This window comes from Endozoicomonas sp. SESOKO1 (assembly GCF_024606265.1).
Taxonomy (GTDB): domain Bacteria; phylum Pseudomonadota; class Gammaproteobacteria; order Pseudomonadales; family Endozoicomonadaceae; genus Endozoicomonas.
Map to the genome: position 1 here is coordinate 1 of NZ_JAHHPP010000346.1, position 57,671 is coordinate 57,671.

A 57,671-nucleotide genomic window follows, 5' to 3' on the forward strand; every position below is an offset into this window, starting at 1 on the left:
GCATCAGAGACCTGGACATTGAACGACAGTTGATTAAAAGAACCATCTACGGTGCGCCACAGCAAAGCCTGGATGCCTCCGCCCGGCAAAAAAACATTCGCAATGCGTTCACTTTAAACCGCAAACCGCCGTGGAAACACGTTGCCCTGGTCGACGATGTGGTTACCACCGGTGCCACCGTCAGTGAGATTACCAGACTGTTGAAAAAAAGTGGTGTCGAACGTGTTGATATATGGAGTATTGCCCGAACACCAGAGACCTGATCATTGCTGATGATTATTCACTATGACCATCCCTGACAACTCCCGACTCAATTCAGTGATCAGTCTATCCGTCGCCTTTGACAGCGCATTAACCAGCGCCGTGTAACCCCTGGAGTCCAGGGGTTCGTTGATACTGAAAGGCTGAGACTTAAGCAGCGCTCCCTGACCATCCAGTAACGACCACTCTCCGGTGACCACGGCATACCCCTGGTAATTGCCATTAAATTGTTGAAAATTGACCAGCAACGTTGCCACGGCAGGCGTATTCATCAGAGGAGTGCCTGGTACTAACCAGTAGCGGGTTTGTCCCTGTCGAAGCCCAACCAGAAGACGGTTGGATAACTGCGCCGAAATACTCTCTGCCCAAAGATGCTGCTGAGCAACCACCGCCTCAGTCGGCGACGTTTGATAGACAATGCCTTTACTGCCCAGAAGGTTATCCATGCCAACAGGCGCGAGCATAATGATGGGTTCTGCAGTCTTATAGCTGGCACTCGCTTTGATTGGCACAGGCGTAAGAAGGTAGCTTGTTGTCTGAGGAGCTTTCGCACCACACCCTGCCAGCAAAGACACGATAATTGCGACAACGAGCAATACTTTCATGGGTTGCTTCCTTTGACAGGGACAGGGTCCACGACTTCTTTTGCACCAAAAATCAAGGCATCCGGCTGCTCGTTTAAGGTTCTGAGCAACGGATCAAGTTGCCCAAGCGCCTGATTGATGCGTAACAACACTTGTGCAATTTCTGCGTAGTTGGTCGAGCCGGGACTGAACCCTTTCAAAATAGACCTCAGATCGGCCAGCGTTTTATGGGCACTCTGTGGCAGTTGCTGCGTCTCTTTCTGTGCCAGCAGGCTGTCGACATCCTTCAGTGTTTTCTGAAGTTGCTGACCCGCACCATCAAGATGAGACAGAGTCTGATTCAAATAATCAGCAGTCTTATCAATGGGCAGTTTTTCGAACTTGGCAAGAATATGTTCAATTTGATGCTGCAACAGAACAAACTCGCCCTCTATGGTCGGGAATACGTTGTAATCGTAGTACTTTCTGGTCTCGTCAGACTTGGATGAGTGCACTTCATCGGGGTAAAAATTGATATCGATATACAAAGAGCCTGAGAGAAAGTTTGCCGTTTTGAGGGATGCACGAAGGCCATTTTCAAAGGCATTCGCAAAGCTTCGCTCAAACTGGTCAATGGTTTCCCGGGAAGACGTCAGGTGATCAATACGTTCAAGCTCGATATTGACCAGAACAGGAATTTTCATCGTAGCCACTGAAGCCTTGCCGTTCAGCACAAAAGGAACCTGCTTTACCGTACCGATGCGAATACCACGGTACTCTACCGGAGCACCCGGCGAGAGGCCTCGAACGGAGTCAGTAAACAACATGGCATAGGGGATAAACTTCTCATACATGTTAGCCCTGACATCCGGCAGGTTATCGTAGAGTTCAAACTCGGGTATTTCTGCAGTCAACACCTCCCCCTCCGGGGAACCATCAGGCACCGCAAAGGTAACACCTCCGGCAATCAGCGTTTCCAGAGAAGCAAAGTCGATACTGACCCCCCGGGCGCTGAGATTAATATCAATACCTGAGTTGAGCCAGAAACGACTTCGGGTACGGAGCAGGCCGCTATAGGGCTGGAAGATAAACAGCTGGTAGGTGGCCTGGTGCTTATCCACATCAAACCCGGTTTTCTCAACCCGCCCCACCACATAACCTTCAAACATGACAGGATCGCCGATAGCCAGTTTCCCCGCTTCACTGGCCACCAGTATGACCCGGATTCCCCGGATATTGGGCCCGGCAATGGGAGGGGCGCTGAGCATGACAAAATCAGATCGCTTCTCTTTGGAATCGCCGGGTTCCAGCTCTATGTAAGGACCTGAGAGCAGGGTTTCCAAACCGGTCACACCTTCAGTACCAATGCGGGGCTTCACCAACCAGAAGGCACTGTCTTTGCGCAGCATGCGTTCGGTGCCGCTGTCCATGCGAACCGTCAGGTCAATCTGGCTGTAGTCTTGATTCAGTTTGATGGCCGTCACCATCCCCACTTTGACACTACGCACTTTAACCAGTGTTTTGTCAGGCACCACTCCTTCGGCAGTCTGTACGATTAAATGGATCTCAGGCCCCTGCTGACTCATGTACTGATAGACCATCCAGCTGGCAACAATCAAAGACACGATCGGAATGATCCAGACGGGAGAAAAGCGTCGGTCTGGAGATGTCGTTGCCGTTGCTTTTACTTCACCCATTAAAGCGCTTCCTGTCTGTCAAATCGCCGACAGTTTCTGGCAGTCATATGGCCATCACTGTGGGTACAGGGAATATTTTTCCAGAGAATACGCGGATCGAAAAATCGCGTGGACAGCAGAGTAAATATCACCACCAGGGCAAAATAAAACACTGCCCTGCCCGGCGTAACCCGCATTAGCTCGCCAAACTGAACCAGTGCCGTAAGGATGGCGACGACAAAGACATCAATCATCGACCAGCGCCCGATGACTTCAATAAACCGATAGAGCTTCAATCGCTCAAGCACAACCTGTAAGGCTTCTTCTTCCTGCCTGCGCTGGTACCAGAGCAGGTGGACCAGAATCAGCATCTTTGTCAATGGCAGAATAATGCTGGCGGTCAGAATCACCAGCGCAACCGGATACGAGCCCAGCTTCCAGAGTAATATCACGCCATCCATGATGGTGGAGCCGTCAGTGTCACCGAAACTGGTGGTGTACATCATGGGATACAGGTTAGCCGGAAAGTAAAAGATCATTGACGTCATCAGTACCGCTGTCGTAAGTCGGATACTTTTTCCGGGGTTGTAGGGATACAGACCAAAATGACAGCGCTGACAGTGCGTGAGTCTATCGACTTTTTTATCAGTAACAGGATTGATCTGGTTGCATAAATAGCAGACCAGATGATTACCGGTCAGGTGACTATCACCAGGCTGAACATCTCCGGTGCTGACCGGTGCAAAAAGATAAGCGCAAAGCAAATGCCTGTCGGCCTTGCGCGAACATTTAACCACCAGTAATGCAAAGACAAAGTAAGTCCAGAAGGCCATACCAATACTGATATCAGACAGAGATGCCATTTTAATGATACTGATCAACGCTCCAATGAAGAAAATATCCACCAGCAGCCAGGGCTCAACGCAAAAAACAAAACGAAAAAGTCGCTTAACCCATGAGGAATCACCGAGGCAAGTTTGCGAGGTTGCTGAGTACCAGGCCATGGCAAACAGGGTCATCAACCCCATCAAGTAGAATGCGGGCAAAAAAATAATAGTCAGCAGCAATAAAGAGGCCAGTGCCGCCTTATTGAAATAGAAAAATACGACCAGTACATCAATCAGGGCGACCTGCTGCGATATTCCCTCAACATCTATTGCCATAAATGGAAAGAAACAGCTAACCCCCTGCAATATCAATGCCGCCAGACCATAGGCAAATACTTTGCTGTGGCAGCCTTTAATTCGTGTAACGAGCGAGTTGCCACAGCGTGGACAGGATGCGACCTGATCTTCAAGTAAATTGGGAACTCGAGAAACCATGCCGCATTCCTGACAGGCTGCAAGAAATGGGGAGTTGGAAAACATACCTGATGACTGCGGGATATACTGCTAGGAAATTATAGAATCAAACTCGGTTTCTGCATCCTTTGGTGACATTAGGTGATATTAATGGTTATCCCAGGAGCCTGAGCCACCGTGCATCCTCTTAAATATGGACACGTTGATTGATTATCTGGGGGAGGTGGGGGGCGCACCCTCCTCCCTGTAAACCCTAAAGAAAGAACTTCTGCGTTTCCTCAAATTCACCATCAAACAGTCCATACTGAATGACTTAAGCGAGTTTGATACGACCAGGGATGAACAATACTCCCTATTCTCTGTTGCCCCGAAAAATAATCTCAAATGGGTTTTACCGCCAAAGCTGGCTGAAAATTACCCTTACTCGGCATGAATCAATAAAGTCACCGGCTGATTTGATCCCTGAAAGCCGGTTAATGGCTGGGCAATCAATTTTCGGTTGTTGTTAAGACAGTCTTTTTCAACACCGAACGTGGCAGAGGGCTGATCTGTAATCCAGGTTTCTCCCGCTGGCTCAGAGACTCTTAAATCAACCCCGTCTGCGCCGCTGGAAGCCAGGCTGAATTGGGTTAAGCCTCGCCCTGAAACACAGAGGGAGACCGGGCGATCAAAGCTCAGCGTGCTGGTCGGGATAATGACCGGATTACCGTCTTCATCCGTTGCACCCTCATCCACAATGGCAACCTGAGACTGCAATGACGGGTAAACAATAAGCGTGATAGAAAATGAGCCGGTGGAGGTATTACCCAGCTTTCCCTGGGTGGCTGCTTCAACGTCTGTCAACGATGTGACAGCAAATATACCGAATAGAAAAAATACGCCAATTCCCTGGCGTAAAGATAGAGTCCGTTCCATGATGCTACTGCCTTACTGCTACATTCTGTTTTCAGTATAGGCAGTGTGAAACAGGAACCTGTTACCTTACGTCCTGACAGATTTCCTTATATCGGGAGTGAGTGTTGTATCCATGGATACTGAATTCAGGCAGTGGGAAAAGTACAAACGCTCAGGTGGAAGGCTCTATCAGAGGCGCTGAAGGCTTTATCAAAGGAGCTGAAGGCTCTATCAAAGGCGCTGAAGGTTCCAGGCCCAGTTCCTTGATCTTACGGGTAAGCGTATTCCTGCCCCAACCCAGTAATTCTGCCGCATCTTTTTTACGGCCACCGGTATGGGCCAGTGCTGATTCAATAACAACGGTTTCAAAAGCTGGTACTGCCTGATCAAGGATGCCGACCCGGCCCGCCACCAGCTCACGATCACACCATTGGCGGAACCGTTGCTGCCAGCTGCCATAGCCGGTTACCGCCCCCAGGTCACTGCTCCCCTTATTCATCAACTCGGGTGGCAAATCAGAAACCAGCACTTCCCGACCAGAGGCCATCACCGTTAACCAGCGGCAGGTGTTTTCCAACTGTCGGACATTACCGGGCCAGTCCAGGGTGCTGATATAACTGGCCGTTTCCGGGTGAAGAACTTTCGGCTCAACGTCCAGCTCTTTACCGGCCTTATCGAGAAAGAAACGTGCCAACCTGGGAATGTCTTCACGTCGGTCCTGAAGTTTTGGCAGATGCAACCGGATGACATTCAACCGGTGAAAAAGGTCTTCCCGGAACTTGCCTGCTTCCACCAGTTTTTCAAGGTTCTGGTGAGTCGCGGCAATAATACGCACATCCACTTTAACCGGCATGTGCCCACCCACGCGATAAAACTCGCCATCAGCCAACACGCGCAGTAAGCGGGTCTGGGTATCGGCGGGCATATCGCCAATTTCATCCAGAAACAGGGTGCCACCACCGGCCTGTTCAAAACGCCCACGGCGCATGCCACCGGCACCGGTAAATGCACCTTTTTCGTGACCAAAGAGTTCAGACTCAATCAGGTCCCTGGGAATTGCTGCCATATTCAACGCAATAAAAGATCGCTCTGCCCGGGGGCTGTGGCGGTGCAGTGCCCTGGCCACCAGTTCCTTACCAGTGCCTGATTCACCATTAATCAATACGGTAATGTTGGAGTGTGACAGACGACCAATGGCACGGAACACTTCCTGCATGGCAGGCGCTTCACCGATAATCTCCGTTGACTCCTCTTCTTTCAGGGATGCCTGGGGAACCTGTGCCTCAGCCAGTTGTTGCTGGCGATGTTCCTGACCACGCTTGACCAGGGCTACCGCTTCATCAATATCAAAAGGCTTCGGCAGGTATTCGAATGCACCGCTCTGGTAGGATGATACTGCACTGTCCAGGTCAGAGTGAGCCGTCATGATAATAACGGGCACATCCGGTGCCAGCTCATGAACCGCCTTCAAAAGCGCCAGACCGTTCATGCCCGGCATGCGGACATCACTGATCAACACTGCCGGTTCATCCTGTTTCAGAGCAGCCAATACTTTTTCCGGCGCATCAAAGGATTGTGTTTCGATACCTGCTGAATTCAGGGCACGCTCCAGAACCCAGCGTATCGCCTGATCATCATCCACGATCCAGACTTTCCCGTCCTTCAAGCCATTCAAACTCATACTTCACTCCTGTGATATATCCAACGATAGCGGTTCTCTGATTATGGGTAAGAACACGTTAAAAATGGTTTCGCCGGGTTTACTCTCACACTCAACCAGCCCCTGATGCAGGCTGATGATTGACTGTGCCATGGGTAACCCCAGGCCCGTTCCATCGGCACGCCCACTGATCATGGGGTAGAAAATATTGTCGATCAGATCAGGAGGAATGCCAGGCCCGTTATCAATAATGGATAAGTGACAAACCAGCCGCTGCCCCTGGCTACCGATAGTAAACTGCCGGGCAATTCGGGTTCTCAGCGTGATCAGGCCTTCACAACGGAGCATCGCCTGGTCAATAGCCTGCATGGCATTGCGCACCAGGTTCAGAATGGCCTGTATCAGCCGTTCAAAATCACCCGGTATGTCGGGAATACTTGGATCATAGTCTCGCTGGAGCCTGAGTTCTCCGCCGGTTTCGGCATTGATTAACTGCATCACCCGCTCAAGCACTTCGTGAATATTCAGATCTTCCATCTTCGGTGGCTGGAGAGGCCCCAGCATCTGGTCGACCAGGTCACACAGCCGATCCGCTTCCCGGATAATAATATCGGTAAATTCTTTAAGCCCCTGGCCATCCAGTTCCCTGGCCAGTAGCTGAGCCGCACCTCGAATACCGCCAAGGGGGTTTTTCACTTCATGGGCCAGCCCCCGGACCAGAATTCTGGAGGTTTCCTGCGTGGCTATCAGCGACTCTTCCCGGGTAATTTTCTGGAGCCGGTCACGGGGATTGATTTCCAGAAGCAGCCTTGCTTCCCCACAGTTGATCGGTGAAATGCTGTAATCCACGTTAATCATCTCACCATTGATGGGAAAGTCGGTTTCCCGGCGGGTGAATTGCTGATTCTGTCCAAGACTGCGATCCAGGTCAGCCTTGAAGTTTTCTTCAGGAATCACCGTCGTTACCGGCTGGTTCAGAACCCTTTTCAAACTGGTGTCGAGCAGGGTTTCTGCCGCCGGATTCAGGGTAATCACCCTGAACTCCCGGTCGAGCACTATCACCACGGTATTCAGGTTATCCAGAACGATGTTTTGCATTGTTCCTGTTTCAGGGGTTGTCTCTACTAAAGAACCCGATAAAAGCTGCTTCATGGTCAGGTCTTGTTATTACGTTTATACCCGTACCTTTTGGGTATATCGTTCATTTTTGAAGAAAATGGCATCGAGTATTGTGAACGCAAAAATCAAACCACCTTGATAGAAAACCAGACTTTTTTGCAACAAAACCTCTATGCACATACCCCAGAAGATGTTTAAACGTCAATTCCGGCTTACTTAACTTTTACGCGCACCATAATAGTGCATTCCGATGATCAGAGCATCAGGTTTATGGCGTTAAAGTTAGAGGCAATGATGTGATTGAAAATGATGTGATTGAAGGGGAAAGCCTGTGTTCACTCTCCCCCTTTTTGGTGTCATCAGGAGGCAGGAGGGTTTATAGAGACTTCGGGAGTGTATATGGTCCGATGTACATGGATCGTATTGCTGGAAGACTTAATGACGTTGGCCTGGTTATCAATGATCTCCACGGTAAGGTTGTGGGTTCCACGATCCACATTCTTGAGTTCAAAGGTTAACTTTCGCCCGAACTCCCCCATAATCTGGCCGTCAAGCAGCAGGCGTACTTTGTGACCCGCAAGGATTTTTGGTGCTGTAGCAATTTTTACCGTGAAATTTTCCTGGGTACGCACCGTGGCATCATCGGCTGGCTCTATAATCTCCAGGCTGGAGTAGAACTCTCTACTTACTGTTTGAGCAGATTTTAATGATTCAGACTCTCTCCCCGGCACTGGGGATATTGGCGTAATCGGGCGTAACTTGACTTCTTCGCTGGGCTGATCCGCAGGACGCGAGTCAGTAAATATCACATTGCCGTCCTGATCCACCGTTTTGTAGATGGCACCAAACACAAAGTCCACGGACACTATAGGCAGAATAACCGCCAGAAAAGACCGAACCATTGCCTTGTTTATATTCATGAGCCTCTTGCCCTGGGTGAAGTCTTACACGACTTATATCGTGTTGGGCACCGGTTAGCTTAATAGTTGCCAATATTTTTTAACAGGCAATAACAGGGAAAACGTATACTGACAATTGCTTCCCGGCTACTCTGCCTATTACATAAATCTGCCTATTATATGAATACAGTCGTGTATTTGCGAAATACCAGCCATCCCTGGATATAGAAAAGCCAGAACTTTCGTTCTGGCTTGAAGTGAAACAACAGATTATTCCGCCGCTAAAGACGCTTTAGACAGACGCTTAGACCGAATAGTACAGATCAAACTCTACCGGGTGAGTTGTCTGGCTAACAGCAAGACACTCTTCCTTCTTGAGTTCAATGTAACCATCGATCATGTCGTCTGTGAATACGCCACCGGCAGTCAGGAACTCACGGTCAGCGTCCAGGGCAGCCAGGGCTTCTTCAAAGCTGGAACAAACCGTTGGGATCTCAGCCGCTTCTTCCGGTGGCAGATCGTACAGATCCTTATCAGCCGCATCGCCAGGGTGGATCTTGTTCTTGATACCGTCCAGGCCGGCCATCATCAGGGCAGCAAAAGCCAGGTATGGGTTGGCAGTCGGGTCAGGGAAACGTACTTCAATCCGACGGGCCTTAGGGCTGTTCACGTAGGGAATACGGATAGAAGCGGAGCGGTTACGGGCAGAGTAAGCCAGCATAACCGGCGCTTCAAAGCCCGGGATCAGACGCTTGTAGGAGTTGGTAGACGCATTGGCAAACGCATTGATCGCCTTGGCATGCTTGATAACACCGCCGATGTAGTACAGAGCTTCTTCAGACAGACCTGCATAGCCGTCGCCGGCAAACAGGTTCTCACCGTTCTTGGACAGAGACATGTGTACGTGCATGCCAGAACCATTGTCGCCCACCAGTGGCTTCGGCATGAAGGTAGCTGTCTTGCCATAGGCATGAGCAACGTTATGCACGGCGTACTTCAGGATCTGAACTTCGTCTGCCTTCTTTACCAGGGTGTTGAATTTAACACCGATTTCACACTGACCGGCAGTTCCTACTTCGTGGTGATGAACTTCAACGTCCAGGCCCTGTGCTTCCATGGCATCGCACATGGCAGCACGCAGGTCATGCAGGGAGTCAACCGGTGGCACCGGGAAGTATCCGCCCTTCACTTTTGGCCGGTGACCGATGTTACCGCCTTCAAATTTGGCGTTGGAAGACCAGGCCGCTTCTTCAGAGTTAACCTCGTAAGAAGCACCAGAGATGTCAACACTCCACTTGACGTCGTCAAAAACAAAGAACTCTGGCTCAGGACCAAAGAAAGCGGTGTCAGCGATACCGGTGGACTTCAGGTACTCTTCCGCACGCTTGGCAACAGAGCGCGGGTCACGTTCATAACCCTGCATGGTGGACGGCTCAACGATATCACAGCGCAGGTTCAGGGTGGCCGCCTCAGTGAATGGATCGATGGTCGCTGTGCTGTCATCTGGCATCAGAATCATGTCGGATTCGTTAATGCCCTTCCAGCCGGCAATAGAGGAACCGTCAAACATCTTGCCGACTTCGAAGAATTCGTCGTCAATTTCACTAATGGGAATCGATACGTGCTGCTCTTTACCCTTGGTATCGGTGAAGCGCATATCAACCCACTTAACGTCATGTTCCTTAATCAGGCTAAGAGTCTTTGACATCTATTATTTCCCCTCTAGAGGACAAAAAAACCGGACAAAAAAAACCGGACAAACACCGCACTGGCAACGACTGTATTCGGATCAGGCGGTTTACTGATCAATCTCTTTGCTTACAGGTCTCATCAACGAGCAACAGCTAAAGAAATACACATGCTGGGGCGTTAGCAATAGCCATGCCACATTTTACAACCTTAATCAGATGGGATGGACAAAAAAGTGTTCTTCAGTGAAAAGTCTGAAAAAAGGCCAGAAAATAGCCAGACACCAGATCGGTTCACAACGTTATTGTTCGCCCTATCATTTTCAGACTACTCAAAATACACCCGTTCTCATCTCTCAAGCACCTGAACAATGCACGACACCGCGAGATCTTGAAGAAGTCCACCCGATAAGGTGCAAGAAAAACCAGAAATGCACCAAATAAGTGCAAACGTTTTTTGCAACACCCATCTGACAAAACAGCGACAGAGAGTGTACCCCCTTTGAAAAGGGATTTGCAGCCTTACTTGTCTACATAGAGGTAAACACTGAGCAACACTCATTTAAACCCCCAGGATTATCCAGCAACGTGCTTTAAGGGTGCCAGAGTACCCGGTTATTCGGTATAATATGCCGTTAATTAATGGTTAAGTTATCCGCCCTGCCTGCCCGGACTATCCAGCCAGCTTTTTATTACTCAAGCTAATCCTCCAACTATTCCTCAAGGTCTCCTGATCCATGAAGTTCATCATCAAACTGTTTCCGGAAATCACGATTAAAAGTGCTCCGGTAAGAAAACGCTTTATCAAAATGCTGCGAAAAAACATTCGCACCATTCTTAAGCGCGTGGATGAGAATATCGATGTCTCGGGCGTATGGGATCATATTGAAGTCATCACCAGTAGCAATGATGGGATCCTGGTGGCAGAGGTCAGTGACCTGTTAAGCCATATTCCGGGGATTGCCTACTGGCTGCAGGTTGCAGAACACAAGCTGGTCAGCCTGGACGATATCCTGGAAAAAGCCGTCGAGGCTCATGCAGGGACACTGGCTGGCAAAACATTCTGCGTTCGCTGCAACCGGACGGGTAAGCACGATTTCCAGTCCATTGAGGTAGAGCGATTTGTCGGAGGAGGCCTTAACCAACAGACCGAGGCCAGTGGGGTCAGCCTTAAAAACCCTGACATAACGGTTCGTATTGATATCAGGAATGACCGCTATTTCATGACCCAAAAGCGGGGAGAAGGTCTGGGTGGCTATCCCCTGGGGTCTCAGGAGCCGGTTCTCTCCCTGATTTCCGGCGGTTTTGACTCTACGGTGTCGAGCTTCCTGACCATGAAGCGTGGTATCCGAACTCACTTCTGCTTCTTTAACCTGGGTGGGCATGCCCATGAGCTGGCAGTAAAAGAGGTGGCTTTTTACCTCTGGAACCGCTTTGGTTCTTCTCGCCGGGTTAAGTTCATTACCGTACCCTTTGAGGGCGTTGTTGAAGAAATACTGACCAAAGTGGACAACGCCCAGATGGGCGTTATTCTCAAGCGGATGATGCTCAGGGCAGCCAGTAAGGTGGCCAGCGAGATGGAGATGGCTGCGCTGGTCACTGGCGAAGCTATTGGTCAGGTTTCCAGCCAGACACTGCCTAACCTCGCGGTAATTGACTCGGTTACCGATGCCCTGGTGCTCAGGCCTCTGATTACCATGGATAAGCAGGCGATCATCGATATATCCATACAAATCGGTACTGAGGAGTTCGTTCGTAATATTCCGGAGTACTGTGCGGTTATCTCGAAAAACCCCACAACCCGGGCCAGGGAAGAGAAAATTACCGCAGAAGAAGCACGGTTTGACTTCAATATCCTCGAAGAGGCTATCCAGAGCCGGAGAGTGGTCTCTATCCACGATATCATTGCGGATGACCTGACCCGGGAAGAAGTTGAAGTGGTTAATGAAGTTCATCAGGGTGACGTAATTATCGACATTCGTCACCCGACAGAAGAAGAGATAAAGCCATTTACCATGCCCGGGCGAGAGGTAGTGACCATTCCCTTCTATCAGCTTCGCACACGCTTCCCTGAGCTGGACAAGGCCCGTCATTACCTGCTCTACTGCGAAAGGGGTGTCATGAGTCAGCTGCATGCCATGCACCTCCGGGAAGAAGGGCATGAGAATGTCGGCGTATTTAACCCGAAGCCTTGAGTTTAAGTTTTCTACCTAAAAGGCATATGGCTTTCTGACAAAAGCCTCGCCTTTGTGCCCCCCGATCTTTGTCATTCAAAGTGTTGTGGTCCAAAACTTAGTGGTTCAAATAAAGGAGTAACATGGATGAAACTGGCCCTGATAGCTGCCGTGGCGGACAATAATGCCATTGGCATCAATAATAAAATGCCCTGGTATCTGCCGGGGGATCTGCGCTACTTCAAAGCGGTTACCATGGGTAAGCCGATTATCATGGGCCGGAAAACCTTTGACTCACTGAAAAAGCCGCTGCCGGGCAGAACCAATATCGTCATTACCCGGGATCATGACTGGCACCATGAGGGAGTTAACGTAGTTCACAGCCTGGATGATGCGATTGCGCTGGCTGAAGCCCTTATCGTGGCTGAGGCTCTTCTCGTGGCTGAGGCTACTGCCCCGATCAACGCTAACGAAGAAATCATGGTCATTGGTGGCCAACAAATCTATCAACAGGCAATTGATCAGGCTGACCGGCTGTACCTGACCCGGGTGTATCAAAGTTTTGACGGTGATGCCTTTTTCCCGGAAATCAACCAGCAGCAGTGGCGGGAAGTCTCCCGGGAAGACACTCAATCGGAAGATGATCCACCACTGACTTTCAGTTACCTGGTGCTCGATAGAGCCTGAATATCAGCGCCTGTCATTTTTCTTCCCACCGGGCATAGGCCACATTTCCTGCCATCCCAGTTGCAGGAAATGCCCACTTTTTCCTACTCTGATTGTCTGTAGCTCTGATTGTCTATAGTTAGTTGAGCAGCTAACCATGTTGCATGGTAAGACTGCCTTTTGCCCATCCGTTTTGCCGGGCAAACAAGGCATGATTTTTAAGATATTCATTGAGCCAATACACTCTTTAAATAAGGGTTGCCTTAGGGATTGAGGAATGCCCCGTATACCATCAACAGACCATATATCTTCGCGCGGCGCAGAATACCCTTTATCCGGTCCTGATATCGGTCAGCAAGCCACGAATGTCCGCAAAAAAAAATCAGCAACCACCACTATTAAGGTGGCTGAGGATATTGAATCCCGGCATTGGCACAACCATTTAATCTCTTTCTGCAAGAATAAAATAAATCGCTTTATTCACCCCGCCCCTTCAATGCAAGTGAGTGACCTGGTTGACGACCTGACAAAATACAATCCTGAAAACCCACAGAAAGTACTCGCTGCATTAAGACTGCATGTTGGCCGATCCATCAAACTGCATCGATCAGAAGATGGCAGACTGGGTATTTCGGATGGGAAAATCACCATCAGCACAGAAACGATGGAAGCTGTCGTCAAATCCTCTCAACTCAGTAGCATGGATATGGGCTATGAGTATTTACGTCAAGGCGAAATACCACCTGAAGGTTTCCTGCATCAAATAATATTGCCACATATCCATAGAAAAATTCGTCTGGCAATGCAGTATGAAAAAACCTCCAGGCTGCCAGTCCTTCAACAACAACTTCAGGGAAGACAGCAATATGGAGTACGCCCTGAACAACAACATAAATATATTAAAGATATATTAAAAAAAGTGGGTATAGAGGATGAAAAAACATTCACTTTTGAACGAATACTTGAATTTAAAAAAGAGTTGAGAAATAACCTGGTCCTGCCCATTGAGGAACAAAAATCAGCAACAGGCAATAAAGTAAAAAGTATTGACCATGCAGCACTCAATCATCAACAACTACCTCAGTTACCTGAGCCGGGGAAAACAGGTCATTTTATCGAGAAAGAAGACCGTAGGCATATTCAAAAACTTGCTTCAGGAGAACGTTTTTTTTCAAAAACACACCTTGCAGAGGCTGGCAACAGAATAAAGAGATACATCTTACGTAACAAACGAAGCCAGATTATTGCCTTCTTTGCCCTGATTGCCGGTGCCATTCTCACTGCTATTTTTCCACCCGCTGGAATGGCCATTGGTATTGCCATTGCTGTCGGAGTGGTCACCGATATTGGCTACCTTATCTTCTGGTCTTCTGGCACAGAACTCTGGCGCAGGGTCAGGATGCTCAGAGGACTTAAACAAATAAAAAAATATGCTGATTTTGATCATACCAACTTTGATAAGGCAAATGACAAGAAAAGAAAGGAACTAATAAAGAAGCTTCGCTATCGATGTACACATAAGTCCTTTACAGATATATACAACGCTTATGCCGAGCTCGAAAAACAAGCGATAAAACTCAAAAATATGGCAGAAAAAGAAAACAAGACACTTCCAGAGTCTGTTGCGTTAGAGAAAGAAAAAACACTGTATTTTGAGCAAAGAAAAAAGCTGAAAGCCAATTTATTTTTCTTTGACAAACTTATTGAAAATGTAGTTATCAGTCGCACCATTCTTGAAAACCGGTATATAAAGGATCTGGAAAACCTGTGGAATTCAAAATTCAAAGACATGCCCCCTGAAAGAAGGGAAGAACTGTTCAAGCACGTTTCCAGAAATAAACAGTTAACTATTCACGGCTATCAAATAAAAACAAGCCACGATAATTGGCTGCAACGAATCATTCCCCACTGGATGAATCGTACCCCAGGCGCTGAAGATCAGCCAGCGCCAGACAATACTCCAATTGAACCCCAAAAATTAACTGCGGCTTATCAGTCGGCCGGGATTTTGAAATGGATGACCCAGGAGTTTGTCTATAGGCAGGCCAAGGGAACGTTATATGGTAACCTGATAAAAATTTTCAAGATAGCAGTGAAAAGAGGCCATGCCATCGATATAACCCCTGAAGCTCCCAAGGTGACTTTGGATGGAGCGTTGTGTTTTGTCGCTTTCTTTTTCGTTGAAATGGCTGTCGATCATAAAAATACAAAAATTAATGAAAAGCGCATGGCCAAAATTGTTAAAAAGCAGCCTGACTATACAAGACAGTTGTTCGGAAAACGGTTAAGGACTGGACGAGAGGAAGTGGGTACCCTGCGCTCGCTGGCCAAGCGACAGATGGAACCAATGGTTGATCATTTGCTCCAGTCCATAAAATCAATGGAAGAGATCGGCAATAGCCTGGAGGAGGCCAGGCAGCGAAGTGAACTTCTCAACAAAGGGCCTTTTGGCGCGATGAGTGATGAGGAGGCGGCTATCATCATCCTTAAACATGCAGCCTTGCAACAGTTGCTTGATAAAGAAATTAACAGTGCCTTTGGCACATTCCACCGAGTTGTCCAGGAAAAAAGCGCCAACTGGAATAAAAAAATAGCCAGAACACTGATTGATAATAGTGCACGGGTTATTACTGCGGTATCCGAAGGCCAGGAACGCAGATACATACCAAAGACAGCCCGGGTGAGGGATCAGTATCCCCTCCCCCACAATGGATTTCAGCGTTTGTCATCCGAGGATTTCTTACAATCTATCCAAAACCAACCCTGTGGCCGACTGATTATCCGATTTCGCTCAGGAGAAATATCGGAAGGTCTGGCACTCAAGGAAATTAGAGAACTGAATAGTCTGGACGAACTGCGTAACTTAAGGACCTGGATTGAAAAAGCACAAAAAGAAGGAAGTTACCAGAACCACGAAGAGACTCTTAAACTGTTCCACAGCATTGCTACTTATGTTATTGACAGCAAATATAAACCTTCTCAACCCCCAATTGGAAATCAGCGCCCAATTGATCCAGTTTAGCCATGCTCTGGTTATCAATAAGTGACCCGCCGACCATGGTTCAATACCAAAAATTCGGAAAACAACAATACGAACCGGTAGTTGTACCGACCTATAATCGATAGATTATTGATAGATTATTGATAGGAGAACACTGCCTTATGTTTGTACGTCGTCTGTTGGGTGCTCTGTTGGTATCCACTCTGGCCATGCCAGTTATTGCTGACAATACACTGGTACTGCCCGAGAAAACAAAGCTGCTGGTTGTTGATGGTAAAGATGCCGGTAACCTGATCAGCAAGAAAGATCTCTCTCTTGGCAATGGCCGTCACCAGCTGGTATTTCAGCTGAAAACACTGGTGAGAGACGGCGGTGACACCAAAATGTTTACCACCAGCCCGTATATCATGACATTTGACCTGTCTGGCGATCAGGCCTACACCATCAACGCTCCGAAACTGAAAACAGCAAGAGATACCGATAAACTGTCACAGTCGCCAAAGGCTCAATTCTCAATTACCAATGCAAAAGGCCAAACGATTCCCTTTGAATTCAGCGTTCTTAATAAATCCGGCCTTTTAATCGGCACAGACACTGTCGAGGATATCCAGAAGTTTAACCTGTCAGATAACCCGGCTGCTGTTCGTGAAATGGCCGGAACCGTTTATATAGCTACCCCGCAAGGTACCTCATACCAGGTTGCCCAACCATCCCCCATGCCAGCACCAGCTGCGGCTCAATCAATGAGTGAAAGCATGCTTCAGTACTGGTACAGCCAGGCAGATGAAACCACCCGTGAACGATTCCTTCAGTGGATTGCTGAAAGTAAAAAAACCGTAAATTAGCCCCTGCCTTGTATAATTTACCCGTTTCACCACGCCCTGTTATCAGCCCCCGGAGAAATAAATATGCTCCCTCTGGAAACGGGAAACGGGAAACGGGAGACCTGTCCATGCAACCAATTGATTGGCCCCCCCTAACGACCTCTCAAAAACAACTTATCCAATTGATCCATAGTGAGCATGGTCCACGTTGGACGACCATGGTTACATTGTCCGCTGCGCTCGGTCTGTTCCATATCCCGAAGCAGGGCATTCATTTCTTCAATGGACAGTTTTCTGTTGGCCCGCACCGACCCATGGCAGGCCATGGTGGCCAGTATTTCATTGATATGCGCTTCAATGCGGTCGCTGGTACCGTGTTGCATCAAGTCTGAGAGTACATCTCTCAACAGCTTTTCAACATCAGCATTGTGCAGCATCACCGGTATCTGGCGCACCAACAGCGTTTCCGGCCCCATCCGCTCCAGTGTCAGTCCCAGGCGGGAGAAGTATTCACGGTGTTCTTCTGCACAGTCTGCCTCACGCTCACTGACCGATACCGACTTAGGCACCAACAATGGCTGAGCACGAACCCCCTGCTGCTGATAGGCTTGTTTCATTCGCTCATAGGTAATCCGTTCATGAGCAGCATGCATATCCACCAGAATCAGCCCCTGGTCATTTTCAGAGAGAATATATATCCCTTTCAGCTGGGCAATGGCATACCCCAAAGGCGGTGTCAGGGCATCATTTTCCGGCACCGGCTGAACAGCTGCCTGGGCTGAAAATGCGACGCTGGATTCCTGTACGGCATTTTCATCCACCGCCCTGGCCTGACTGGCATTCACCTGCTCGGCAGAGTTGGCGTAAAGCTGGCTGTAGGCTTCTATCTGTCGTTTAACCTGGCCGGGCGATGGCGCTTCCGATATGGCAGGGCGCCGCTCATGGTTGCCACCACCACCCGGGCTTTCATTGGCATAGTGCCCGGCCCCGGATGCTGCCGGGGCTGCTGCAAGCCGAATGGTTTCCTGTCCCTGAAACTCACCGGCATCAATACCCGATGCCGGGGGTTGGGGCGGATTGGTTAATACGGTGGGAGGCAGCTGATCTTCCGGGCGAACTTCCCCCAGGGCACGATTTAATGTGCTGAACAGAAAGTTATGGACCGTTCTGCCATCACGAAAACGGACTTCATGCTTGGTGGGATGAACATTGACATCCACCATGGCCGGGTCCAGCTCCAGGTAGAGTACAAACGTCGGATGACGTCCATTGTAGAGCACATCACGGTAGGCCTGGCGAACGGCGTGAGCCACCAGCTTATCCCGAATAACACGACCATTGACGAAAAAGTACTGCAGGTCTGCGCTGGCCCTGGAGAACGTAGGCAGCCCCACCCAGCCATACAGTTTCAGGCCAGAGGCTGCAACATCAATAATGACCGCATTTTCAATAAATTTAGGACTGCAAAGTGCAGCGACCCGACGATCTTTTTCTGCCTGAGTCACCGCCGGACGAAGCTGATGGACACTGCGCTGGTTATGGCGAAGGGTAAAGCCCACATCGAAGCGGGACAGGGCCAGGCGTTTAACCACCTCTTCAAGGTGCGAAAATTCGGTCTTTTCAGTACGGAGAAACTTGCGACGGGCCGGCGTATTGAAGAACAGGTCCTTGACTTCTATGGTGGTCCCTACCGGGTGCGGCGCAGGCATCACCTGCGCTTCCATATCCCTTCCTTCCACCCTGGCCTGCCAGCCTGATGCCTGCTCTGCCACATTAGACGTCAGGGTAAGTCTGGAAACGGAGCTGATGGAGGCCAGCGCCTCCCCACGAAATCCAAGGGTAGCGACCCCTTCCAGATCTTCCAGTTCGGATATCTTACTGGTAGCGTGGCGGGACAGCGCCAGGGCTAACTCATCCTGGGGTATACCGTGACCATCATCACGGATACGAATCAACTTGACGCCACCATTTTCCACCTCAACCGTCAGCCGCCCGGCACCGGCATCAATGCTGTTTTCCAGCAGCTCTTTGACTACTGAAGCAGGACGCTCCACCACTTCACCGGCAGCGATCTGGTTAGCCAGTCGATTATCAAGGAGACGAATGGGTTTCATGGTCAATCATTGGATCCAAAAATACAGGGAGGAACTTTCCCGGTTTATAAGTAGCTAACCATCAAATGTTACCTTCAGGACAGATTGTATCAGCTACCTGAAGCAATCGGCACCAAAGGCAGGAGATGCTTTGCATTTTTTCAGGTCTGAGGGTATGAAGTTGATCTGTTTCTATCGACAAAAGACAGGCTACGGGCTTCTTTTTCAGACAGCCCGGCACAGGAACACTCGTTGTCACTCTTCTTCAGGAAAGTGAACATCTTCAGGAAAGCGAACATCGGGTAATGGCGTCAAAGACCGGTAAGCGAAAGACTCATAAAACTCACCACACGTTTTCGGGTCCAGAAAATCTATATCCGGTGATTCATCAGGATGGTTTTGCCAGGTCTGTTCTATCGGTATCCACTTAGGGTTTGGACCTGGTTGGTCAGTCACATAGCCATTCAGCAGCGGCTGAGTCATGTCCGCTGGGTAATCTGTCGGCGGCTCGGGGCAGAAAACACTTGCCAGGGAGACTTTCACAGATCGTAAACCGTTAAAACAAACCTGACACGGATCAGAATGGACGACTTTCTCTGCTGCATTCCGGATAGCCGAAAAAAAATGTCCTGCTTCGCTATTTCCAACAACGTTCATACAAACCTCCTGAATACTGACAAACCTGCCATTGATATTATTATTCGCAATTATTTATATGACCGTTTATTTCTGGAAAGATTCCATCAGCTGTATTTATTGACTCTATTATCCGACATCCGGATGACCTGGATCATCACGCGTTAAGAAGGCTCCACTGCTATCCCGTTCCCGGAAAAAAAACCGAGCGTCCCGGGCTTATTTATCAGTCAGTGCCCATCACTCTGATTGTCGATTGTGACAACCTCAGGCCGAGGCAACTGGCCTCATTGAATGAGCTGCTGGAGAGTCCGCCCCGGCTGGATGGCGCGCCCATCGGCACGATGGTCAGCCGGGTTATTCTGGCCAGAGAGGATTTAATACGCCAGCCTGCCGCTCCCGGGCCGGATTTCTGGCGCCGGATATTTGCCTTGCATGAACCCTCTTCAGCAACCTTCAATTCCACTCATTCCCCCCATAAGGCCGTTTTTCCCTCATGGTCTGTAAGCCACCGCACTGAGCCTCCGGAAGCCGGGAGTTTGCTGATTAACTGCCCTAGCCAGGATGTCTTTGCCAGCCTGTTTGGCAACCCGGCCATCAACCGTCATGGAGAACAGTATTTCCGGACAGGGATGATCAGCAGCCAGCCAGAACCTGTGACCATCTGTCTGGTGGACCCACCGGATGCACAGAGTCGGTTCTGGCAACATTTGTCTGACATTCTTGAGCAAGGCTATTTCATCGCCAATGGCGAAAGGGTTGAACTACCGGCATCGTTGGTTTTGCAGCAGAACCACACCCCGGCAGCGACTATCAGGGCGTTCAAACAGACAGCAGACAACACAGCGGTGATACCGGACAAAACCTGTGGGGTGATCAACACCCATAATTTTGACGCTATTTTCAGCGATCTATCAGCTCAGGGAAACACCCTGCAACAGACCGATACCTTTCATAAGATAGCCAGCGAATTTGGCCAGCTGTGCATTACCGATGCAACCAGGCCATTAACCCGCCTTTTGCACCGCATCCGGACACTGCCCCTGAGTCCGGACAAAAGCTATCCGGTACTTCTGGTTCAGGCGCCTTCTGAGTTTCTGACACTGCTTGAGACTCAGCTCCACATTGAACAGCGTCTGGATCGTGCCGAGACCCTGGATTCCTTTCACTGCCGCAAGGCCCTGAACAAATTACTGGCCCATCCGGTGCGGGGTAATACGACCATTTACAGTTTTGTCAAAGCACAGATCAGCGCCTTATTTCCGGATCCCATGGCAGGGATTGGTAGCGATGGCATTATTGCCATCCTGAACACCATGCCTGCCCTGAAGCACCCGCAGGACCTGACAGATAACTTCTGGCCGTTAGCCCGTTATATGGTACCGGCCCTGGCCGACCTTCTGCCCGCCACTTTCGGCAGACCCTCAGCCCGCGGCCTGGCAAAGATGGCCACCATTATCCACTCAATATGCCCCGAAGAGGCTCTGGAGGCTGATCATTTACCACTACAGGACGGCACCGATAACCACCTTCACTACCATGGCCCCCACCATGGCCATCGCCTGCGTCTGCTTTACGATGCCCTGCTGGTCTCAGGCGGTAACCGCCACTACCAGGGGATACCGGTGCATCAGCAAGCCATGGTCCTGAACCACCAGCTGACAGCCATTACCCAGTACCATCCGTCTGAGCCAACATCGCAGCTACAGCAGCATCTGCAACAACGGCTTCAGCACTGGTTCACGGAACCGCTGCTGGCAGAGTACGGAAAACTGGTATCCACAGACTATGAGCTGACGCCACAGGACCTGAAAGACATCATGGCCCGGTTCAAACTGATCGCCGCTGATGCACCCTGCCCCACCAGCAAAAAACAGGTATTCGCACTGGCGGACGAGGCGTGTCGGCAAAGTCTGGGTGGGCGCATCCATTGGGACAAGCGATCAGAATGGCAGGCACTCAGGGATTACTGGTGCAGCTCCGGGCAGGTGGACAGTCAATGGCTGAACCAGCACCAACAGGCCTTCAAGGCTTTTTTCAGCCAGTTGGCAGCGGTGAATCAAAAGTGATCAAAGCCATTGGTCACTGAGCCGGTGGTTGACCGCTTGCGCCGGTGCCCTCAACAATAACGTCCCTGTTTCACCCTTGGCAAAAATCCTGCTTGCTGATTCAGGCATCACCTATTCCTGATATTTATAGATATATGCCCTTCCGGCTGGATGATTGTTTGACATAAGTTAAAGAGCGGAACTTTTAAAAGAAGGAGCAGTCTGAAGGTAGAATTCAATAATCTTATAATTCAATGAATCTTCCAAATAAACTGCCTTCATTCGACATTGCCTTTTACGATCTTTATTCAGGGTCACCAAATTTGTTAGAACAAACGTATGAACCGGATTCCAGTGGACAACCACCGATGTACCAGGGCATATCGGTTAAGGCATTGGGCATGCCTCTTCCGGTATACCATAACCAATCAAAAGCATCCGACAGTGACGATTATTCTCTTAATTTATTGAATGAATATGGTATTGAATCCCTAACCGATACAACAGGCTTTTTCGGTACTGATGCTCCTGACATGCAAAAAACGGTTATTGATAGAGATATACCCTGGAATTCTGGCAATGAACCTGTGAACGATATGCGATCTACAATGCTGAATATCCCATTTATTCAGCAGGTTTCCTTACCAGAAAGTGCGGCTGGAGTCAGTGAGCCAACACCAGCAAGTCCTGCGAATCCAGATTATCGGTTAACCCATCTTCCCTTCGTACCTTCCAGCCCACAAGTCGTACTCTCCAGCCCACAAGTCGTCCCCTCCAGCCCACAAGATTTACAACCGGTTACGGTAGTTAACCCGCTAAACCTGAATCAAACGACAAGTGATAAACAAACGCCCCCGGTAGAAAAGTCGGTAGATGGTAACTCTGCAAAAATTGAGCGCCCGAAGAAGCTTCACAAAGATCCCGGTGACGCAGAACACAAAAATGAGCGTCGGAGGGCGCGCATGAGGGAGCTTCGCAAAGATCCTGCTTATCAAGAGCGCCAGAGGGAGCGCCAGAGGGCGCGCATGAGGGAGCGTCGCAAAGATCCTGCTTATCTAGAGCGCGAGAGGAAGCGCAGAAGGGAGCACTACCGGAATAATCCCGATTATGCAGAGTCGCTGAGGGCGCGCAAGAGAGAGCGCTACAAGAATGAACCCGGTTACGCAGACAAAGCGAAGAAGCGCTCAAGGGATCGCCACAAGAATGACCCCATTTACGCTGAACGCCGAAGGAAGCGGGAATTGGAGCGCTACCCTAATAATCGCGCTCACGCAAAGCGCCAAAAAGAACTCCAAAAAGAACCCCAGAAAAAGCGCCCTCGTAATAATCCCAATCACGCAGTGTGCAAAAAGGGGGCATATAAGGGAGTGCCACCTGAATGATCCCTCTATTGCCAGAGGGACCAGGGCTGATGGTAAAAGCACTGGCACCTCCGATTCCAGGTTTGAATACCTGTTAAACCGACTGGGCGAGCAACGGCAGGCGTTTGTTGAAATTCTTGCTCAAGCTCAATCAGGAATCTGAAGCACCTGGCCCACACGAATGGTATTGGCGCTGGATAGCCGGTTCGCACGTTTCAGGTCATTCATGCTGATATCAAACTGATCGGCAATCTCTGACAGCGTATCCCCGGGCTTGATCACATACCGTGATGGCCGGGTATTAAGGGTACCTTCCTGTTTCCACTTGGCTACCAGTGTGTCGGGTGGCGGCTTCTGGTAGAACCAACTTCTGGCACCATTGAAAATGGCTGTTGCCATCGCTCTCTGATGACTGCTGCTCTTCAGTTTTCTCGCCTCTTCAGGATTGGTGATAAACCCGGTTTCAATCAGAATGGATGGAATATCCGGCGATTTCAGCACCACAAAACCGGCCTGCTCCACCTGTTTTTTATGAAGCTGGTTAATCTGCCCCATATTGGCCAGCACTTTATTACCCACTTCCAGACTGGACGATAGTGTTGAGGTCATGGACAGATCCAGCAGAACTCCGGCCAGAATATCGTCCTTATCTCCCAGGGAAATACCATCTTCACCGCCAATCTGATCCGATGCGTTCTCTTTCTGGGCCAGCCAGCGGGCAGTTTCCGAGGTAGCACCACTGCGTGACAGGGCATAAACAGACGCCCCTTTGGCACGACGATCCTTAAAGCCATCCGCATGAATGGAGATAAACAGATCGGCGTTATTGTCCCGGGCAATCCCGGTACGACGACGAAGATCAATATAATAATCACCCGTGCGAACCAGAACAGGCCGGAACCCCTTTTCTCTACCCAGCAGGGCTGCCAGCTCTTTTGCTATCGCCAGGGTTACATGCTTCTCATAACCACCACCGTAGCCAATGGCTCCCGGGTCTTCTCCACCGTGGCCTGCATCTATCGCCACGACAATATCCCGATAACCAGCGGGTTTCGGTTTTACCACTGGCTTTGGCTTGCTGCCCTGATCATCAAACAGGTCAACTACCAGACGGTGGCCATACGTCGCATTGGGTTTAAGCAGAAAACTGTTGCTGGACACCTTTTCACTGAGATCCAGCACGATGCGCAAGTCATGCTGATTACGGGTGCCATGGCGGATCTTTTTAATCGGCGTATCTTTCAGCTGCAGGCTACCGAATGAACCATTGAGCCGGGCGCCACCAACATCAATAACCAGTCGGCTGGGGTTACTCAGATGGAATTTGTTGTGCTTAACCGCATCGGATACATCGAACACAAGTCGTGTTTTATCCGGTGACCGCCAGAGTCTGACATTTTTAATCAGCTTATAGACCGCTTCGGCTACCTGGGCCTTCAGGGTGGAAAGCCCCACTGCCAGAATACCCAGCTGTTTGACGAAATGGCGTCTCCCCCCTGAAAATACCGGGGTAACTTCATTTGAAGCGGGGGCTTTTTTACCGGTCAGTATTGCTGCCCATTTTTTTATGCAAAGCATAGCCAGGCCCCGGCGAACAATCCCTGTTCCCTGACTCATCCGCCCCCCTGAAGCGCTATTATGGTTTCCAGCGCTCTCATCCCTTTATCAGTACCTGCGACAATCGTCGCTTTCCTTCCAGGCAAATCACTCTTGTCAGCGCTCTTATCAGCACCCTTGTCAAAAAAATGATAGACAAAAGTAATGTCCAGGTCAGCCTCTGGCAATTCCCCCTGTCCGCGGGATGGCCATTCAACCAGACAAAGCGCCGCTTCACTGAAATAGTCCCGGCCGCCAATAAACTCCAACTCCTCAGGATCGGCAAGGCGATAAAGATCAAAATGGTAAACCTTGTGGTTATTGACCTCGTAAGGCTCCACCAGCGTATAGGTCGGGCTCTTTACGGCGCCCTGATGACCGAGATGCCGAAGGACTCCCCTGCAGAACGTGGTTTTACCCGCGCCAAGATCACCGTGCAGAAAAACCATTCCCCGGTCACCCAGGGCTTCTGCCAGATGCCCCCCCAGAACCACCATGGCGTCTTCATTTTCTATCAGCAGTTCATATCTGCCTTGCATAAGCCTTTCCACAGCCAGTTACCAATGCCTGACCCTTAATGACCAATAATAAAATTCAATCGTTGTCGAATCACCGGAATCAACTCCGTTGCCCGTAAGCCAGTTTGACCCTGACTGGCAACCACCTCATCCGCGGCAGATGCATGCAGCCAGGCCGCCATTTGGGCAGCCTTGAAAGGTTCCAGCCCCTGTGCGAGCAGTGCGCCAATAACGCCACTGAGCACATCTCCCATACCGGCCACCGCCATACCCGGGTTGCCATCAGGGCACAGCGCAGTGTTCTGGCCAGCAAAAATCAGCGTTCCCGCCCCTTTCAGTAGCAGGACAATATCCCGTTGCCTCTGTGCTGCATGCTCGCCAATAAAAGCGGTTAATTGTCGATGGCTGTCTACCAGGGCAGCAAATCGATTGTTCTGAATCGTTGGAATATCCAAACCCGATAGACGGGCCAGCTCCCCAGGATGAGGGGTGAAAATAATCGGAGACTTTCGTCCATTTAGCAATTGTGGATGATCCGATATCAGGTTCAGTGCATCGGCATCCAGCACCACCGGGCACTCCACCGCCAGGGCATCCTTCAACAGCTTCAGCCCCCAGTCATCTCTGCCCAGGCCGGGACCGATAACCATGGCATTCTTTCCTTCAGCGAGAGCATCAAGACCTGATCGGCTGTTTACAGATACCGACACCCCCATCACCTCTGGACAGCGAACAGCCAACGCAGCAAGGTGTCGCTTTCGGGTAACCACCGTAACACGGCCAGCACCACAGTGGATGGCGGACTCAGCAGCCATGATGATCGCTCCCGGCATCCCTTTGTTACCACCGATAAGCAGCACATGCCCAAAATCACCTTTATGGGCGACACGGCTTCTGGGTGACAGCCAGCCACGAAACTGCCCCGGAGAAATTCGTCGACAGTCAGAAGGAACGGTTTGATAGACCGCTTCAGGCACGCCCAGGTCGTTAAAGACCAGCTCGCCACAGTACTCTGGTCCAAAACCTGTCATCAGCCCCCGCTTCAGCCCAATAAAAGAGACGGTAACTTTGGCCTTGACTGCCGCTCCCAATGGAACTCCAGTATCAGCACAGAGACCCGACGGAATATCCACGGCACACACCGGACTTTCAAGATGATTCAGCCGTTTGATGGCATCCCGATAGTCGCCCCGCACCTGACCGGAAAGCCCGGTACCGAGCATGGCATCGACAACCACATCCGCACCCAGGGACTGCTCACTGTCGTAAGGTCGAATAACCACGCCAGCCTCCACGCAGGCCTGCCAGGCAGTCAGGGCATCGCCTTTAAGCTCTGCCGGATTTTTAACAGTCAGTACCGAAACCCCCAGTCCCCCCTCTTTTGCCAGTTTGGCAACCATATAGCCATCGCCGCCATTGTTGCCAGCCCCACACAATACCAGCAGGGTCCCGGCTTCTGGCCAGTAGCGGACAATCGTCGATAACACCGTTCGGGCCGCTCTGGTCATCAGCTCAAAACCCGGGATGCCTTGCTGGTGGATGGCCACATGATCCAGTTGCCGAACCTGCTCAGCTGTGTAGAGAGACTCTGGTAAGCTCTTATTCATAAGCATGCCCGCGATGATACAATAGAGATTGTATTTTGCATTCAAACTGTGCCAAATGATCTGCAATAAACGACCTGCTATAAAGAATTGAACCGATTCAGTGTCTGAACCGTTATCTTTACCATTCACTTTAACCACATTGACGGACTCATCGCCAGCACCGGAAATGGAAAAACTCGTTGAAAAAATTCACACCTGGGCCAGAGAGCTTGGCTTTCAGGCGATTGGCATTACCGAAGCCAGAATACCTGACCATGATCTTGAGCATCTCCAAGCCTGGCTGGCTAAAGGATATCACGGCGATATGGCCTATATGGCCCAACACCGGGAGCTGCGGGCACACCCGGAGCAACTCCACCCTGGCACATTAAGAGTGATTTCTGCACGCATGGATTACCTGCCAGCGGATACTGAAACCGTCAAACTGCTCAACGAACCGGAAAAAGCCTATGTCTCCCGCTATGCCCTGGGCCGGGACTACCATAAGTTAATCCGCAAACGGCTCACCCAACTGGGCAGGCAGATTGAAGCAGCCGTTGGTGAACATGGCTATCGTGCCTTTGTCGACAGTGCGCCGGTGATGGAGCGCCCATTGGCGCAACAGGCAGGGCTTGGCTGGATGGGCAAGCACTCACTGATACTGAACCGTCAGGCTGGTTCATTTTTCTTTCTTGGCGAACTGTTCACCAACCTCCCGCTGCCTTTAGATAAACCTTACGAGAATAATCACTGCGGACGCTGTACCTCCTGCATGGACAAATGCCCAACCCGGGCCATTGTGGCTCCCTATAAGGTTGATGCCCGTCGCTGTATCTCTTACCTGACCATCGAAAACAAAGGCCCCATTCCTGAAGAACTGCGCCCCCTGATGGGCAATCGTATCTATGGCTGTGATGACTGTCAGCTGGCCTGCCCCTGGAACCGTTTTGCCAAGCCAACCCGGGAGCCGGACTTTCAACCTCGTCATCATCTGGACGACAGTGATCTGGTGGATCTTTTCCACTGGAGCGAAGAACAGTTTCTGGAACGAACCGCCGGCTCGCCTATCCGCAGGGCGGGCTATGAAAGTTGGCTGCGTAACATCGCCGTGGCACTGGGCAATGCTCCGGGCAATGACGCCATCATTAAAGCTCTGAAAAGTCGCCTGGAATACCCATCAGCGCTGGTTCAGGAGCATATCCTCTGGGCTCTCGGGCAACACGATGCCGAGAGCTGATGCTGCCAGACAGAAACACTGACAAATTCAAAACTGCCATTTCCCGTTACTGACGCTAACGGGGTTGTTAGTGATCTATCCCGTCGATCAGCTAATCTTGGGACGGTAAAAAATCTTTTAGAGCAATAATTAACAAGGCAGATTATTTCCATGAGATCGACCAGACACACTCTTTTTACGCTACTGTTATCCCTGATGACCAGCAACCTGACCCTGGCAGCTGACAATGACACAGTCTGGATATTTGGCTACGGCAGCCTGATGTCTACGCTTGCCCGCACCGCTACCGCAGCAGACGCCGAAGGTGCCGAGTACCTGCCGGTGAAGGTTCATGACATGGCCAGAAAGTGGAATCTCTGGATAGCAAAAGCTTCACAGAGAGCACTGAATATTGAAGTATCCCCCGGAGATTCCGTTAATGGCTTACTCTTTGGTGTGAAAATCAAAGACCTGCCAGCGTTTGACCTGCGGGAAGGGTCGTACAATCGGGTAAAAATAGCCAAAGACAAAGTCTCATTTTACCGTGAGGATCACAGAAATAAGGTTTTCGGAACCCATAATGACGCGGAGATTTATGCCTACCTTCCCAAATCCGAGTTGTACGTTGGCCCGGAAGAAACTGAAAAGAAAATCGCCATGTCCTATCTGGATACCGTCCGTTCCGGCTGTGTTGAAGTGGACCAGAACAATAATCTCAATGGCCAGTTCATCATGGATTGTCACAAAACGCTGGGCCTTGAAGGGTATGACACTTTTCAGGATGAAGACCAGCCTGCCTACATAAGACATCCGAAAAGATTACTGGAAAAAGCAGAGCAAAGAGTGGATTTTCTGAAGGGGTATTTGGAAAAAGACTGGCCCAATTATCTTGAAATCGTCAGGAAGTATTGGGGGTTCTGATATCTGAGGGTCGCCGCCCGTTACCCGCCTCCCGTTCCCCGCAAAAGCGCAAGCGGTCCCAGCTTTTACGGGCAACGGACAACGTCTGTAGAAATGCAGAAGCTGCCCCAACCCCCCCCCTACACAGGCAACCCAAATCTCGGCAACGACAACCCCTTATACACCGCCATCAACCTGAGAAGAAGAACAACTGCAGCTGCAACAATTGACGTGTGGTTTATGTTATTGAGCAATGGCTCCAGCAATATGAACACCGCGCCTCCTGCCATGGCAGCGGATGCGTAGATCTCCTTTCTCAGTACCATGGGAATCTCACCGGCCAGCATATCCCGAATGGCACCACCACCACAGCCGGTTAATACCCCCATCATCACAGCGACCATTGGCTCTACACCAAATGACAAGGACTTGGTCACACCGATGACCACAAAGACCGCCAGCCCCAGGGCGTCGGAAACCTGAAGAATCCACTTGCTGCGCTCATGCCATTGGCGAACCACAATAGCAAACAGCGTGGTAGCCAGAATAACCAGCAGGTAGAGGGTATCTTGTATCCAGAAGACGGGCGTAGAGGAGAGTAAAACGTCTCGAATAGTTCCGCCCCCGACGGCAGTCACAAAGGCAAGCACCATTGCACCAAACAGATCCATGTCTTTCCGGCAGGCCAGCCAGACACCGCTGATGGCAAATACCGCAGTACCAAAAAGGTCGAGAATATAGAGCAGCATTAACGAATCTACGCAGAAAAAGGGTTATTTGATTGTAGATTATAAATTCGTCTTACACGGCCAGATATAGTCATATACCGGCATGCTTTCCGAATGAATTCTGACTGCTAGTCTTCTTACACTTGATGAGGATTAACCGCCATGAATAGACCCGATATCCACAGTGGCAGGCTTCCAGCAGAAGAGTACCGTCGCAACTTTGCCGATATCAAACCTGCCCTCAGTGATTACCAGGCTCATATTGAAGCCAGCCGCTGCCTCTACTGCGAAGCGGCACCCTGTATCCCGGCCTGTCCCACTGGTATCAATATTCCCTCCTTTATCAACCGTATCGCCACCGACAATATTGATGGTGCCGCACAGGCCATTCTGGATGCCAATATCCTCGGAGGAAGCTGTGCCCGGGTCTGCCCAACCGAGGTTCTCTGCGAACAGGCCTGTGTCAGAAATCATCAGCCAGAGTGCCGTCCGGTGAAGATCGGTCTGCTGCAGCGCTACGCCATCGATAACCGGCAGTCAGGTGACCATCCATTTACCCGTCTGCCTGAAACAGGAAAAACCATTGCTGTTGTGGGTGCCGGCCCGGCAGGACTCTCCTGTGCGCATTATCTGGCCCGCCAAGGCCACAACATTACCTTGTTTGATGCCCGGGAAAAGCCCGGAGGCCTGAATGAGTTCGGCATCGCCTATTACAAACTGGTGGATAGCTATGCCCGGCAGGAAGTGGACTTCATTATGGAAATTGGTGGTATCTGTCCGGAATATGGCTGCCAGCTTGGGCAAAATCTCAGCCTGGATCAACTGCGAGCGCAGTTTGACGGGGTGTTTCTCGGGCTCGGGTTGGGCGGCTGCCACTCATTAGGCCTTCCTGGTGAAGCAGCAGAAGGCGTTGAGGATGCCCTGCCCGCTATATCCATCCTTCGTCAGTGTCATGACCTGAGCCAACTGCCTGTCGGCCGACGTATAGTGGTTATTGGCGGGGGCAATACCGCTATCGATATTGCCTGCCAAAGCAAACGACTGGGGGCAGAAGATGTCACCATTGCCTATCGTCGCGGCCGTGAACAGATGTCAGCAACCGGCCATGAACAGGCTTTCGCCCTGGATAATGGCGTGCGAATCCTCACCTGGGTTCAGCCTTCAGCGCTGGAGACTGAAGGTGGCTGCATCACCGCCATTCAGCTGGAAAAGACTGTGATCGATTCCAGCGGCCAATTACAGGGTACCGGTGAGCTGACCACCTTACCGGCAGACACACTCTACAAGGCCATTGGCCAGCATTTGCTGGTGGATTCATTTGCCAATACCAGTGACAGCCCGGCGATAAAAGACAACCGCATAGTAACAGACGACCAATTTCGTACGTCACTGGTTAATGTCTGGGCCGGTGGAGACTGCATTGATAAAGGAGAAGACCTGACCGTCCATGCGGTTGAGCATGGTAAACGGGCGGCCCGGGCCATCCATCAATACTTAAAGGCAATACCTGCTGAGAGGTAAAGATAATGGCTGATTTAACCAGTAACTTTCTCGGTATTCGTTCCCCCAACCCGTTCTGGCTGGCTTCTGCGCCACCGACGGATAAAGCCTACAATGTCTATCGCGCATTTGAGGCTGGCTGGGGTGGTGCGGTCTGGAAAACCCTGGGTGAAGACCCGGCACCGGTTAATGTCTGTTCCCGATATTCCTGCCACAGGAATACCCGTGGTGACGTGATCGGGTTTAACAATATCGAATTGATCACCGATCGCCCGCTGCAGGTGAATCTGGATGAAATACGCCAGACCAAAAAAGACTGGCCGGACCGGGCACTGCTGGTCTCGCTGATGGTGCCCTGCAAAGAGGCAAGCTGGCAAGCCATCCTCAGCCAAGTAGCGGAGACTGGCTGTGATGGTGTGGAGCTGAATTTTGGCTGTCCCCACGGTATGCCGGAACGGGGAATGGGTTCAGCGGTCGGTCAGGTGCCGGACTATATTGAAATGGTTACCCGCTGGTGCAAGCAACACAGCAACCTGCCCGTTGTCGTTAAACTCACGCCCAATATCACCAATATCGTGGTGGCGGCTGCAGCGGCCCAGGCCGGTGGCGCTGATGCTGTATCACTGATCAATACCATCAACTCCATTACCGGTATTGACCTGGATCGAATGGTGGGGTACCACGCCGTCAACGATAAGTTCACCAGTGGTGGCTATTGTGGCGAAGCGGTGAAACCCATCGCCCTGAATATGGTCGGGCAGATTGCCCGCAGCCCGGACACTGCCAGCCTGCCCATCTCGGCCATTGGCGGTATCAGTACCTGGCGGGATGCTGCCGAATTTATGGCTTTAGGGGCGGGCACCGTTCAGGTTTGTACCGCCGCCATGCTGAACGGTTTCAAGATTGTACAGGACATGATTGATGGCCTGTCCCGGTGGATGGACCGCAAACACTATCCGACCCTGGACAGCTTTCGAGGCGCTGCCGTCCCCAATCTGACTGACTGGAAATACCTGGACCTGAATTACAAGACCATTGCCCACATTGATCAGGACAGCTGTATCCAATGCGGCCGATGCTATGCGGCCTGTGAAGATGCTGCCCACCAGGCCATTGCCATGACACCGATAAAACAGTCATCCCAGCGCCGATTTGATGTGATCGAGGAGGCCTGTGTGGGTTGCAACCTCTGCCAGATCACCTGCCCAGTGGATAACTGTATTACCATGGTCAGGCAGCAAACCGGCAAGCCTTACCTGAACTGGACGCAACATCCGAATAACCAGGGTCAGGAAGGTAATATATCGACGTAGCAAACCTGATTTTTCAGAGTCGGAGCAGGTCATGAATTCACTGGAACATGCAGTTGCCTGTGGCGACCATGCCATGGTCAGAACCCTGCTGGACAACGGGGCTGACCCGGATATTCCCGGAAATAACAATGAAACCCCGCTACTCCGGGCAGTTAACGCTGGTCACCATGTTATTGCCGAGACCCTGCTGGACAAGGGGGCTGCCCCGGATATTCCCGGAAAGAACAATGAAACCCCGCTGCACCGGGCAGTTATCGCTGGTCACCATGTTATTGCCGAGACCCTGCTGACCTACCGGGCTGACCCAAACCTCAAAGACATTAGTGAAAAGACTCCGTTGCATTATGCAGCTCTCGAAGGTCACCATGCTACGGTCGAGCTCCTGCTGGCCAATGGGGCTGATGCGGACCTCAAGGACGACAATGGATGGACACCTTTGCAATGTGCAGCTGGCAACCGTCATCGCGTTGTGTACGATACACTGCTACCTGAAACTCATCAGCCGGACTGGAACAGCCTGCTTCAGGCATTTTCCCGCTCAGGGTGGAAGGATCAGGTTGAGGCGGCACTGGCCAGGGGGGCTAACCCGAATATCCAGGACAGTGATGGTGATACACCTTTAGGAGGAGCAGCGACTGCTGGCCACCATGCTATTGTCGAGACCCTGCTGGACAACGGGGCTAACCCAAATACTCCCGACAGTGATCATTACACCCCCCTGCACCGGGCAGCTGCCGTTGGTCACCGTCTTATGGTCAGGACCCTGCTGAGCAAAGGGGCTGACCCGAACCTCAAGGACGGGACTGGGCGGAAAGCCTTGACATCTGCACTTGCCAGTGAAGACCCGGGTGTATATAGAATCCTGTTACCTGTAACCCATCAGCCCGACTGGAACAGCCTGTTACCGAAACTTGTCTATGAAGGATGGAAAGATCAAGTTGAGGCGGCACTGGTCAACGGGGCTGACCCGAATATTCCCGATTTTTACCATAAAACCCTGCTGCACAGGGCAGCCGAGGCCGGTCACCAAGATATTGTCAAGACTCTGCTGGCGAACGGGGCTGACCCGAAATTCAAAGACTGGAATGGACGGACAGCCTGTCAATGTGCAAGGGCAGAAGCCATAGAAGAAGCCATCCAGAATTTCATGTCTGTACCTCACTCTCTCCAATTCTACTGCCGGGCCAGCATCCGGGGTCGGTTGGTCAAGTGTCTGCCTGACAACGGGCTGCCAATGAAGGAGGCGATCAGGTTACTGCCGCTTAATCCTCCAGCTATGGAGTATGTCGATCGCCTGCTGCCATTGTAGGGTGAGCCGGAGCCGCTCTGGGAGCTGTCTGGAAATAGACTACCCTGCTCGGCAACTGCGTTGCTCTGGCTACTGCATCCATGCAATCGTGCGGCGACAGCAGCAAATTGGTCTAATAAGGCAGTGGTCATATACCCAAAAGATTTTCAGCTGCCAGACGACAAGCGAACACAGGCAGCAATTCAGACCAGAACAGGTAACCGCCTGACCAACCCAATACTCTCCGGCGACATGTCTGCCCCCCAGGCCATCACCTCCACGCCAGCGGCAGCCGCCTTTTGCAGTTTTTCTGCATAGACCGGATCAATGGCTTTTGCCGCAGCCACATGGTCAATACCGGTATGCTGGACGCAGAAAAACAACACGGACCGATGACCATCAGCCACCATTTGGGTAAGTTCCCGCAGATGTTTTGTGCCGCGGCTGGTGACGGCATCCGGGAACAGGCCAAGGCCATTCCCCATTGCCAGCGTGACACTTTTTACTTCCACATAACAGTCGGGCAGGCCTTCCTGCTGCAACAGCAAATCAATACGGCTGTTTTCTTCACCATAACGAACCTCACGACGGTGAGTCTGGTAACCAGCCAGCTCTGAAACCTGACCCGATAACAGAAGCTCCTCAACCAGGGCATTGGCCCGTCCGGTATTCAGCCCCGCCAGAGTCAGGCGTTCTTCGCCGTTAAACACCACCGGAATCTCAGCCTGCTCCCAGGTACAGGGATATTTACGCCGGGGATTTCCTGAGTCGGAATACCATACCCGATAACCCGGGTAGAGGCAGTTTTTCATGGAGCCGGTATTCGGGCAATGGAGGGTAATCAGTGAGCCATCGGCCAGCTCAACATCGGCCATGAAGCGTTTATATCTTTTTATCAGGCGGGCCTCAGATAGGCGGCTATCGTATTTCATTACAGAATCCCATTGCTTAATTTCATTAATTCACTTATTGCTATTCTAAAATAGAATTCCAAGATGCCGATTAATCATTCCTGTCCCTGTAGGGCTGACAGGCTCTGAATCTGTTGGATCACCGGTTCAGAGAATAATATCAGTTGACCTGAGGACAGGTTTTGGTCAATGTCAGAAAGCGGATGACATTTTTTTATGGCGTCTTGTCATGTGTTTTGGTAGTTTCTCCGCTTCTTTAAGGAAGGCAAGAGGCAAGTGCCAGGCGCTTTTGTTCTCGCCAGGCACCCATGGTGTTGACCTTGGCTTTCAGGGAGCCGGCTTACCGGCGGTAACTGAGGGATCGCAGAGGCTGCTGTCAACAGGCAGAACGCGAGCGCCTCTAAATGGAGAGATCCAGGATTCTTGCGAGATCCCCTGGCTCATGAATAGAAGGTGGTGAGGCTGTAATCATGTCAGCACAGAAAAACGCGGATACAGGCAATCTGCTCAAATCGTATACCCCCTACCAGGAAAAGGATGGGGAAGAGTACATGAATGAGCAACAGATCGCTCACTTCACCGGGATCCTGCAGAACTGGAAGCAGGAGCTGATGGAAGAAGTGGATCGTACGGTAAACCATATGCAGGATGAGGCCGCAAACTTCCCTGATCCAGCAGACCGTGCCAGTCAGGAAGAAGAGTTCAGCCTTGAACTGAGAACCCGTGACCGTGAACGGAAACTGATCAAGAAAATTAACGATACACTGTCCCGGATCGAAGAAGACGATTACGGTTACTGTGACAGCTGTGGCGTAGAAATAGGCATTCGTCGTCTGGAAGCCCGCCCCACTGCGACACTGTGTATCGACTGTAAGACACTGGCCGAGATCAAGGAAAGACAACTGGGTAACTGATGTACCCGGATGATGAATCAGGCTGTGGCACCATGAGTATCGCAGACTGATTCATTCTCGACTGATTGATAACCACTCCCTATGGGCGACACACTGAGCACTCCCTCCTACGTTGGACGTTTTGCGCCTTCCCCTTCCGGCCCTCTGCACTTTGGCTCTCTGGTTGCGGCCCTGGCCAGTTACCTGGATGCCCACGCCCATCGTGGAAAATGGCTTGTGCGCATGGAAGACATTGACCCACCAAGGGAACATCCCAAAGCCGCTGACCTTATTCTCAAGGCTCTGGACGTTTATGGCCTGCATTGGGATGACAGCGTACTTTTTCAGAGTGATCGCAGCGAAGCTTATGATGAAGTACTGGACACTCTGCTCCGTGCTGAGAAACTGTATCCATGCACCTGTACCCGCAAGAAACTTGCCGGTTTGAACGGTGTTTATCCCGGTTATTGTCGACATCAGCGTGTGATCCCCAGCCAGCCCCATGGCCTCAGGCTGTTATGCAGTAACCAGGTCATGCAATTTCAGGATCGCATTCAGGGTGATCAGTCGTTTGATTTAAGCTCGCTTGGCGATTTTGTTCTCAGGCGCAAGGATGGGCTGTACGCTTACCAGCTGGCCGTTTGCGTTGACGACCACTTTCAAGGGGTCACTCATATTGTCAGGGGCGTAGACATTCTGGATTCAACCCCGAGACAGCTCTATCTGCAAAGCCAGTTACATTATCCGCACCCTGTCTATGCCCATGTTCCGGTGATTACCCAGAACAATGGCAATAAACTCAGTAAGCAGAACCATGCGCCCGCCATACCACTGAACGACCCCCGTCCACTTATTATCAAAGCATTGAGGGCATTTGGCCTGAAGCCGGAGCCAGACCTGTTAATGAACTCCGTTGAAGAGATCCTGTCCTGGGGCATAAAAAACTGGTCGACAAGGCACATGGCAGGAAAAAAACAGATTTTGCAGGACTCTCTTTAGCAAAAGCAAACCCTTCAGCAAACCTACCGCTATCCTGTCGAACATGTTATATATGATTGAATAAATCATATCCAGACGCCTTCAGTCGTCTGGGAATGGACCCCAAAAAGATGTGTTCAAGGAGCGAATATGTCGATAGTCCTCAAAACAGCTTTTGTTGCTGCTCTTTCATTGTTGTCCGTTAACCTGACGGCAAACACTCTGGCTTATTCTTCGTTGAATGCTACTTCCAGCAGGCCTGCAGCAGAGCACCCTGACTTCTGTGATGCCGCCAGACGAACCCGGGAGCAGCTTATACGCCGGGAACCGTCTATAACGACTCAGTCCCCGATTCACACACAGGGTGTATCATCCTGCTTTACACCGGATGAAAATCTGATCTTTGTGGCCACACTGGAAGCTCAAAGAGTTCTTGGTCCCAATGCGCCCTGGTACGAAGAACTCAGCCAGGATATAAAAAACCGTGTTACCGAAGCCTGCGGCATCATGGGCTATAAGAACAGTGATGTCAGTCGCGCCTATGACTATTGTCTGGAAAGCCGGCAGGAAGAGCTGATGAGTCCATACGAAGAAAAATTTGCCAAAGAGTCCAGTAAATATCTTCGTAAACGTCAGCAGGTGGCAGACAGCCTTGTGGTTCGTTGTGATGCCTCGTTAAGCGTAAAACGCAGTCGTCTGCCCAAAACCATGCGTTTCCCTGTGGCATGGTACAACTCGGACAGTCAATCCGTACCCAGCTGGTTACTGGAAGAAAAACTGGACGATGACCAGTGGCTGGAACAAATAGGGAAATTAAAAATTGATAATATTATGGTTGATGTTCTGGGTAGCGACTGCCCCGGTGAAATGATCTACTGGGTGACTTACGACGCTCCGGGGCTTTAACCGTATAAGTTAGTCTCAAGCTCTGTTACAGCAAACTGACTTGGGAACTGTCATTTAATAACTTCGGCATTTCAATAAACGCTGCCCGCTTCCCGCCACCCGCTGCCCGAAAAAGACAGGGCGCTTGTGCTTTTGCGGGAAGCGGGAAGCGGGAAGCGACCGTAACAAGTCTCTGTCAAATGCTGAACATATAAAGGTGCTCAATCAGTTGTCAGGAGCCCGAACATGGATACATTCAGCGCCGTTACCACACTTCCGGAAATATACACCCCTCCCGATGCCCACCTGCTTTTATGGCCTCAGATAATCCCCGAACCCACTGGCTGGCAGTTATACTCGGAACTCTATTCAACACTGCCCTGGCAACAGGATCAGATAACCATTTACGGTAAAACCGTGCCGGTTCCCAGGCTTCAGGTGTGGATGGGGGATCCTGACGCACACTATCAGTATTCAGGCCTGGCGCTTGCTCCACAGCCATGGAGCCAGACCGTCACCGCCATTAAACAGCAGGTCGAAACAATCTGTTGCCATCACTTTAACTCGGTATTAATCAACCTTTATCGCAGTGGCCAGGACAGCAATGGCTGGCACAGTGACGATGAACCCGAGCTGGGAGAAAACCCGGTGATTGCCTCATTCAACCTGGGAGCGACACGGCGATTCCGGCTGCGCCACAAATACCAAAAAGACATTCAACCTTACACGTTTGACCTGGTGTCAGGCTCTCTATTGTTAATGGCCGGAACTACCCAGAAATACTGGCAGCACTGCCTGACCAAAACGGCAAAACCCGTAGAGCCGAGGATCAACTTGACTTTTCGCCGCGTGATTACACGTTCTCCCAACAAACAAAGGATAAAATAAAGCGGATAAAATCATAATCACGGGAAAAGCAGACATTAGCTTCAATTTTACTTCACCTTGAGAAGTGAACTTACTTCCACTGTAGCAATCAAAAAAAACAGTAAAAACCTTTCATAGAACCAATTTAATCAATTATTTCAACTGGTTAGTTATACATCCAATCAAAAAAGGGTTACCGAAATGGCTAATTCATCCCAGTCTTATATAAACGAAAACCCCCAGAATCAAAATTTCTGGCTAATGCCTGTCACTGGCTCACCGGAGAATCCTGCACCAGCAACTGGAACTTTTCACTCACGAGAGACCTTGATAAGGCCATTGGAACTGCAGGAATTGAAGATTCGGGGATTCTCACAACAGGAAATTGAGGCCGCAGAGAAAACATTGCGAGAAAGAAACACCACCCCCACCTATAGCGCCATATTCCACTGTCTCGCTTCAGACTCTTACACTGATCCTTACCCACTCTATAACCAACTCATTGAAGCCATTGGCCGGACATCAGGTGTGCAGAGTAAAATCCGCCTGGCGGAGGAACTGAAAAAATATTCAAATTCATTAAAAAATCAGGCCGAAAAAGAACTTGACCAACACTACGCCTCCCTGTGGCCCGATAGACAGACAATTGAAACCATCGTTGAGGGATGGCCTGATTCGCTCAACAAGCAAGCTGAATATATCAAAATTAACTGGCCAGAACTGGTAGTAAAAGGCGATATGATGTTTAACTTCAGTTCGACATCAAAAATTTGTTCCAACGACTATGGATTCAACAGTGAGACCCCATCATCGTTAGGTTATCTGGCCTTTTTCCGCCTGATCAAAGACATCTGGTTCAACGCCTTAGAGAAAGAAAATCCATGCATCATGAATAGAGTCAGTCATCTGCTGATCTCCTTTACCCAGGCGATATCCGACAACACCAGAAAGTGCAAAGGTGGTAGTCGAAAAGAGCAATACGAAAATGTCATTCAACGGGAGCTGAAAAAAGGCATCTCATCGACTTACGATATCGGCGCTTTTGCGTTTCTACTGGTAACAAACCCACCGTTATGGCATGACCATAAAAATGAAACATTAAAATTGCTGACCAGTAGAGCTTTTAACAATAAGGAAAAAAAACTGGCTTCCCTGTATTCACAGTGGATGGATCCAGACCAGCAAGATCAGGCTTGCAAAACTGTCGAGTTCGAGGTAATCCCCAAGACTTCCTTTACTTCGCTTTACCTTGGCAGCATTTATGACTACCTGATGAAATATAAAGCACAGAGTTTTCAGAGTAGAGGAACACCAGGTAAAGAAATAGCCGACGGAGAGTACTTCGATGACACCACTAAACAGTTAGCAAACCCCATTCAAATGCCTGACTGGAAGACATTACCCCCTATTCCTGAGATAAAAGAAACACTGTCTCAATTTTATGTCAACCCCTGCCATCAACAACTTTTTTTAGGAACAGAAGAATTCAAGGCATACCAGCAAGAACAAAGGCAACTGAAAGCCAGGCAACGGTTCACTGATGCCATTACAATGACAACCAGGCAGATTAAAAAAGAGAAGGCAGAGTTGATTAAGCAGCAATTCAAAGAACAGGGATTTGCAGCCAGAAAGGATAGTCTGGGCAACATCAGCTACGGTAAGGCCTATTATAAAAAACGCAAAGAATATATTAGCTACCTTAAGGAGCAAAAACTGGCCGTTGAACAGCAAATTGGTGTTCCCATTCCCTTTAAAGTGACGGCTGCACAGCTGAACCAGGTACTTGATGCCTTTGATGAATTACCCGCTGCTGAGCAACGTTACTGGAAAATGAGTCCTGCCTACGCCAAAAGCACAGTCATTCCAGAACTACTGGCTGATTTAACACTGACTCAAGATTCAGTACCTGAAGTAATGCTGGCCCATGAGCACGAAAACCTGCTGGAACAACAAAGCAAATTTATTACTTGCCGCTGCTCAGAATGTACCATTTGTAAAGCAACCCGTTATCTTTGCGAATGCCGGGATGGCTTGAACCAGAGAGTTACTAAAAGAGAGATCAAACTAAGGGATGGTATTCTGAAAAAAAATATAATTAAAAGCATTAAGACTTATTATTCTAAAAATTACTGTACAGAAGGCACCCGTGTGCTGGAGGAAGGTAAGCAGACGGCACTGCCTGCAACACAGACACAAAACCGACATAAGAGAAAACACACACAACTCTCTGGTTATCGCAATAAAATCTTCCCTTCCGGTTCTTTGGCAAAAAGGCCTCGCTATCAGCACACGCTCGACGATGGAAGCCAGTGTAAGAAAAAACACCGTCCGGATTATATGATTGACAAGCACCAGCGAGAGCTGATTGACAACGTATTGGATAAAAGATTGTATGCCCCTGAAAAAGTCAAACAACGTCACCAACATTCAGCAGAACCTGCCGGGCAACGAAAATACGATAAAGTGTTGAGACAACTTTATAAACATCATGCTGACCAGCCGCTGCCCCGAATAAGCACGATAAAAATCCTTGACTGGTTTGATAAAAACCCGGAACAGGCAGCGGCTGCCGTTAACGATTTGCAGGACAGGCCGCAGCTGGTCAAGTCGCTGTTTAAACCAGGCACTCTGGAGTTTGCAATACCCAAGACACTGGCGGCAATTCCCTGTCAGGTGATCTACCAGGATATTGAATCATTTAATAAACACCTCAATGCCCTGGCAAACAGAAAGAAGAATAATTTCGTTCCTCTGGATAACAAGAAAGTAAAGGGTTTATACCTTCATAAGACATTCTGCCTTGCCTGCCGTACAAACTTTGGCCAGAGGCGGGAGCTGCAGGCTCATTTACAGGCAACGCATCAGGCCACCCTGGATAAAACGTTTGCCAGTATCCGGGCAATGGGAAATGAGCCGACAGATGAACCTGCCCCCATTAACGCGCTGGACTCACCTATCGAAAATAGGGAGCAAATCCCCTTCCATCAACAACCAGAGACATTCTCAGCCCTATTTAAATACGAACGTGCATAGATACACGGTTTATCCGGAGAGTCCTGCCGCACAAGACAATCTGCCAGTATTCTTTTGCGGTTTACCCATATAACCATTACCATGTCTGTCCAATTACGAAACTGTACCAACGTAATATGTATATCTACCGACTGGTTCTGCTTCTGGTGATCGGTATTTACCTTTTTTCTCCCGCCATCATGGGGTGGTGGATTACGTTTGGTGAACAGTGGTATCAGCCCTGGATTCTCTGGTTCATACTGATTGTCGCGGGCTTTACCCTTCAGATCAGGGGTAACAGCGATGAGCTTTGAACTGGAGCATATCGTTCTGGCCAGTGTTGCCTATCTGGCGGTTCTTTTTCTCTGCGCCTGGGCCACGGATCGTGGCATCATCCCGCGCACAGTGGTTCATCACCCGGCAACCTATGTTCTGTCCCTGGGCATCTATGCCAGCAGTTGGGCCTACTATGGCAGTATCGGGGTTGCCCACGACGATGGTTATGTTTTTCTCGGTTTTTACTTTGGCCTGAGCGGTGCATTTTTGTTAGCCCCCGTCCTGCTGGTGCCACTATTAAGAATAACCTCCACTTATCAACTCAGTTCTCTGGCCGATGTACTGGCCTTCCGTTTCCGGAGTCCGGTGGCGGGCACCTTAAGTACACTACTACTGTTGTTTATCACCTTTCCCCTGCTGGCCCTGCAGATACAAGCTGTGGCAGACGGTGTTTATCTGCTGAGTGACGAAACATCCCCGGAAATGCTGGCCTTCGGTTTTTGTATTATGGTCACGTTACTGACCATGATGTTTGGCACCCGGCACCTGGCCAGCCGCCACCAGCATGATGGTCTGGTGGTGGCGATTGCCTTTGAGTCGCTGCTCAAGCTGCTGATCATGGCGCTGCTTGGGGGCGTAGTTATCGCCAAGGTGTTTGGTGGCTTTTCCGGGTTAAATAACTGGCTTGAAGCAAACTCTGACGTCATTATCGGGATGAATTCTCATCTGGAAGATGGCCCCTGGCGAACAACGCTGTTGATGTATTTTGCCTCTGCAGTGGTTATGCCCCATATGTTCCATATGACGTTTGCCGAAAACCGCGACATAAAAATGTTATTCACTGCCAGCTGGGGACTGCCTTTCTTTTTACTACTGTTGAGTATTTCCACCCCTCTGATCCTCTGGGCGGGTCTCAAAATCGGCAGCCCTTATCCCCCCGAATACTTTCCACTGGCTATTGGTCATGCCGTGGATAATGAATGGTTGACCATCATCGCCTATATAGGCGGACTTTCTGCGGCCAGCGGCCTGTTTATGGTGACCTCACTGGCACTGTCTTCCATGTTGCTTAACCACGTCGTTCTGCCACTTTATCAAACTCTTTATCAGACCCTTGATCAGAATGGGGAACCAACCCAGATCCAGACCAATATCTACCGCTGGCTGACCAATGTAAAACGTCTGATTATTGCCACACTGATCCTCGCCTGCTACGGGTTCTACCGGCTGCTGCATAACGAGGTGGACATGTACAGCCTGAGCATCGTCGCCTATGTGGGAGCCCTGCAACTGCTCCCCGGCACCCTGTCTACGCTCTATTGGGGCAGGGCAAACCATAAGGGGCTGATTCTCGGGATTCTGTCTGGAACCGCAGTCTGGTTCTTCACCCTGATGCTGCCTTTAACCATGGGACTTGAGATGTTCACAATCCGCAGCGTCAACTTCGGCACCATCACTAACGATGGCTGGTATATTGCCGCCACTTCATCATTGCTCGTGAATGTTCTGGTGTTCTACATGGTATCCTGTTTTACCAGAATGCCTGATGAAGAGAGCAGCGCGGCTGCCGCCTGTCTGGTTCGGGAGGTGGGCCAGCAACCCTACAAAATCCCCAAGGCCCGCTCTTCCTACGAATTTCAGGAGATGCTCAGCGCCCCTCTGGGTCCGGTGGCTGCTCAGGAGGAAATCAATAAAGCCCTGACCGATCTCAACATGAGGCCAGATGATAGCCGGCCACACTCCCTGAGACGACTCAGGGACCGTATTGAGAATAACCTGTCCGGGCTTATGGGCCCCACCATTGCCCATGACATCGTTAACTCCTTTTTACCCCTGGATGTTGACAATGATTACGTCCCGAAAGATATCCATTTTATGGAGTCCCGGCTGGAAGCGTACCACTCGAAACTGACCGGTCTGGCGGGTGAGCTTGATAGCCTGAGACGTTATCACCGGGACACCTTGAACAGCCTGCCCATGGCCGTCTGCTCCATTGACGCGGCCATTGAAAGCACGTCGGCTGATAACCCGGAATCGCTGCCATCAAACAACACCGGCGAAGTCATGCTCTGGAATCAGGCCATGGCAGAGTTAACCGGTATTCCTGCAGAAGCTGTCCTGGGGATGCCCCTGAAGACCATTCCTGCTCCCTGGAACCAGATCCTCAATGATTTTATACAACTCCCCGGTAATCACCTGAACAAGCACCGTGTTGAAATGGATGGCGACACCCGCTATTTCAGCCTGCACAAAGCCGCTGTCCAGGCTCCGGCTTCCGGCACCGGCGGTAATCAGGTCATGTTGCTGGAAGACCAGACGGAAACCCAGATGCTGGAAGAACAGCTCTTTCACAGTGAACGACTGGCGTCTATCGGGCAGCTGGCCGCCGGTGTTGCCCATGAGATTGGTAACCCGATTACCGGTATTGACTGCCTTGCCCAGGAAATGAGTGCGCTATCACCGGACCCGGATGTACAACAGAGTTCCCGGCAGATACTGGAGCAAACCAACAGGGTGAGTCGCATTGTGCAAACACTGGTGTCTTACGCCCACTCCGGTCAGAAAGGAGGACAGCAAACCGGGCATAGCAGTGATTCCCCTTCCAAAGCCGAGCCTGTAGAAGTTTTCAGCACCATCCAGGAAGCCATTAACCTGTTGCAATTGAGCCATAAGAACAGCAATATCGTATTCCGCAATTTATGTACCGATGGCCTATGTGTCAGCGGTAATAGCCAAAAATTACAACAGGTGTTTATCAATCTGCTGAAAAATGCGGCCGATGCCTCAGACGAGGGCAACGATACGCTGGACACTGTGGACAATGTGGACACTGAAAGCCTGGTTACCGTCAGCACCACAGCCAACCCGCACACGATCACCATTCGTTTTGAGGACCGTGGGCACGGCATCCCGAAAGCCATTCAGGAAAGGCTGTTTGAGCCATTTTTCACCACCAAAGAGGCGGGCAAAGGGACCGGCCTGGGCCTGGCGCTGACCTGGAATATTATCGAAGAACATTTTGGCAGCATTCAGGTGGTGAGTCCGCTGGACCCACTCACAGGTAGGGGAACCTGCTTCATCATTTCGCTTCCACGCTACGAGTCTGAGTCAGTGATGACTGCAGACGCCGGGGAGCAGCCGTTGGAATTTCAGGGGGATATGGCATGAGTCAGGACCAGATACTGATTGTCGAAGATGAAGAAATTATCCGGTCATCACTGCGTCGTCTTCTTGAACGACAGGGATATAGTATTACTGAGGCTGGCTCGGTTCATGAAGCCGAAGGCTTTCTTCAGCCACAGGCGTTTGTGAAACAACCGCCATTTTCACTGATCATCAGCGATCTTCGGCTTCCCGGTAAACCCGGTACTGAAATGATTCACCTGGCCAATGGCATTCCCGTATTGATCATGACCAGCTACGCCAGCCTGAACTCGGCAGTCTCAACCATGAAGCAGGGTGCCGTTGATTATATTGCCAAGCCCTTTGATCATGCAGAGATGATTCAGAGAGTGGCTGAAGCTATTGAAAAACAGGCGGCTCACAGCACCGATCCCGATCAGGATAATAATGAAAGCCAGGTTCAGGAGACATGCTCTGGCGATGGTTTTAATGGCATTCTGGCACAGTGTGATGCCATGCAGCTGTTGTTCCGGCAAATACAGAAAGTGGCACCAACCGATGCAACGGTATTGATTCAGGGTGAATCAGGCACCGGTAAAGAGCTGGTTGCCAAAGCCATCCATGACAACAGTAAACGCGTCAATGGGCCGATGATTTCTGTCAACTGTGCTGCCATTCCTGAAACACTGATTGAATCCGAACTTTTTGGCCATGAAAAAGGGTCATTTACCGGGGCAACAGCTGCCAGAACCGGTCTGATCGAAGCAGCCAATGGTGGCACACTGTTTCTTGATGAAATCGGTGAGCTGCCACTGGAAGCCCAGGCCAGGCTACTTCGCGTTCTTCAGGAAGGTGAAATTCGTCGTGTAGGTTCAGTACAGCCTCAGTCCGTTGATGTTCGACTGATTGCCGCTACTCACCGAAATCTCCGTCAGCTCTCTTCACAGAATGCATTTCGTGAAGACCTCTATTATCGACTGAAAGTGGTGGAACTGCGCATTCCACCGCTCAGGGAAAGGGGCAACGATATCCTGATGCTGGCGGAAAAACTGCTGGCCAGAACCTGTGAAAAAATGGGGCTGGACGTCTACTCACTGGCCCCCGAAACCATGGCCGCCATTTCTCAATATCAATGGCCCGGAAATGTTCGCGAAATGGAGCATGCCATCGAACGGGCAGTTATTCTTTCCGAAGACAATATCATCACTCCGGAAAACCTGGATATAGAAGTTCGTATCAAACAGACCCTGTTCCGTCAGGATGCAGAGGAGCTTCAGGATGGCTTGACACTGGAAGACTACTTCCAGCGTTTTGTTCTTGAACATCAGGATCAAATGACCGAAACCGAGCTGGCGCAAAAACTGGGTATCAGCAGAAAAACACTCTGGGAACGGCGCCAGCGACTGGGTATTCCAAGAAAGAAAACAACAACAACTTAACCACGCCTGGAGGTTGACCAGCCAGGCCATCTGCTAGGAGCCTGTTCAAAGTTACATCATGCTTTGGCCATCACCAATACACGGCTATAGCAGTCCATGGCACATTCGCCACAGCCACTGCAGAGGCTGAGGTCTATCGCCGGTTTTTTATCCGCACCAAAGCTGATCGCCTGTTCAGGGCAGGCTTCCTCACAAAGGTTACAATACAACCCCAGTTCTGCCTGACAACTGCCAGAAAGCTGGGGAATAGTCTGTCTCTTTTTCCCTTTCTCACGGCTCAAGGCTCCCGCTGGGCATGCATCAACGCACTGTCCACAAAAGTCACAGCTGCCGTAAGAAAGGTCCAGCACAGGACGACCAGAAAGAATCTCCTCTTTCTCATCAGATCGTCCCAGCACTCGCATTGGGCATTGATCAATACACTGATCACACTGTGTGCACAGCGCCAGAAACAGTGTGTTATCTACTGCCCATGGAGGTCTTGGATAGCGGCTATTCGGGACCACCTGCTCTGGTTCAGGGGCGAAACGCCGGAAAAAAGCCCGCCTTGCCGACGATATCAACTGTTCGTCATCTGTTCTCTGTATATCTGACACGACTTAACCAGAAGCCTGTATGCTTGAAAATTCTCACCCAAAATACGCTGTTCAAATAATGTTTAAAGCGGTATTTATACCTGACTTAAGCCCTGTGTATTATTTTAATTGCAAATACAATTTTGAACTTATAGTTAATTGAAAGGTCTTCACATTACTGTTCAATATGATTTCAGGGTAGTTTTCAGAGCATGATCAACTCTCATTTACCAGCAGGTCAATTGCCTCCTACCGTTGCCACTTTTAACGGAGGAGATAGTGCTGTAATCGCAGAAAAAACCCAAACCCGTGTATATATAAATACGCCGGTTTCAGGCTTACTCCCGTCTGAACCAACGATGCCAATCCAGCAGGTTACTACTCAATTTCAAAAAAGAAATATCACATCAACCAGGCCGTCATACAGCAATTTAAACCAGGGAATGCTCATGCCCTTGTGTAATAATCAACGTCCTGCCGTCAGCACGCAAACAGTCGTAACACCTTCAGTACAAGCCTTCCTCTCACCCTCTACAGGTAGCATTCCATTCAAGGTTCAACCGCAGCCCAACGAAGAAACATCGCCGATATTGACGGCCGCACGACTGCCGTTTAGCCAGAAATCGCTGTTCCCCACAATCGGCCAATTTGTATGCCTGAACCAGGGTGCCTTTTCGCCATCCCCCCAGGTTGCCGGACTGCGCCCGGACAGCCAGGACCCTCTATGGTCGTCCAGAGGATTCACCAGCGCTGATAGTACCCCATCAACACCAGCAATCTCTCCACAGGTAATAGGCACATCGCTGCAAAGTCAGCAATTTCCCCATTTTCCGATCCACATAACGGCTCAGCTATCCCAACCGGCCCAACAGGTTTTCCAGGGGCAGCATCAACCATCAATAATAATGCCCCAAAGCCACTCTCTGGTTTCCGGACCCATTACCCGGGAATCCAGTACACCGGCAACTCATGATCTGGCCACCGGCCCGGCACTGGATATTGGTAATCCCGGTACTTCAACGGCAAATCGCCGTGTCCCTGCGAAAAAATCCCCACCAAAAAAAACAGCAGCATTAAAAGCCGTTTCCAACGCCATCATACCTGGGCTCAAAACGAATCTATCCAGAACTGTCAGGGCTACAATGCCTGACATACTGCGGGAAATACTGGGGAAACAACTCAAAAATGAGGTCAGGGATTCAGTCATCGCTATGGTGCCTGGATTACGGGAGCAAATAAATCAGGTGGCTTCCTCATCAATAACAGCAATTATCTCAGAAATACAAAAAAGCCTGACAACATCATTATCCGAAGCAACCACATCTTCAATGGAAGGTTTCATACAAACGTTTACGAAAGAAACCCTGGAAGAAACAAGGAAAAAAATGATGGAACAGAGTACTGAAGCCATACACGATACCCTGGAAGGAGCGCTTAAAACACTTAACGAAACCATTTCAGCACTGTCAGCACTGAAAGAGCAACAGGAAAAAGCTCAGGCAACATCACTGCAAACCGCAGAGACATTTAAAAAAGCAACCGATGATTTAAAAGAGTTCGTTAACAGTCAGGTAAAAATACAAAATCCGGTATCAGTAACTACCCCATCAAATTATCCAAGATTCGATCCGCCAGTAGCAACTGAAACAAGTTTTGTTGCTCCCCACTCAACTTCATCAGACAAGGTTCTGGAAATTCCGGATGGGCCTCCTCCGTTTAAAAAAATGCGCACTAAAGAATCAGACCCTGCTGCTGACTTTGAAATTAAGAGAAGCCAGGCTATTATCACAAAATTAACCGACGAAGTGAGCAGGGCCATGGGCATTAGAACGCCGCATGTCACCGAATGCAGTACCGGGCAGATTCTATTACTGGCAGCTCGATTGATTAATGGTAATAAAGAATTACTGGTCCAGGCTGCAAAGCCAAGAATAAGAAGATCACTTGGCAACCCAAGTCATCAGGAACGATTGAAATCAGAAAAAGATAGAAAAAGAAGAATGCAATGTGAAATTAATTGTGGATTCCAGGAACTTGAAAACAGCGTTAGACAATTTTCGGAAAAACATCTTAACCTTATACTGGAAAGTGATGTCACCCGTTATGGAATCATCGAAGAGGCATACTCCATCCTGAATGCTCAGAACAACGATAGATTGCCTGCAAAAACACAAAGGCTGCGAAATACGGGAAAAACGACAAGTCTTAATGAATATTACAAAAACTCTATGGAACTATTAGAAAAGGAGAGGAGAGAACAACAAGAAGTTATCGGTTCTCCAGTAAAGAGTGAGACAACAACTGTTTAGTCAGAAAATATGTGTTTAGTCAGAAAATATGATTTCGTATGGTGGGCCAGGATGGACACACTACCTGTCATGCATGAAAACCTGATTTTCTGATTCATGATTCTGGCTTGAGTGTCCTGTTATTCACCCGGACATCAAGTCCGGGTGATGTTTAGCCCCTCTCCAAACGACAGTGTGGCCAGGGTATGAACAACGGCCTGAGTGGCATTTGACATCACCTCAAAATCAATTGAATCAATGTCATCGCCCGGTGCGTGATAGTAGAATACATCTTTGCCGGTACTGACGGTCACCGCTGGTATATCGTGCTTGTAAAACGCACCGACATCGGTAAGTTCCGGGCTTGGCTCATCCCGGAAATACGACAGTCCACGGCTATCGAGATAATCCACGTACAACTCTGTCAGCTGCCCGGTGCCCCTGGGACTCGCCCCTGGGTATTTTTCAGGATCTCCGATGTTAAGGAATTCTGGATGTATATCCCATTTGTGATCGGGTCTGGTCCCAACCTGCGCCAGATTCAGATAGCATTCAATACGAAACGGTTCCGCTTGTTGCTGGCAAGGATCTTGCGCGGTCAGGTTCCCCATAACGTCTTTGTACCCATCATTGTGCAAAAAGTAGTCAGACCCAAAGCCGATACCATTGCGTCTGCCGTAGTTGCGCGGTGATCTTTCTTCACTGCCCCAGAAACAGAAGAGCACCGGGTTATTGGGCTGTAGTCCGGACTCTTTGAAAATCCGAATCGCTTCAAGCAGCGCCACAACGCCGGAGCCATTGTCATTGGCACCGGGACTGTCCGCGAAGGTGTCCAGATGGGCACCGGCCACTACAACGTTACTGGATTTTCCGGGAATCAGCGCGCACAGATTGCAGCTGTTATTTTTCAACGGGTTACACCCCCTGTCCGCAGCGGTTTTGGGGGTCGCGGCGTTGAATTCAAGCTCTTTGCGAAAATCCCGATTCCTGGTGCCGTAGGAAAAATCCTGTCGGAAAGTAGCCACGCCCATCCTGTCGAGAAAACGCTCCAGATGTTTGACCACTTTCTTGTATTGTCCATTGGAGAACCTATGGACATTATCCCTGGGTCCGAACGACAGTATTCGCTCTAACCGCTTCCGTAGATTCCGGGGATCAACCTCAGCGGTAAAATTGTTGGCAATGTCGGCAATGGAATCAGCGGGCACCTGCTGCAGGCAGGGCTTCGCCGTTGTCATTTTTTCTGTTGCTGTTGTTTCTGTTTCTGTCGTTGTAGTTGTGGGATCAGCGGCAGAAGCAGTCGTTGCCGTTGTGGTTGCCGGATCAGTGGCAGAAGTGGTCAATTCGCAGATGGTTGGCCCGGCTGTTTTTTTCTGCCCGTGCGGATCACACTCGTCCGCAGCATAGGCAAAGGGAAAGGAATATCGTGAATCTGCCAGCTTCATCTGATACATGGGTGCAATATCCACACCCTTGAACTTCACGACCATGGAATCGGAGCCATCAGCAATGCCAAACTGGGCGTGATAACCGCCACCACCGTAGGTAGCCCGGTTATTATTGCCGATCCAGGCAAACGTTTTTGCCACCAACTGGCCATCCTTCCAGACCTTGACCTCGCCCCTTTCCGGTTCTTTGTCGGAAAAATCACTCAACACAGCTTCAAAACCCACATCCAGCCAGTCGCCTCTGGCATACGGCGTTGCATAAATATACTTGACGTCCTGACTACCGTTGCAGCAAAGGGCTCGATTGAGAACCGTAGCATCACCGGCAAAGGGGGCATCACAGGGGCGATTGTCATCAAACACGTCGTAAGAAGCGCGAACCTTGACGGTAAAATAGAGTTGCCCGTCATGGGACTCAAAGTTCATGGTAAAGGGCGAATGGCCAGCCTGCTCAAACTCCATGCCATCGTGCTCCAGCGTATGATAGGTGCCCACCGGACTCTCAGGCTGAATACACGACATTGTACTATTTTCATTGCGGTACAACCGGCCATCATGGTGTGGCACCAGCTGGAAAACCGTGGCACTTACCGGCTTATCGGTTTGGAGCTTGATGCTCATAGACCCGGAGTAGATTGATTGGCTGTGACCGGCACACAGGTAACGGTCCTCGCCGGTGATTGTCGACAATTCAGGATTGAGTCCAGGCATCGGAGGCAGGTCATTTGCCCGGTAAAAACAGTTGCTCAGCTCCAGGTTCTGCTCGGGCAATCCGGCACTCCCGGTGGCATTGAGGTCAAACCGATACATCACCAGCCCATCCCTGGTTCGTTTTTCCTGAATCCCTCCTGCCTGAGGATTGCCCACCCGGGCAAAATTGCCATTGCCGGTCAGTTGGTCGGCTCGCTGCGCCTGGCCGGGGCTACCGGCCATTTTTACCTCGGTCAATTTTCGGGAGACATCGGCTGCCGACCGCCGCTGGCGGCCATGGATACTGGGAACGCCTGCCCCAGATTCTTCAAGCCTGGCCACCAGGCGCTGATAGGCGGACTCACCGCCATCCTTTTCTATCTCTCTGAGCAGTTCTGCCCGGGCCGGGTCACCACCGGCAATGTGCGTGGCATGGTCAGTGTAGGCACTGCCACCGGAAGGGCCATGCGCCACCGACCTTAAGCCAAAGGTACTGACCCGGTGCAAACCATTAAAGCCATTAGCGCGGTCATAAGCCTGTGGTGGCATGGGGGGAACAGGGGCATTGTATATCATCATTGTCTTCAACCAGGGTAATTAAGGGAATCGTCCCGAAATAACCTCCCCATTTCCGTTTGGGCTGAGTTATCAGACAAGCCCGGAACTCAGCCTGAACGAATGTTGCCGAGGAAAAAAGGGAACTTATTTTCCAGACAATCGCTTAATGGACACCGAAAACAGTCCAGCAGTTCACTGATTTTTCAGACACTTAGAAAATAAAAAAAACGGTTGATAACCACATTTTTATTACCTTTATTCCTGTATTTCATTTGAGGAGGGAACTTTATACGGGAAAAGTCGTCTTAGTCGTGTAGTGAAATTATGAATTATTTCAAGAAGAGAATAATCCTATGGAGAGTTCAACTAACCTGCCTCAGTTCAATGCTGCTTTATCAGATCCTTATTCCGGGCCATCAAGTTCAACGAATCAAACACATCAATCTGGTGTCAGCGAATGCCCACAGCCCTATCGAGGCATGACGGTGGAGAGGGTGGACCTTCCTCTTCATCATCTTTATCTCGATTTTCAGTCAAATTACCCACGCCAGGACACTGATACTGTATATGTTGTTTCAGGGCTTCCCGACAGCCAGGGCAATCAACCAGTCATAACCAGGTACAGTTGCACGGGTGACACAGGGCTGACCGTTGAGCATTATCGTCATCTTCGTGCTGAACTACACTCGGCTGAACTTCTTGTCAAACGACAGGAAATATTGTTCGAAATGCAAGACCGCGTGGACTCGGGATGTGCCGAAGAGGATGATTACAATTCCGCGCAACAGGGTTATACCGCTGTGGTCGAAAGGGTGTCTCGCAAAAAGCCAGAGCCCGATTACGCAGAGCGATTAAGGCAACGACCTAAAAGGGGGTTTCGCAAAGAACCCGATTACGCAGAGCGAGAGCGATTAAGGCAACGACCTGAACATAGTAATCACCAATTTAACCAGCGGAATAGCCAATCCCGCCTGACCGGCTTATTCTTGAGATGCCTTCACTGCCCAAGGTAGAAGCGGCTCCAGTTTCTCAACCGTGTCCGCATAAGGCAGTTCTTTTAATATGTGGTTCAGGCATTCAAAAGGCTCCAGCCCATTGGCTTTTGCACTTTCAATCAGGCTGTAAAAGATGGCACTGGCTTTGGTTCGTGTGAGACCTGGAGAGCTTGGGGCCAGCACATCATTTCAATAAGATTGACGTGTATCATCTCCGTTCAGCCTGAGCGCCCTTCGGGTGCGTTAGGGCGGGAAGTGTCAGATCCGTCTGTCGATTGAGCCGGGAACGGTGAACCTGCTTAACAATCTGGTTAAACAGGCGCAGGCCTGCTCCGTTTGCAATCGATCAGCACCGGGCTGCTCCATCAGTTTCTGTTTTGCCAAATTGATCGCCCCCTTGATAAGAACCGGGCAATTCCTGTTTGCCTTCCCTCGCCAATAGTCCACCATCATTATGGCCATGTCCGGATGCTTAAGGGCTATGTCACACAGGAACACCGTCGAATCGACATCGTTGATATCAACATCAATGTCAAGCAGTTTACTGACGACCTTGCGTTGGCCATGGTGTGCAGCATCGCTCAGGCACCGGCCAAGCTGGCCAGCCATCGCCCTGTCGCCCGCAAGTGTCTCGAAAAGCCGGTGATTTTCTCCATCAGCAGCATGAACCAGCATATTCATAATGCGCTCGTGCTGTTCAGCCACAACTTGCCAAAGCTGTGACAGCGCTTTTCTCTGTGTTGTCAGGGCCTGGTTACCGATAACCTCGTCAATATTGTCAGTGATCGATACCATGGACCGCATCACTTGCAGATTGTCACTATCGGCATACAGAGTGGCGGCCAGCAGCAGTGGGTGTACCTCGCTGCCGACATCGGCGGCATCCAGTTTGATCCCTGCCTCAACAAACCGTTGCAACTTGTTGATGTCGGCATCCTGCACAATCCGCTCCAGACTCGGGGTAGCCCGGGCGCCCAGTTGCCACAGTTCACCTAACAGCCGGATATTCCCCATGTTTGCAACATCATAAAGGAGGTTGCCATGACCACTGAGTCGGCAGCGATCAAATTCAACATTTTTCATGCCATGCACAGTGTCCAGCAACAGCGTAACCATGCCCTGCCGATCCAGACCAATGGCCAGCACTAAAGCATCGGTCAGTGTCCCCGAAAAATCCCTGTTGATGTAAGCATCTGGCTGTTGGTTCGGTGCATCAGGGTTATTGAGAGCCTGGCCTGAACCTTTCCAGCAATCCAGAATGGACCGGACGATGTCCTGGCAGTTCCCCTGTATCGCCTGAGAGAGGAATGAGACCCCATTGTCGTCAGTGATATCAACCTCAGCGCCCGCGCGAATCAATGACTGAATAACACCCTCATTCTTTTCCAGAAAAGCTCTATTCTCATTGATAGCGTCATCGCACGATTTTATCAGAGAGTCATGCATCGTCGGCTCCTCGCCTGCCCGCTGCAAGCTCACTTGGCGATCCATAGCGGGGTAAACTTCCAGATAATCCCCAGCCACAATAGTCTGTCTTCTTGTCTGCGCCCTTTCCAGAGCAGTACGGGCTTGTTTACACTCTGACAAAATCGAAAAGAGGAACGTCCTGAGACCTGCAGCTCCGCCATCACGCTCAACAGCCACCAGCGACGCAAGCACTGACTGATCGTTAACCTCATTGAATATCAGAGCCTCAACATGCCTGTTTCTTACCCCGGTATCAGTAAAGGCCGATAGCATTACTGTCAACGCCTCTGTTTCCCCGGCCCTCGCCGCAAATTTGATGTCACCATGGGCATCAAAACCATGGTCAATGAGGGTTTTAACCTTTTCTTCCTCCCTGCGTACTGCCGCCATCAGCAAATACGACGCCGAACAATAACGGTTTTTGCCAATACCCGCCTTGAGAAACTCAGCAACCACCGCCAACTCATTACGGTGAAGTGCCATGGCAAAGGCAATTTCCGCACTGATGGTACTTTGCATAGCAAAGACACTGACCACCTGACTCTGTTTTCTCACCGCGGCCTGATGTAACAATTGCCGGAACTTTTTGCCGCCAAGGTCAGCAACACAGAGCAATTGCCTGAGCAAGTCAATGTCCTCCCGGCCAGCAGCAGCTGCAACTTCCGTTTCAATATCTACGGCACCGGTGGCTTTGACCAGCATATCAGCCATGGATTTATGACCTTTTGCGACGGCAACGGATAAGGCGGTTTCTCCCACCGGGTTCAGCAGGTCAGCAGCAGCCCCCCTTTCCAGCAATAGCTGAACCAGTTGCAGCTCTCCGCTAGCGACGGCAAGGTGCAGCAAAGGCGAACCATCGGGGGCAATGGTATTGGCATCAGCCCCGGCAGCCAGCAGGGCTGCCAGCATTCTGAAATTGTTATTGTTAATGGAGCCAGAAAGAATCATCGCTGTTTGACCAGCATCGATTTTATCTAACAGCTGTCTGATAGCTGGTTCGCCATAGTCACGATGATCAAGTGCATAATGGATTACCCGCTGTATCTCACTGAACATTTGTCCTGCGTTTTTGCAGGTAGCCAGCAGTGACCGCAATTCCGCCTCAGTACCCCACCTTATTGACTGAGCAATAAAACTGATGCGCCTGTCAGGCTCCAGGGCACCAGACAACAGGTTGACCACTGCAGCATGGCCATTGCGGGCGGCAATAGCCAGCGGTGTGTCAGCGTGCTCATCGCCGCCACTGGCATCAACACCCGCATTGAGCAGGGCCTTCACCAGTGCTAAATCCCCGTTTTGCGCCGCAAACCTTAAATAGTGACCGCAATCATCTTTGAACAGTAATTTTACAAACACGTCCTGATTGTCGTCAGAAGCAGCCAGAGACAAAGCGTCCGCATAACACGCCCCTGCTTTGAGCAGCGCAGCAATGGCAGCTTCATTCTGCTCGTCGACACAGGTACACAGCGCGTATTCCAGCGCCACAACATCTGCATCTGCCAGTGCCTGTAGCACGACATGATTTTCCTGTTGGGCAGCAAGGATTGTTGCCTCAACATAATGGGCATGCTCAGTGATTCTGCGCAGTGCAGGCAATTTCTGTAAATCGTCAAACAACTTCCTGTTATCGGCCTGTGCTGCCATGAAAACGATCTCGCCGAGACTGACACCGGATTGATGAAGAAAGTTTATTGCCTCCGGACTACGGTAATTCTCAACAACATCCATAACCACCGTGTTGATATCAACACCAGCGGCCAATAGCATTTCTGCCGCCGGGCTGTCCTGGTGTTCAATTGCCTCTGCCAGACGCAACCTGGTGAGTCCGTCCGCATCGCAACGGACCAGCGTTGCCAGCGTACGGTGATCCTCCTGCTCCAGTGCGAGATGCACTGATATGGAAAACATATCATGAGAGTCAACGGCAAGCTTCTTGACACAGCTTTCATGATTATTTTCTGCAGCCACCGTAACCAATGGTACAGGCCTTGTATAAATGACACCCTCCTGCGTATTGTGAACGGTTTCCGGTTGTTGATTTGCTATCTCCTGAAGCATGGCCTCATCGCCAACGATACAGGCCTGAACCGGTAGTGGCTCTTGAACGCCAACCTGCAAATCCTTGCTACTGCGCTTCAGCCCCTGCCTTACCAGGGTCGGCAAATCAGGTACGTTGTCGCCACTGCCCCGGCTACTCTCACCATTTCCCGGGCTTGTTGAGCCACTTGCCATTGTTACTGTTTTGCGGTTTCTGCTTGCCTCCGGGCCACCCTGGTCGTTGCCAGATCCACCCGCCTGCTCACTGCCACAGTCGATACACTGTCGTAAATATTCAGCAAGCTCCGGCTTACAGTAGTTGTTGCTGTTACTGCTGCCATAAACCAAGGTGCTCACAGTAACAAAAGGCAGGGCATTCTGTCGGCAAAGCCCACATCGCAGAAAAGTATGGCTGGGTTTGACAGGAACCACACAGGCGTCCCTTCCCCTCAGGCTTTCGGGTTCTTGCTTCCAGGCTTCCAGGCATGGGGTGTGTTGGAGTTCTTTGCAACAGGCGGTCACGACAAAGTCATTAAACTTACCTGCCAAACTTTCAAAGCATATCCTGCATTCAAACTGCTGGTCGGTAGCTGCTGCATTGACTGATTCCACGCACGACTCCCTGGCGGTTATTTAATCTATACACACACTTTGGGACAGGATGAAATAGACAAAGTTCATTACTCATCACAACTTATGTTTTTGCCAGCGTTTTTGCCAGCACAGGATTGTTCTATTTCTTTTGTGATTGGGGTAGGAACTTTTATATCGAAAGAGTGGTCTGAATTGTCAATTTAATAGTTTATGAATTTATTAGGTTTGTATTTCAATGGAACGTTTAGATAACTCGATTCAACCATTTAATGCTTCTTCCGAACTTTATTCCGGCTCATCCGATTTAACAGAACACTATTTCGACGGACCTGAATTAATGGATCACGGGCAATTTGTCAGCGATCAACCGCCAACGTATCAAGGCATGTCTGTCCAGGCAATGGACTCTTCTTTTCCTGTCTCACAAACTTCCCATCATCAAACATTACTGGATAATCCTGATCTTTATTCGCTGACTGATTATTCTATTGAGCCTCTTCAACATCCTGATCAAACCAGTATTCCTGGAACTGGTATTCCTGTCAGGCTGCAATCACCTGTTGATAAAGATGAATCCCGGAGTTCTGGTAACAACTCCACTGCCACCGATCCGGCACAGCATGGTGGCATCGCTGCTCCCAATACTCCGGGGTTCACCGACAGCCATATCGACGTCTTCACTCTGGTTGAGGCTGAACTGAACTCCCGTCAGCGTCAGGCAGAAGCAGCAGAAACCGGACAATTTGAACCGACCAACTGGGAAAAAAAGCGCGATGAGCTTAAGGCACAAATCGATTTATGCCATCGCACCGGGATCTGTGACGAATCCGTTGTTAGCCTGTATTCTCAATTATACGACGCAGACAGGCTCTCCAGGCGACAAAGTCAAATAGATAACATGAAAACGGATATGGACTCGGGTTTCAGTGATGAGCAATACAACGTTTCGCAACAGGCTTACACCGCTGAGCTCCAGAGGGTATTTCGCAGAGAGCCTGCTTACATAGATAGAGTGCGAGTGCGCCGGAGGCACCGTTCCAAGAGCCTGCTTACATGAGCGCCAGTGCACCGTTACCAAGGCGCCTGCTTACATAGAGCGCCAGTGGCACCGTTACCAAGATCCCTC

Annotated in this window: 43 protein-coding genes and 1 pseudogene; 23 read left to right on the forward strand and 21 right to left on the reverse strand. The window is 50.3% G+C overall.

Features of this window, described 5'->3' with window-relative positions; genetic code table 11:
* Nucleotides 1–263 (forward strand): ComF family protein (locus KDK13_RS15530; protein ID WP_257285887.1); only part of this gene is annotated, 263 nt, incomplete at its 5' end.
* On the opposite strand, the gene KDK13_RS15535 is transcribed toward KDK13_RS15530, so the two are convergent.
* From KDK13_RS15535 to glnA, 8 genes are all read right to left on the reverse strand, one after another.
* A complete protein-coding gene (locus tag KDK13_RS15535; protein WP_257285888.1) occupies nt 264–866 on the reverse strand; it encodes a membrane integrity-associated transporter subunit PqiC in 603 nt (200 codons plus the stop codon).
* Nucleotides 863–2,521 (reverse strand): intermembrane transport protein PqiB, encoded by a 1,659-nt coding sequence (gene pqiB / locus KDK13_RS15540; protein WP_257285889.1) that lies wholly within the window; start codon nt 2,519–2,521, stop codon nt 863–865. Before pqiB ends, KDK13_RS15535 begins: the two co-directional genes overlap by 4 nt.
* A complete protein-coding gene (locus KDK13_RS15545; protein ID WP_257285890.1) occupies nt 2,521–3,867 on the reverse strand; it encodes a paraquat-inducible protein A in 1,347 nt (448 codons plus the stop codon). The genes pqiB and KDK13_RS15545 overlap by 1 nt, the downstream gene beginning before the upstream one ends.
* 354 nt (nt 3,868–4,221) lie before the next feature.
* The gene (locus tag KDK13_RS15550; RefSeq protein WP_257285891.1) at nt 4,222–4,716 is read right to left on the reverse strand and encodes a hypothetical protein; all 495 of its coding nucleotides are present in this window, start codon (nt 4,714–4,716) and stop codon (nt 4,222–4,224) included.
* Between the two features lie 151 nt (nt 4,717–4,867).
* The gene (glnG, locus tag KDK13_RS15555) at nt 4,868–6,376 is read right to left on the reverse strand and encodes a nitrogen regulation protein NR(I) (protein WP_257285892.1); all 1,509 of its coding nucleotides are present in this window, start codon (nt 6,374–6,376) and stop codon (nt 4,868–4,870) included.
* Between the two features lie 3 nt (nt 6,377–6,379).
* Complete coding sequence (gene glnL / locus KDK13_RS15560; RefSeq protein ID WP_257285893.1) at nt 6,380–7,453, reverse strand: nitrogen regulation protein NR(II); 1,074 nt, start codon at nt 7,451–7,453, stop codon at nt 6,380–6,382.
* Between the two features lie 380 nt (nt 7,454–7,833).
* Complete coding sequence (locus KDK13_RS15565; protein WP_257285894.1) at nt 7,834–8,394, reverse strand: DUF4124 domain-containing protein; 561 nt, start codon at nt 8,392–8,394, stop codon at nt 7,834–7,836.
* Between the two features lie 283 nt (nt 8,395–8,677).
* Entirely contained in the window at nt 8,678–10,081 is a 1,404-nt protein-coding gene (glnA, locus tag KDK13_RS15570) for a glutamate--ammonia ligase (RefSeq protein WP_257285895.1), read from the reverse strand.
* Between the two features lie 717 nt (nt 10,082–10,798).
* Between glnA and thiI the strand changes: the two genes are divergently transcribed.
* The 4 genes from thiI to KDK13_RS15590 all read left to right on the forward strand — a co-directional run bounded on the left by thiI (nt 10,799) and on the right by KDK13_RS15590 (nt 16,747).
* Entirely contained in the window at nt 10,799–12,256 is a 1,458-nt protein-coding gene (gene thiI, locus KDK13_RS15575; protein WP_257285896.1) for a tRNA uracil 4-sulfurtransferase ThiI, read from the forward strand.
* 126 nt (nt 12,257–12,382) lie between these two features.
* Nucleotides 12,383–12,922, forward strand: a complete 540-nt coding sequence (locus KDK13_RS15580; RefSeq protein ID WP_257285897.1) for a dihydrofolate reductase — start codon at nt 12,383–12,385, stop codon at nt 12,920–12,922.
* A gap of 643 nt (nt 12,923–13,565) precedes the next feature.
* Nucleotides 13,566–15,923 carry a hypothetical protein gene (locus KDK13_RS15585; RefSeq protein ID WP_257285898.1) on the forward strand — a complete coding sequence of 786 codons (2,358 nt, stop codon included), beginning with the start codon at nt 13,566–13,568 and terminating at the stop codon, nt 15,921–15,923.
* A gap of 140 nt (nt 15,924–16,063) precedes the next feature.
* Nucleotides 16,064–16,747, forward strand: a complete 684-nt coding sequence (locus tag KDK13_RS15590) for a DUF2057 domain-containing protein (protein ID WP_257285899.1) — start codon at nt 16,064–16,066, stop codon at nt 16,745–16,747.
* Nucleotides 16,748–16,878: 131 nt separating this feature from the next.
* Here the strand turns inward: KDK13_RS15590 and mutL are convergent, their stop codons facing one another.
* Both mutL and KDK13_RS15600 read right to left on the reverse strand, forming a co-directional pair.
* Nucleotides 16,879–18,840 (reverse strand): DNA mismatch repair endonuclease MutL, encoded by a 1,962-nt coding sequence (gene mutL, locus KDK13_RS15595; protein ID WP_257285900.1) that lies wholly within the window; start codon nt 18,838–18,840, stop codon nt 16,879–16,881.
* Between the two features lie 234 nt (nt 18,841–19,074).
* Nucleotides 19,075–19,476 (reverse strand): hypothetical protein, encoded by a 402-nt coding sequence (locus tag KDK13_RS15600; protein ID WP_257285901.1) that lies wholly within the window; start codon nt 19,474–19,476, stop codon nt 19,075–19,077.
* A 212-nt stretch (nt 19,477–19,688) separates the two neighbouring features.
* Here KDK13_RS15600 and KDK13_RS15605 point away from each other — a divergent pair, with 212 nt between their 5' ends.
* Together KDK13_RS15605 and KDK13_RS15610 are read left to right on the forward strand one after the other, a co-directional pair.
* Nucleotides 19,689–21,524 carry a hypothetical protein gene (locus KDK13_RS15605; protein WP_257285902.1) on the forward strand — a complete coding sequence of 612 codons (1,836 nt, stop codon included), beginning with the start codon at nt 19,689–19,691 and terminating at the stop codon, nt 21,522–21,524.
* A gap of 302 nt (nt 21,525–21,826) precedes the next feature.
* Entirely contained in the window at nt 21,827–22,885 is a 1,059-nt protein-coding gene (locus tag KDK13_RS15610; protein ID WP_257285903.1) for a hypothetical protein, read from the forward strand.
* 126 nt (nt 22,886–23,011) lie between these two features.
* On the opposite strand, the gene KDK13_RS15615 is transcribed toward KDK13_RS15610, so the two are convergent.
* Genes KDK13_RS15615 through KDK13_RS15625 form a run of 3 tightly spaced genes read right to left on the reverse strand, consistent with a single transcriptional unit; the run spans nt 23,012 to nt 26,585 of the window.
* Nucleotides 23,012–24,481 (reverse strand): N-acetylmuramoyl-L-alanine amidase, encoded by a 1,470-nt coding sequence (locus KDK13_RS15615; protein ID WP_257285904.1) that lies wholly within the window; start codon nt 24,479–24,481, stop codon nt 23,012–23,014.
* Nucleotides 24,478–24,999: a tRNA (adenosine(37)-N6)-threonylcarbamoyltransferase complex ATPase subunit type 1 TsaE gene (gene tsaE, locus KDK13_RS15620; RefSeq protein ID WP_257285905.1), complete on the reverse strand. Its 522-nt coding sequence runs from the start codon at nt 24,997–24,999 to the stop codon at nt 24,478–24,480. The genes KDK13_RS15615 and tsaE overlap by 4 nt, the downstream gene beginning before the upstream one ends.
* A gap of 35 nt (nt 25,000–25,034) precedes the next feature.
* A complete protein-coding gene (locus tag KDK13_RS15625) occupies nt 25,035–26,585 on the reverse strand; it encodes an NAD(P)H-hydrate dehydratase (RefSeq protein ID WP_257285906.1) in 1,551 nt (516 codons plus the stop codon).
* 166 nt (nt 26,586–26,751) lie between these two features.
* On the opposite strand from KDK13_RS15625, the gene queG reads away from it, so the two are divergent.
* Nucleotides 26,752–27,801 (forward strand): tRNA epoxyqueuosine(34) reductase QueG, encoded by a 1,050-nt coding sequence (queG, locus tag KDK13_RS15630; RefSeq protein WP_257285928.1) that lies wholly within the window; start codon nt 26,752–26,754, stop codon nt 27,799–27,801.
* A 150-nt stretch (nt 27,802–27,951) separates the two neighbouring features.
* Entirely contained in the window at nt 27,952–28,701 is a 750-nt protein-coding gene (locus tag KDK13_RS15635) for a gamma-glutamylcyclotransferase family protein (protein WP_257285907.1), read from the forward strand.
* A 119-nt stretch (nt 28,702–28,820) separates the two neighbouring features.
* Here the strand turns inward: KDK13_RS15635 and KDK13_RS15640 are convergent, their stop codons facing one another.
* Nucleotides 28,821–29,429 carry a trimeric intracellular cation channel family protein gene (locus tag KDK13_RS15640; RefSeq protein WP_257285908.1) on the reverse strand — a complete coding sequence of 203 codons (609 nt, stop codon included), beginning with the start codon at nt 29,427–29,429 and terminating at the stop codon, nt 28,821–28,823.
* A gap of 141 nt (nt 29,430–29,570) precedes the next feature.
* Between KDK13_RS15640 and KDK13_RS15645 the strand changes: the two genes are divergently transcribed.
* The 3 genes from KDK13_RS15645 to KDK13_RS15655 are packed head-to-tail and all read left to right on the forward strand — an operon-like array spanning nt 29,571 to nt 33,530.
* Nucleotides 29,571–30,929, forward strand: a complete 1,359-nt coding sequence (locus KDK13_RS15645; RefSeq protein ID WP_257285909.1) for an NAD(P)-dependent oxidoreductase — start codon at nt 29,571–29,573, stop codon at nt 30,927–30,929.
* 5 nt (nt 30,930–30,934) lie between these two features.
* Nucleotides 30,935–32,221 carry an NAD-dependent dihydropyrimidine dehydrogenase subunit PreA gene (preA, locus tag KDK13_RS15650; RefSeq protein WP_257285910.1) on the forward strand — a complete coding sequence of 429 codons (1,287 nt, stop codon included), beginning with the start codon at nt 30,935–30,937 and terminating at the stop codon, nt 32,219–32,221.
* A gap of 31 nt (nt 32,222–32,252) precedes the next feature.
* Complete coding sequence (locus KDK13_RS15655; RefSeq protein ID WP_257285911.1) at nt 32,253–33,530, forward strand: ankyrin repeat domain-containing protein; 1,278 nt, start codon at nt 32,253–32,255, stop codon at nt 33,528–33,530.
* Between the two features lie 182 nt (nt 33,531–33,712).
* On the opposite strand, the gene sfsA is transcribed toward KDK13_RS15655, so the two are convergent.
* Nucleotides 33,713–34,441 (reverse strand): DNA/RNA nuclease SfsA, encoded by a 729-nt coding sequence (gene sfsA / locus KDK13_RS15660; RefSeq protein WP_257285912.1) that lies wholly within the window; start codon nt 34,439–34,441, stop codon nt 33,713–33,715.
* A 449-nt stretch (nt 34,442–34,890) separates the two neighbouring features.
* Here sfsA and dksA point away from each other — a divergent pair, with 449 nt between their 5' ends.
* From dksA to KDK13_RS15700, 8 genes are all read left to right on the forward strand, one after another.
* Complete coding sequence (dksA, locus tag KDK13_RS15665) at nt 34,891–35,334, forward strand: RNA polymerase-binding protein DksA (protein ID WP_257285913.1); 444 nt, start codon at nt 34,891–34,893, stop codon at nt 35,332–35,334.
* Between the two features lie 81 nt (nt 35,335–35,415).
* A complete protein-coding gene (gluQRS, locus tag KDK13_RS15670; RefSeq protein WP_257285914.1) occupies nt 35,416–36,312 on the forward strand; it encodes a tRNA glutamyl-Q(34) synthetase GluQRS in 897 nt (298 codons plus the stop codon).
* A gap of 129 nt (nt 36,313–36,441) precedes the next feature.
* Entirely contained in the window at nt 36,442–37,197 is a 756-nt protein-coding gene (locus tag KDK13_RS15675; protein ID WP_257285915.1) for a hypothetical protein, read from the forward strand.
* Between the two features lie 225 nt (nt 37,198–37,422).
* Nucleotides 37,423–38,064, forward strand: coding sequence for an alpha-ketoglutarate-dependent dioxygenase AlkB (locus KDK13_RS15680; RefSeq protein ID WP_257285916.1), 642 nt, complete (start codon nt 37,423–37,425; stop codon nt 38,062–38,064).
* Between the two features lie 180 nt (nt 38,065–38,244).
* A complete protein-coding gene (locus KDK13_RS15685; protein ID WP_257285917.1) occupies nt 38,245–41,076 on the forward strand; it encodes a hypothetical protein in 2,832 nt (943 codons plus the stop codon).
* A gap of 116 nt (nt 41,077–41,192) precedes the next feature.
* Complete coding sequence (locus tag KDK13_RS15690) at nt 41,193–41,369, forward strand: hypothetical protein (RefSeq protein WP_163370786.1); 177 nt, start codon at nt 41,193–41,195, stop codon at nt 41,367–41,369.
* Nucleotides 41,359–44,499, forward strand: coding sequence for an ATP-binding protein (locus KDK13_RS15695; protein WP_257285918.1), 3,141 nt, complete (start codon nt 41,359–41,361; stop codon nt 44,497–44,499). Before KDK13_RS15690 ends, KDK13_RS15695 begins: the two co-directional genes overlap by 11 nt.
* Complete coding sequence (locus KDK13_RS15700; protein WP_257285919.1) at nt 44,496–45,893, forward strand: sigma-54 dependent transcriptional regulator; 1,398 nt, start codon at nt 44,496–44,498, stop codon at nt 45,891–45,893. Before KDK13_RS15695 ends, KDK13_RS15700 begins: the two co-directional genes overlap by 4 nt.
* Before the next feature lie 56 nt (nt 45,894–45,949).
* Here the strand turns inward: KDK13_RS15700 and napF are convergent, their stop codons facing one another.
* The 3 genes from napF to KDK13_RS15715 form a co-directional block, all read right to left on the reverse strand.
* The gene (napF, locus tag KDK13_RS15705; RefSeq protein WP_257285920.1) at nt 45,950–46,489 is read right to left on the reverse strand and encodes a ferredoxin-type protein NapF; all 540 of its coding nucleotides are present in this window, start codon (nt 46,487–46,489) and stop codon (nt 45,950–45,952) included.
* Nucleotides 46,490–47,024: 535 nt separating this feature from the next.
* On the reverse strand, nt 47,025–47,267 hold the full coding sequence (locus KDK13_RS15710) for a hypothetical protein (protein ID WP_257285921.1): 243 nt from the start codon (nt 47,265–47,267) through the stop codon (nt 47,025–47,027).
* 168 nt (nt 47,268–47,435) lie between these two features.
* Entirely contained in the window at nt 47,436–47,579 is a 144-nt protein-coding gene (locus KDK13_RS15715; RefSeq protein WP_257285922.1) for a hypothetical protein, read from the reverse strand.
* A gap of 31 nt (nt 47,580–47,610) precedes the next feature.
* On the opposite strand from KDK13_RS15715, the gene KDK13_RS15720 reads away from it, so the two are divergent.
* Nucleotides 47,611–48,777: a hypothetical protein gene (locus KDK13_RS15720; RefSeq protein WP_257285923.1), complete on the forward strand. Its 1,167-nt coding sequence runs from the start codon at nt 47,611–47,613 to the stop codon at nt 48,775–48,777.
* 134 nt (nt 48,778–48,911) lie between these two features.
* Here KDK13_RS15720 and KDK13_RS15725 read toward each other — a convergent pair whose 3' ends face one another.
* The gene (locus tag KDK13_RS15725; protein WP_257285924.1) at nt 48,912–51,473 is read right to left on the reverse strand and encodes a M20/M25/M40 family metallo-hydrolase; all 2,562 of its coding nucleotides are present in this window, start codon (nt 51,471–51,473) and stop codon (nt 48,912–48,914) included.
* A gap of 332 nt (nt 51,474–51,805) precedes the next feature.
* Here KDK13_RS15725 and KDK13_RS15730 point away from each other — a divergent pair, with 332 nt between their 5' ends.
* Nucleotides 51,806–52,465, forward strand: coding sequence for a hypothetical protein (locus KDK13_RS15730; protein WP_257285929.1), 660 nt, complete (start codon nt 51,806–51,808; stop codon nt 52,463–52,465).
* Here KDK13_RS15730 and KDK13_RS15735 read toward each other — a convergent pair.
* Together KDK13_RS15735 and KDK13_RS15740 are read right to left on the reverse strand one after the other, a co-directional pair.
* Nucleotides 52,433–52,591, reverse strand: a pseudogene (locus KDK13_RS15735) (transposase domain-containing protein); the annotation flags it as partial. The gene KDK13_RS15730 and the pseudogene KDK13_RS15735 overlap by 33 nt on opposite strands.
* A gap of 114 nt (nt 52,592–52,705) precedes the next feature.
* Nucleotides 52,706–56,563, reverse strand: coding sequence for an ankyrin repeat domain-containing protein (locus KDK13_RS15740; RefSeq protein WP_257285925.1), 3,858 nt, complete (start codon nt 56,561–56,563; stop codon nt 52,706–52,708).
* 217 nt (nt 56,564–56,780) lie between these two features.
* Here KDK13_RS15740 and KDK13_RS15745 point away from each other — a divergent pair, with 217 nt between their 5' ends.
* Nucleotides 56,781–57,602, forward strand: coding sequence for a hypothetical protein (locus KDK13_RS15745; RefSeq protein WP_257285926.1), 822 nt, complete (start codon nt 56,781–56,783; stop codon nt 57,600–57,602).
* The last annotated feature ends 69 nt before the right edge of the window (nt 57,603–57,671 follow it).

Excerpts from the sequence above, each read along its gene's own strand:
- KDK13_RS15545 (WP_257285890.1), bottom strand. The coding sequence starts at position 3,867 with ATGTTTTCCAACTCCCCATTTCTTGCAGCCTGTCAGGAATGCGGCATG.
- preA (WP_257285910.1), top strand. The coding sequence starts at position 30,935 with ATGGCTGATTTAACCAGTAACTTTCTCGGTATTCGTTCCCCCAACCCG.
- KDK13_RS15720 (WP_257285923.1), top strand. The coding sequence starts at position 47,611 with ATGCCTGACATACTGCGGGAAATACTGGGGAAACAACTCAAAAATGAG.
- KDK13_RS15600 (WP_257285901.1), bottom strand. The coding sequence starts at position 19,476 with ATGAACGTTGTTGGAAATAGCGAAGCAGGACATTTTTTTTCGGCTATC.
- KDK13_RS15675 (WP_257285915.1), top strand. The coding sequence starts at position 36,442 with ATGTCGATAGTCCTCAAAACAGCTTTTGTTGCTGCTCTTTCATTGTTG.
- glnA (WP_257285895.1), bottom strand. The coding sequence starts at position 10,081 with ATGTCAAAGACTCTTAGCCTGATTAAGGAACATGACGTTAAGTGGGTT.
- KDK13_RS15725 (WP_257285924.1), bottom strand. The coding sequence starts at position 51,473 with ATGATGATATACAATGCCCCTGTTCCCCCCATGCCACCACAGGCTTAT.
- gluQRS (WP_257285914.1), top strand. The coding sequence starts at position 35,416 with ATGGGCGACACACTGAGCACTCCCTCCTACGTTGGACGTTTTGCGCCT.
- KDK13_RS15700 (WP_257285919.1), top strand. The coding sequence starts at position 44,496 with ATGAGTCAGGACCAGATACTGATTGTCGAAGATGAAGAAATTATCCGG.
- KDK13_RS15730 (WP_257285929.1), top strand. The coding sequence starts at position 51,806 with ATGGAGAGTTCAACTAACCTGCCTCAGTTCAATGCTGCTTTATCAGAT.
- mutL (WP_257285900.1), bottom strand. The coding sequence starts at position 18,840 with ATGAAACCCATTCGTCTCCTTGATAATCGACTGGCTAACCAGATCGCT.
- glnG (WP_257285892.1), bottom strand. The coding sequence starts at position 6,376 with ATGAGTTTGAATGGCTTGAAGGACGGGAAAGTCTGGATCGTGGATGAT.
- KDK13_RS15680 (WP_257285916.1), top strand. The coding sequence starts at position 37,423 with ATGGATACATTCAGCGCCGTTACCACACTTCCGGAAATATACACCCCT.
- pqiB (WP_257285889.1), bottom strand. The coding sequence starts at position 2,521 with ATGGGTGAAGTAAAAGCAACGGCAACGACATCTCCAGACCGACGCTTT.
- KDK13_RS15635 (WP_257285907.1), top strand. The coding sequence starts at position 27,952 with ATGAGATCGACCAGACACACTCTTTTTACGCTACTGTTATCCCTGATG.
- KDK13_RS15645 (WP_257285909.1), top strand. The coding sequence starts at position 29,571 with ATGAATAGACCCGATATCCACAGTGGCAGGCTTCCAGCAGAAGAGTAC.
- KDK13_RS15640 (WP_257285908.1), bottom strand. The coding sequence starts at position 29,429 with ATGCTGCTCTATATTCTCGACCTTTTTGGTACTGCGGTATTTGCCATC.
- KDK13_RS15590 (WP_257285899.1), top strand. The coding sequence starts at position 16,064 with ATGTTTGTACGTCGTCTGTTGGGTGCTCTGTTGGTATCCACTCTGGCC.
- KDK13_RS15535 (WP_257285888.1), bottom strand. The coding sequence starts at position 866 with ATGAAAGTATTGCTCGTTGTCGCAATTATCGTGTCTTTGCTGGCAGGG.
- tsaE (WP_257285905.1), bottom strand. The coding sequence starts at position 24,999 with ATGCAAGGCAGATATGAACTGCTGATAGAAAATGAAGACGCCATGGTG.
- KDK13_RS15655 (WP_257285911.1), top strand. The coding sequence starts at position 32,253 with ATGAATTCACTGGAACATGCAGTTGCCTGTGGCGACCATGCCATGGTC.
- KDK13_RS15690 (WP_163370786.1), top strand. The coding sequence starts at position 41,193 with ATGTATATCTACCGACTGGTTCTGCTTCTGGTGATCGGTATTTACCTT.
- KDK13_RS15580 (WP_257285897.1), top strand. The coding sequence starts at position 12,383 with ATGAAACTGGCCCTGATAGCTGCCGTGGCGGACAATAATGCCATTGGC.
- KDK13_RS15625 (WP_257285906.1), bottom strand. The coding sequence starts at position 26,585 with ATGAATAAGAGCTTACCAGAGTCTCTCTACACAGCTGAGCAGGTTCGG.
- dksA (WP_257285913.1), top strand. The coding sequence starts at position 34,891 with ATGTCAGCACAGAAAAACGCGGATACAGGCAATCTGCTCAAATCGTAT.
- KDK13_RS15550 (WP_257285891.1), bottom strand. The coding sequence starts at position 4,716 with ATGGAACGGACTCTATCTTTACGCCAGGGAATTGGCGTATTTTTTCTA.
- KDK13_RS15745 (WP_257285926.1), top strand. The coding sequence starts at position 56,781 with ATGGAACGTTTAGATAACTCGATTCAACCATTTAATGCTTCTTCCGAA.
- thiI (WP_257285896.1), top strand. The coding sequence starts at position 10,799 with ATGAAGTTCATCATCAAACTGTTTCCGGAAATCACGATTAAAAGTGCT.
- sfsA (WP_257285912.1), bottom strand. The coding sequence starts at position 34,441 with ATGAAATACGATAGCCGCCTATCTGAGGCCCGCCTGATAAAAAGATAT.
- KDK13_RS15615 (WP_257285904.1), bottom strand. The coding sequence starts at position 24,481 with ATGAGTCAGGGAACAGGGATTGTTCGCCGGGGCCTGGCTATGCTTTGC.
- KDK13_RS15685 (WP_257285917.1), top strand. The coding sequence starts at position 38,245 with ATGGCTAATTCATCCCAGTCTTATATAAACGAAAACCCCCAGAATCAA.
- KDK13_RS15565 (WP_257285894.1), bottom strand. The coding sequence starts at position 8,394 with ATGAATATAAACAAGGCAATGGTTCGGTCTTTTCTGGCGGTTATTCTG.
- KDK13_RS15585 (WP_257285898.1), top strand. The coding sequence starts at position 13,566 with ATGGAAGCTGTCGTCAAATCCTCTCAACTCAGTAGCATGGATATGGGC.
- queG (WP_257285928.1), top strand. The coding sequence starts at position 26,752 with ATGGAAAAACTCGTTGAAAAAATTCACACCTGGGCCAGAGAGCTTGGC.
- KDK13_RS15695 (WP_257285918.1), top strand. The coding sequence starts at position 41,359 with ATGAGCTTTGAACTGGAGCATATCGTTCTGGCCAGTGTTGCCTATCTG.
- glnL (WP_257285893.1), bottom strand. The coding sequence starts at position 7,453 with ATGCAAAACATCGTTCTGGATAACCTGAATACCGTGGTGATAGTGCTC.